This is a genomic window from Bacillus sp. MZGC1 (assembly GCF_002998605.1).
GTDB lineage: Bacteria > Bacillota > Bacilli > Bacillales > Bacillaceae > Bacillus.
On record NZ_PVRE01000007.1, the window covers coordinates 1 to 57,671 of the forward strand.

The following is a 57,671-nucleotide window of genomic DNA, read 5'->3' on the forward strand; positions in this document are numbered from 1 at the left end:
CGGCTGTTTCTCATCCAATTGAAACATCGAAAGCAATTGGAAAATCAATTTCAGACTCATTCCAAAAAGAAGTCATAGATGGTGATGCGTATTCTCGGTCACACTGGTTTGCCTATGCGACTGGTTCTTTAGCAGAAATCGTCTTTGGCTCTAAAGGGGCAGGAGCCATTACAAAAACAGGGACAACAGCGGCCAAAACTACGGTGAAGAAAGGGCTTGAACAAGGAGCAAAATCATTAGACAGAGTCTCTATTCCGAATCTATTGCCGTACTCACCAAAGTTTCAAATAGCTGGTGGAGGGAAACTACCGTATAACGTTTTTGACGGAGAGAATATCAAAAATAAACTTCTCTCTATGGCAAAACGTCTAGATAACAATTCAGGGTACGGAATCTCTCAGACAGGTAGACGCTTACCAGCACCAAAATCACCGCCAACCGTTGTAAGTTACGGAGATCACTATGCAAGGTGGAAACGCAAAAAAGTATTAAAACCAAATGTCGTTTATTCAACAAAGCAAGGGTACACCTACACAACCGACCACTACGGAAGGATTGTCAAAGTCGAAGCAAGTGATTTAAAATACGGAGAGATCAAAAGAAACCAATATGCCCAATCCAATTCAGGGAAGCCTGACAGATTACTAGATGATGATGGTGGGCATTTAATTGCGTCAATTTTTAAAGGTTCAGGTGATATTGATAACCTGCTTCCGATGAATTCACAAATTAATCGTAGTGGTGGGAAATGGTATCAGATGGAACAAGAGTGGTTAGCTGCATTGAAAGAAGTTCCTCCTGAGAAAGTATCTGTTTCAATAGAACCAGTTTATAAAAGTGATTCATTGAGACCAGAACGTTTTGTTGTTGAATTTAAAATAGGCAATGACGAATTACAAAGATCAATTATTAAAAACCAAAAAGGTGGATAAACAATGGAATTAGAGAAACTAGATTCTCTGTATGGTGAAATTGCACAAACTGTTAATGAGATGATACCAAAAGAGTGGGACGAAGTTTGTTTATATGCCGAAATATTAGACGACTCTGCAGAGATTAATTTTTATTATAGATTAAAGGGAGAAACGGCATTTCTTTACTCACATAATATACCTGAAGATCATCATGTAAGTAAGTCAATCTATAACGAGTTTTTAATAAAATTACATGATTTATTTGAAGAACTTCAACAAGCACATGAATTAATTAACCCGGAAAAATGGACAAATTTAACTTTGAAGTTAGATGCGAATGGAAAATTCTCTTTAGACTTAAATTATGAAGATGTATTGAATCAAGAAATTAACGGATCTCAAAGAAGAGCAATATGGGCATACGAAAATTTAGGGATACATCCAAAAAGAAAGTCAGTTAGAGAGTTTCTGGATCAGTATATTAAAAACAAGGATAAAAGTAACAACTAACTTACCGCCCTCCAATCAAGGAGGGTTTTTTATTAAAAAACACCCAAATAAGGGGTGTCTTAATTTGAATTAGCTATAGAACGTAAAGCATCATCATAGTCAGTTAGATCATAAAAAGGATTAGTTTTTAATTTTGTATACTTAACTGTTTTGTCAGGATTATTTAAAAAGTATTCAGCAAGTCTAATAAGCGCAGCACGGATTTCTTGGTCGTTGATATCATTAAAATCAAAGTATTCACATTCGCCGAATCTTGCTTTATAAAGACAAATTTTACTGAATTCAATGTCATCGAAAGGAAGGCTTTCTGATACGCTATAGTTGTGCTCTATTTCCTTTAAAAGTTGATTAAGAAGGAAGTATCCAGTTAGCTGAAGAACATCCGCAGACTTGTATCCCACATCTTTAACCACTTTGAAATCATATAGTACATCATCAACTAGAATATCTGCATCTGCCCCATCAACCAATAGGGAAGCAATGCCAAAGTGAGGATTGAAAACTACTTTGCTGTCTGTTTTAACAAATCCACTGCTAATGAATTTTTCTTCAAATGTCTCCATTAATCCAGTGAGTTCATTAGTTAACATGTCTATTCTTTGTATATCGAAAATATCAGCCTCAGTAACCCCTGGCACATTCGCTCTAGAATATCTCTCTAGATTCCCAAGTTTTAAGGCGATCACACAAACATCACTATTTAATGCTAAATTACCTTTGACATACATATCAATTCCTTTTTGAATAGGCGAATAATATTCATCTTCTAAGCCATTATTTCCAGTGTCTTTCTGCAATTTTTTTAGTCCTTTATAGGCAACAAGCTCTTCGAATCTCATTTCTTTATTTATTATTTGGACTATTCTAAACCTTGCCAAGTAATCAAAGGCAGTCCCTATCAAGCTTGCATCAGACGGTTTCTCCAATGTGTAAGGCACTAACGTTTCGTACTCTTTAGAAAAGGGATTTTTCCCACTCGTAGTCTTGAAATCTTTCTTTTTAGGCGCAATAGTAGCAACTATTTCTTTGAATTGTGGTACTTTGCTTAAGTTCGATGTAAGTGACATTGTTAACCTCCTAATTGTTATACATAAATTGTAACAGAAGGAGAGATTTTGTATACCAATATTTACATCGAACAAAAGTTCTCAAAACGCATTGATAAAGAACGTTTGTTCTGTTACTATTTAATCATTCAAAAAGGAGTGATTAAATGCTTAGAGACAGAGGTACGATTAAATGGACAGCTATGATGTTACCTGAGCATGTTGCACGACTTAAGCATGATTTAGCAGAAACGAAAAAAATAGATAAACCAATTATAGATGAACAACAAGCAGAAGAGTTTGAAGCAACAATTGCTTACGCAATGAGTGTTAACAAGCCGTTAATTTTTTCAATTTATGAGTCAGGAATTGTCAATCAACTTAAAGGTTTCACACAATACATCAATTACGAAAAGAAGATGCTACATATAAAGGATATGTCAGATGATATTCACTTTGTTTTGTTAGATGACATAGTGGGTGTTTCTTATGATTGATTACTCAAATTTCCCACGTCACAAGGTTCTGTGTGTAGACATGAAATCCTTCTACGCTTCCATTTCAGCAGTTATGATGGGTTTAGATCCACTAGAGTGTTATTTAGCTGTTGTAGGTAACACAGAGAGGCAGGGGAGTGTGGTGTTAGCTGCAAGTCCTAAACTCAAACAAGATTTTAAGATTAAAACAGGATCGAGGCTATTCGAGATTCCCAATGATCCAATAATCCATATAGTTAACCCTAAAATGGATACCTTTATAAACGTTTCAACGAAAATCACTCAATTGTTTTATCGTTACGTTCCAGAATGTGATGTTCACACTTATTCCATAGACGAATCCTTTTTAAAAGTTGACGGTGTTATGAGAATGTGGAACAGTGTTGAAGAGATTGCTGAACATATCCAAGATGCCATCATGCGGGAATTTGGCTTACCTTGTACAATTGGAATTGGTGATAATATGCTGATTAGCAAACTTGCTTTGGATTTAGAAAGTAAGAAAGCACCGAACGGCATTGTCAGATGGAGATATGAAGACATTCCGCACAAGTTATGGCCAGTTAAACCAATCTCTAAGATGTGGGGAATAGGTAGACGAATGGAACAAAACTTGAATCGAATGGGCATATTTACAGTCGGCGCACTAGCTAAATATCCATTAGAAACCTTAGAAAAGAAATTCGGAGTAATGGGAAATCAGATTTATCACCATGCTTGGGGTATAGACTTATCTGAGATAGGTGCCCCAGTGTTACAAGGTCAAGTTAGCTTCGGAAAAAGTCAGATACTACTCAGAGACTACACGACAAAAGAAGAGATCAAAGCGGTGATTCTCGAAATATGTGAAGAGGTTGCTAAAAGAACACGAGATCATAACAAAGTGGGGAGAACGATTAGCTTAGGTATCGGATATAGTAAAGAAGAATATGGTGGAGGGTTTTACAGAAGCAAGACAATCGAAAATCCAACCAATATCACTATGGACATCTATAACACGTGTATTGAATTGTTTAACACTTTTTATCAGTATAAGACAGTTAGGAGTATTTCAGTAACGTTGTGTAAGATTGAGCAAGATTCTAATCAGCAGTTAACTTTATTTGATGAAAAAGGGTTGGAGAAAAAAAGGCAGCTTGGTTATGTCATGGATGGAATCAGAAATAAATACGGATCGAAATCACTCCTGAGGGCAGTTTCATATACTAAAGGTGGAACTGCATTGCACAGGGCTGGTTTAACTGGTGGGCATAAAAGTTAATGTTGACCTTGACTCAAAATGATTGCTGTTGTAGTATAGACATTGTAAAGTAATAGTAATTCTTTCATGGGTTTTCTTCTTAATGAAGAAGGGCTCAAAGGTGTTCACGGATTATTCTGTGGGCACCTTATTCTTTTTACATATTAAAAATAAAATCTAGATTTGAAGTTGATGTGCATGCTAGTATTAGATTTAATTTAATTATCGTTGATATTTTCATCAAATTCTTCACCTCCCTTGGGAGCGGAGTTTAGGCTATTAGCGGTAGCCTAAACTAAACAGAAGATAGACATTCCAACTGTCCACGTTTAAGGAATGTCTTTTTTTGTTGCATAAAAACGAAAAAAATACCCCTACTCAAATGAGGAGGGACTTTGTTGATTATTGAATTCTAATTGCGATAAACTTTGAAACAAATGAAGAATAAACTGTTGATGTTCCAGGAGTTGTTTCAAAAACTTTAAACAATTTATCTCCCTCGCTAAATATATCACCATTAACAAGTCCATCTGTGGAACTGAACGAGAAAACTTCAGGTAGCGTACCCTTTAATCCTTCGCTTGCACTTCCATAAAAAACGTTGCTCATCAATATATGTTCACCAATTTTATTCTTGCTGCCTAGTCCTAAGTAGGTTAAGCAAGTAATTGGTGCAGTTACAGAATAATCATTTTTGATATCTGTTACATGTAGCCTTCTGCCACTTCCGATGCTACTTGATGCAAATACACAAGAGCTCCATTCATGCTCATCTGCAAATGTTAATGGAACACCTATGTAATTCAACGTAGCAGGCAAAGCAAGAGACAGGGAATAATCAGTCAAGAAGATAAGTCTGTCCTTATTACAGCTATAATAAAGCTCAATTGGCTGATTAGGAAGAATTTCTGATTGATAAGTTATCGCTACAGCTTTCCAGGTGTCGCTATTTTTTGAAAATGTTCCAGAAACACCAGAGGATCCAGGCAGATACTTTCCTGATAATCGCATTGAGAAAAATCGTGAGCTTGAATTTGAAAATATAGCGGATGAACCTGCAATTGTACTGGCAATATCCCTCATCTGAAAATAAATTTCCTTCTTTCCATCTTCACCATTTGAAAACATTACATCATAGTCCGTTGATGGACGACTAGAAATATTTTGCCATCCTGATTCGAGCATGATTTGCTTTAGCTTGCTATATAAATCTTTCTTTAAAACAGTTATTTTATTGAAAATTGTATCAGACATTAATTCTTCATCCCCTTAGTCCAACTATGCTCTAATGGTGTTTGTCTAGGGGCATTCATGGACGATCCACCTAAAACGAAACCTTTTCTAATATCAGTTTTCTTTTTATCTGATTTAATTGAAAAGGGATCCGAAACAATAATCTGTTTTTCGAAGTTCGAGTCCCTTAATCCTACAACAGGAGTAGGTGGAATAATTTTAACACTAGTGTACGACGGCTTCCTTTGACCATAAAGGTTTGAACTCATTACAAAACCTTTCAGCTTATCCATTATTCCACCTCAATTCCAATATAGTTTGATGGAAAAGAGGTTGTCCTATTAGTTGTGAAAAAAGTATAGAATACCTTATATTTTTTCTTGGTATTCAAATCAGTGTAAATATCTCCATCTAACAGGCCAATGTCTGTCTTTATAGCATACAGTCCATCTAAATAACCTCTTACACCTTCTAGGGTGTCACCAAAAGCAATTGGACTAATAAACATAGTGCCAAAAATGTTAGTTAGGTTATCACTCATGAAGGTACTTAATAAATAAGAAGCTGCCTGTGGAAATTCTGCTTGATCGTCTATTAATGCTTTTCCAGTAGACAACGAGTTTGCAGAAGTAGCATAAAGACAATTCACATTTTTAGCTGTTTTACCATATATAATCGGCTTGCCGAAATAACATACACTGGCATTAGACCTTAAGATAGTGGGAGGGACGACAGTGAAAACTATCCGATCTCTATTTACTGAATAATATAAAGTTAAATCAGTTTCTGGATTAAGCGTTGCAGCAGTTGTTATAAAAACAATGTTCCAAGCTTCATTTCTTTTGAAAGTTCCAGGATTCACTGGAGTAGAAGAGGGAGTGTACTCCTTGCATAGTCTGAAGGAAAAGTAAGCGTAGTCCGTTGATGAAAAATTTGTTGAAGCAGAAGGGGAAGTAACTGCGCTAGCAAAGGGACGAATATTAAAATAGATGCTTTCTTTACCAGTCTCCCCAGTGGAATACATAACATCAAAATCTGTGCTTGGATTCGATGTAACATTAGTCCATCCAGCATCAATTAACAAGGAAATAATTCGATTATAGAGATTCTTTTTCTTTATGTTTTCCTTCTTGAACACAACGCTCATGATTAATACCCTGTGACTTCAATTGCTATAGCTGCAGTGCCAAAAGAGTTACTAGAAAGAACCCCAGGCACAATTACAAAGTATTGTCTAGAACCGTCCTCTATAATACTTCCATGTAGCACATTATCATTCGGCAACCCATAAATTCCAGTGATTTTACCTCTAGTTCCTTCACTTGTATTCCCATAATAGAATTCAGAGAGCATGTATAGACCTTGAGTGTTTGGGTTCTTTGGCGATAAGTTTACTATAATCGGCCTTACTGAAGCACTGGTTGCAGGAGCAATATTCACTGGTGAATTTGAAATAATTACGTTGTTTACAGAATCTGCTCTTGTTGTTGTAGCATAAATTAAACCTCGGCTATCTGGTTCATCTGCATAGATTTCGTCAGGAATTCCAATGTAATTCAGAACACATCCTAGACCAGTTGCAGAGGGACTTTCAATGACGATAATCAATCTATTCTTGTTTACATTTAGGCGATACGTCATTACAGTATCTTTAGAGAGCAATCCAGTAGTGGGGGAAACCATAAAATACTTCCATGGCTCACTTGGTCTACCTACAGTTCCAGCAGCACCATTTGAACCAGGGGTATATGATTCAATTAATCTCAACGAAGCTGTACAATAATCAGTTGTAATAACTGAGTTTTTATCTGTTAAATCAGTAGCCCTCATCTGAAATACAAGTTTTTTATCTCCTGATTCTCCAGTAGAATAAAAGACATCATAACCAGAAGCTGCGTTAGAGGATTTGTTTTCCCATCCAGCATTAATTAAAGAATTTTTAATCACTGAGTACAGGTCGCTTTTAAGACAAGTCCCTGTTGTAAATATGTATCCCATAAATAGCCTCCTATAGTAAGTTTGTTGTTTTGATTTTTAATGTTACTTGAGCATTGTTCTGGCTATGATTGATCAATTGAACGTGTATTTTCTGTGTTCCATCTTTATCCTGGCAGGGGATATTCGCAATATCGTAGATTGAATCTGACTTCAAGCTCTGATAAACAATGTCTCCATTTGAAGATTTGTCAAAAACAGACACCGATATTAAGTTCTTGTTCTCATCTTTTGCGTATACCGTTCTTATGTCATACTTATCAAACCATGCATCTAATGAGAGTGTTTTTGTTTCACTTGGCATCAATGTAACAGTATCATTAATCTCGTTTAACGTAGGCACTCCACCTCGTCCTCCTGACATTGCAATAAAAACAATATGGTCTTCAACAGGGATTTCTTTAATAAATTCAATGGATTTGTTTGATTTTTCAATGTAATCCATCTGTTTTGATTGAAGCACTCCGTTTTTGTAAACCATCATTGTGTCATTGTTGTTTTCGTATTCTGGTACATTAAACAACTTAGTAGGGATAGATCGTTCATTAGGCAATGATTCATATCTGTACTTAATTCCACCACTATTAATTGAAGTGATTGTGATTTTCTTACCAGTTTCATCAACAGCTAGTTTTGTATATCCGCCAGCAATAAGCTCATAATTCCCTGTGATTTTCTTCATGCCCACAAACACTGAGCTGCTTTCAACAGGTACATAATTCAGTCTTTCAGTACCTTCGTTATATGCAAGAACTTTATTGTTTCCGATACTAGATTCATCAACTAAAACTGTGCCTACTTGAGCAGGATCGTGTAGGTTAGTATGAGTGTGATTAGTATTAGACTTGAAATTTAATGACTCATTAATTTTATCGCTTGACCATGTAGACACCTTATCAACGTTATTGTCATTAATAGCAGTTGATTGGCCATTGGCTACACTTGAAACTCTTCCCTTGTCATCGACAGTGACAGTGGGATTAACATACGTTCCTGCTTCAACACCGTTCTTAGCCAATTGAGGGAGGGAAGCTGTGCCCGTCAAATCGCCACTTAATGTAATTCCACCCTTAACTGTTGAGGTAGCATCATTTATGGAGGATGCTCCTCCTGCATATACCCAAATATCTCCGCTATAAATGTACTGCGTTTTACTCCCACTATGATTTGAATCACTTTTAATGAAAATCCAATATCCACGTTGAGGAGAAGGGAAAGCTTGCATAGCAGCTGAATATGTATCAAACTCACCTTTAAACTGTACACCTGTAGTGATTCCATTAATCTGATCCTGAATATTACCAGTAATGCCCAACAGGCTATTAATTTCATCGATTGATGCAACTTGGCCAGAAAGTGATTTTGCGAAGTCAACAATATCATCGCCATCGGCATCGTATATTGATTTTTGCATATCTCCTGAAGCCACTTTTGAGTTGCCATACATCAGGTTGCCGTTTTGCTCAGTAAATTTATCAATCACTTGCTTGTTGCTGTGTATATGACTTTTTATCTCTAGTTGATCAATAGAATCATTAACTGTTCTGATGTCTTCTGCTGTAGTTTTTAACCTGTTTTCGACATTACCTGTTAACCCTTGTAAGTAAACAATTTCTTTAGGTTTAACATTTCCAATGGAAGTTGTTTCAGGTAATTGGACTACGCCCTCAAATACAGGACTGTCAACAGGAGCTTTTTTGAAGTCCATTTCCTCAATAGCTGTTTGTACATTATCAGATTCGATTTGATCAGTAGGGGTGAACACGACAGAAGATGCATCGCCGACTGAACCACCACCTTGTGGAGCATCTGCAAATATAAGTCCAGTACCACTTGGGTTTATCTTGATCCACTTATTCGCAAAACCTTCGTATGAAGCAGGCGTATCAATTAGGTCAAGAAAACTTAGTTCTGCATCATCGGCAAGCGATCCACTAACAAGCTCAAATTGACCTTCTTTAAAAATATAAAGAGTTGGTTTATTTGATTGGGATTCATCGCTTAAAACAGCATAGATAGCTCCTTCTTGTCCATTTATAAGCTTTGCCTTACTTTCAACAACGAGGATTGCTTCTTTTCCAGCTATGTGTTGTATGGTCTGTAAGATTAAATTCAAATTATCACCTCATTTCTATCCAAAACATCTCACCATGATCTCGAACAAATTCGTATCAACTGGGTTATTGAAGGTTATTTTGTTTTTATCGGTTTTTACATAAGAGGAAGGGGAGCACTCAACTCCTCCAACAATAACTGAAAGTTGATCTTTAGTTGGGTCGTAATCTGGAACTTCAATAAACGAGATCATTCGCTCGTTCTCGTCAGGTGTATATTCAAAAGACCATTTCAGTGATATTCCATTGTTTAACCTGGGATTAAAAAAACTCATGTGTGAGCACCAGCAAAGTTATACTGAATTCCTTTTTCTTTGATTACAAAGCTAAAGATAGGAGTGTCTATATGATCCATTGAAAAGCCATCCCCAGACCTGATGAAAATCGGTTCTCCGTGATTTATAGAAACAGTGCAATCTTGGTCATTGCGAAATTGAAATTTATAAAACTGTGTCGGTCTATTCGAACCTTGTGATTCTGGAGGGACAATATCGAAGTTCTCAATGTTTGTTGACTCTAGTTTTAAAGAGCCTTTGTATCCAGATCCTAATCGCATAATTTAACCTCCATTAAAAATGAAAAAAAGAGAGGGATTACCCCTCTCACATTTGTTTAATCATATCTTTTAAAACTTGAAGAAATGCTTTAGCATCTTCTTTTTCCATCCTTAAAATGTCTTCGTTGCCCAAGCCTTCAGAGAGTGAAATCTTGAGAACGGGGAAGATGGCTGGTTCACTTTCTTCATCAGCTTGGGGAACTTCAACTTCGTCTAACAACAGAGTTAGAACTTTCTCTTCACCCTCAGCATTAATGTGGGCTTCACTGAATTTATTTGGGTATGGCGAATACTTAATGTTGACTGTATTCATTATTTTCTAGGCTCGTGATATTCTAAAGCTTGATCACTGTCAGATACACCTTTAGTAGTTGGGTCATCTACAATACCGACAATGGATAAGAATGTGAGAAGTGCATTAAATTTCACAGTTAGATCATCGCCAAATCCTGTTAAGTCATAACCGAATGCCTCAGCGATCATTTGAACGAATAAAAGGATGGCTGAGAGGATTGACACCCAAAATGTTTTCTTTTTTAAACGTACTTTCCAGTTAATTTTCATTACATCAAGCTCCTTATTTATTAATTCCGAAATGGTATAGCAAATATGCTCCGATTATCGTTGCAGCTACTGAGGGAAGAATCTTATAAAAAATATCTTTGGTAAACTGCGAGGGATCTATCTTTCTTGTTGAATCACTTCGTTCAAGAGTTTCAACCCGTGTATCTAATTTTTCATAAGATTTATTGAGGTTTTTTAAATTATTACTCATTTCAATGAGTGTTGAAGTTAACTCTTTCGATTGCTTTTGAGATTCTTTATTAAATTCAAGTTGTTGTTCGCATATCATTTCAATTCTGTTGAGTGTATTTGTTTTATCTTCTAGCTTAACAATTTGAATTGCTTGCTGATTTGATTTTTCTTCAAGCAAGCTTATACGAACATGAACGTCATTACTTTCCATTTGACACCAGCCTTAGAGAAGGAGGTGACTTTAGTTCACCTCCTTGAAGTTGATTTCCATAAATTTTCATGGATATCTGTAAATCCACAAAAATCTATATTAATTTAGTTATACTTTACTTCCATACTGACCAGAAATATAGGCGCGCTTTCCTTTGTAGATTACTTCCCAGTATCCTTTAGGATTGTTGCTACCCTTAACAGAACCAGAGATTTCAATTGTTTTACCCAATGCGATGGTGTCTAAATTCTTGGCTGAATTGCGGTCAGGCTTATCCATGATAATAGCTGCGTTTGACACTCCAATAATCTTGATCTTTCCAACAGATTTAATTGATGAACTCTTAGCTGCTTGTTTTGGTTTTGTGGCTTTCTTAGCAGGAGACGGCGATTTAACTGCGCCTGACAACTCTACATACTTATCAGAAGCAGTAATATAGAAAACGACTCCCTTAGAGTTTTTCACTTTATATTGATATGCTGTGCCAACTTTTACTTTTTCGACAACAGTAGGGAATCCAACGCCTTTATTCACAGTGCCGACAACATCTTTATCATCCCATGAAGCTTTAGCATAAAATCGAAGACCGTCTACTTTAGATTTTAGAGAGCCTCTTGCTTTAGAAGAGTTAGACTTGGAGGGAGTAGAGGAAGAAGGAGCTTTAGATTTAGTTAGCATTTCTTTAATTTTTGCAAGAGTTGCTTTACCAGCGATTCCGTCAACAGCAAGTTTGTTCGCTTTCTGGAATGCCTTCACAGCAGCGACAGTTTCATCTCCAAAGTGAGAGTCAGCACCATATTTCGGTAATTTATAACCGAGCTTAATTAGATTAGATTGAATTGCTTTTACTTTCGTACCTTTGTCTCCAAGACCATATGTTTCAACAAGTTCAAGATCATTCTTGTTAGTTGGCTTTGGAGTTGGAATAGTTACAGTTTTTCCTGTTAAAGCTTTATTAACATCGCTGACAAATTGAATCCATGCGCTAGGATTGTTAGTGTAATAACGATGGCAATCTTTCCAGCCGACCACTTGATTATGAGTCCATAGGTTTTCAGATTTAAGTCTATAAGTCTTGAGAAGAGAAGCTGCTAACTCTACAGTTGTTTTGTAAGTTGTAGCATCAGGCTTACCTGTCCAATCAGGGTGTGTCATTTCAATACCAATGGTGCAGTTGTTAGGATAAGAACTTAAATTTCTAAGTGCGCTTGCTGTATAAACATTCGACCCGACGTGATAGGCCAGCTCACTGTTCGGCAAGCACTGAATTACTTTAGTGCCTTCGACAATGTAATGAGCTGAACCGAATCCAGATGTACCGCTTTTACGATTGTTGAAGAAGTTGCGGTTTCCTTCTGCAGATGATCCTGGATTAGCAACCCAGTGAATTACAACAGCTTTCACACCTTTTAAAGCTGTTTGAGGTCTGGAGTATTTGTTGGGAGTCAACAAACTTTGAGTAATGTTCATTAAATAAATTCCTCCAATTAATTTTTTGAGCACAAAAAGAGAGCGGGGGATAGCCCAAGCTCTCTCGTTCTCACACATGCTCTGTCTTTCTCTGTTATGTATTGAAGATATTCCTATAAAATCATAGTTTTATTTAATATTGTGGTGTAATTAAACACACGGCTACACCAAAGCCACGTTCTTTACTAAACGGCGTTGTAACCTTCATCACATGGAATCCTTGATTCGAAGTAGATTTAGTACCTTTACCTGCTTTCGGTACAATTTTGTCTCCCGCCTGTACAGTTTCATCAATTCTTACATGAACCTGTCCGAACATGCCTACAACATTCCATTCAGGGCGTTCAGATCTAGCGACATATTCTTCTTCAGGGTTAAAATAAGGATTCTCTTTAGGAACTCTTCGTGTTTCAGTTACTTCAATACCTTCTTGATTAATAAATGTGACATCTACATCTTCATAAATCAATCCACCAAATTCATTTTTAACGTATCGACCTTGCCAGTTAAACGTTGATTCTCCTAAAACAATTCCTGCTGTTTCAGAGATAACACCTAATACTTGGTCTCCAAGATTTGCTTTTTTGATTTTTTCATTCTCTAGAGTTACAAAGTAACCAGAAGGGATTGATTTTCCATCAGCAGACTCAAAATACTCCGCATAGTCACTAAAAGTAGAACCACCTTTTACTTGACCAGCACTGGTAACATCGCCTGATTTAGAATGAATTTCTAGTTTAATATTGGATGAAAGAGGAGTTGTGCTTGTACCGTATCCCCATGTAGTTGTGTAGTCTTTTTTATTTGCAACTCCATTAGAACCGATTACAACCCTGGAAGAGCCAGCGCCTACAATTGAAGAATTGTTGGATGCTACAACTAAAGAGCGGCTTCCTTCAGCTGAAGTGTTGGAACCACCTGACGAAGCGATAACTGCATTACGCATGCCTCTAGCTTTTGCTCCACCTGTTGTAGCTATTACAGCAGCGGCTTCAGCGGTTACTTGCGCCCCGCCAGTTGATGCAGCAATGAAAGAAGTTTTTGTTTTAGCATACCCAGAAGTTGTAGCAATCCGTGTTCCATTTTTAAAGTTGTTAGGTATGAACGTGTACTTGTTTCCGGCCATTTCACTGGGAGTTGAATATTTCTCAACATTTACGGAGTTAATGTTAGCTTGGTTATTGTAACAATAGATTCCAATTGAACCAGCAGCATTCCTTCCGATCAAACTTCCATTACTAATATTAACGTTAGTTACGCCACTACCTACTTTAATTCCAATAGGTGCAGATTCAAAAATACTCACATTAGAAATATTAATGTAATCGGTTTTTTGAGCTCCACCATAAATGTAAATATCGGCATCTGATGTTCTAAAATCTTTTACAGTTATATTCGAAACGTTAATATTACGACTTTTGTATTGAAAAGCAATTGCAGGGGTTTTTTTATAATCATAAGAAGGATCGCCAATTGCGTGGAAATTAGATATATTTACGTTTACAAATGCAGAAACAACTAACGCTTTTGGAGAAAGCCCTTCATACATAGTGCTGTATATAGGTTTAATTGCAAAGCAGTTTACCACATTTATGTTTCTTGCTGTTGTGGAAAGAGGGTCTGTTGATAGATGATGTCCAATATGTCGAAAATCAAAACTTCTAATATCATTCAAAGAGGTACAGTCAGACAAGTTAACATTTTGAGCTGCAGGAGCAGAAGCATGAGCTTTTACTTCGAATCCTCTTGCATTCTTTCGACTATGACAGTTACCAATCCAAACGTTCTTAGATCCATCATCAACTTCGAATCCGTTAGTATTTGAAGCTTTGGAAGGGTGTGCTGAGCCATTTCCATCAAAAGAATAGCAGTTTGTAATAAAGATATACTCTGAGAAGTGCGTAGTGAAACCGTCATCGCCGAAATTTGACGCTACACAATTATCAATCCAAACGTAACTCGAACCACCAGTTTGATAAACTGTCTGATTGTCAGTGGATTTGTTATATGAAGGAGAGGTTACATCGAAACCATGAAGACCAGCATTCTCAGCATATACATTGCGAATCCATACAAATTTAGCATTTTTAATGCTAATACAAGTTGCGTTCGCACCTGAACCAATTGTATTGTTAGTCTTCGATCTATTCCAGTCTGCAGTTAAGTTTTCAATTTGAACGTATTCAGCCCCAGGCTTAGTAACAATAACATCCTTCTTTGGGTCAGCACTTTTATGAAGCTTAATGATAGAAGATTTTCCTACACCAATCAATCTTGTATAAGAAGGGATGGACAATCCCATTACTAAATAAGTACCTTCGGGAACGAAAATTTCAGAATAGCTTGAGGAAAGGGCTAATTCAAATGCTGCTTGATCATTTGTAACTCCATCACCTTTTGCGCCAAAATCCTTAACGTTAACTCTTCTTTCAATCAAAGAATTGATTACTTTTTCTACTAGGTTTGTACCAGTAGCGTGAAAGTCGTCTATATTGCCGATAGTATTCTTCATACCATTAATTTCATCTTTAGTCGATTTGTCAACAAGCATTATCTTTTCAGCTAAACTTTTATCAACTTTAAGTATTTCGTTGTATGTTTCAATAAACTTATCTTTGATCTCATCAATCGTCAGTCTATCTGTGTGCGATCTTAGCGCCACGGCATCTACTGGTATCCATTTACCAGTTTCCTCATCTTGAACACCTAATGTATTAACTGGAATTAATTCATTTTCAAATGCCATATTTTCCTCCTTTTATTCTTTTCTAAACCAAATAAGCCCACCTATAGGAGCATCGACAGAAGGCTTAATCCTTCTTTTTTTAGGCGGTGCATTTAAACGTAGCCATACTCTTTTGATGTTATGAGGTTCGTTATAACTTGTAATAACATCGTACCCATCGAACTCTTCCGAGATGCTGATATTTATCCAATCAAAACCGTCCCATCTGTACACAATCCCAGAGTCTCTAACTGTTACAGTCCATCCAACAAGAGGATTGGGATAGGTATCTAGTAGATCGGTATATGTATTAACAAGTGGCTTATATTCTTTTTTTGTGTTTTCCACTACGTATTCATAGTTAGAAGTAATTGCTCTGCACCATTCAGTTATTTCAATACATCGCTTAATTACTCGCTCACATTCTAAAATTCTTTCATTCATACGAATGATACAATCTTCCGCCTCGTCAATAAGCCCTTGTAAAGTTTGGACTACCGTATTCCCTGAACGCTTAATCCAAATACGTGCAGCTGGGAAGAAGTGAGCACCTTCACCTACATATTTAACTTGCAGTTCTTTGCCTTCATTAGAGGAATTAAAAAAGACAACCCCCATCATGTAATCAACACGATAACAGTCATCTTCTAATTCACCATCTTCAATTTCTTTCCACTCTTTGTTTCCGCCAGTGATAACAACTCTATTTTCACGATTAGGATTTTCAGTTAAAAATATCCGCCCATTTAAAATAGAGTGGGTTTCATCATAGCTCATATAAGGATCATCGTAAGTGCCTTTTCGTTTGTGGTATAAGATTGGATCGTTATAAAGTTTTGGGAAATCCATATAGAATCACTCCTTTCCTATAGATTTCTATATGCTTCGAAGAAGTATGTGACTCCTTGTTTGTTGCCTTTAAAAGTTGAATCAGAACCAGTAATAAACCCCATATTTGCAAGTCGTCCGTTTGTGTTATTGGGAAGGTTGTTTATTCCTTTAAAATAGATATTTGATTCGAATATTTCCTCCGCATAACCACCGCTTGTGCTTACAATGGCTAATGCAGGATCGCTTTGAACTGTTGATTTAACCTTAACTAGAGAGGGGGTGAAGGGGAGAGGGATTGCCCTGTTTTGAATCCCATTGCCAATGTATGTACCGACATAACTAATTTGCTGAAGATTGGTCGGCTTAATTTTTCCGTTAGCATCTAATGCCGCAACTCCATTTGGCGAATCTTTTGCTGTGTTTAGAATAAAGTCTTTGTCTGTATACTCACCTAATTTAGATGCACTTCCTGATATAGATGCTGAAATCACACCGTTGTCATCTCTAACAGGTATAGTGTTGGGTTCCTCATGCAATGCAGGAGCAATACCATTTAAGGAGTCTGCGTTACCTGCAGTTTGGACAATCCATTGTTCTCCATCATATAGTTCAGATTTATTGTTTGTTGGGTCAATCCAAAGTGTACCTGCATCTGGATTAGAGGGCTTTTCAGTCGTAGAAATCTGATATAATCCGTTTACTTTCCCTTTAACCTCAACAGTGCCAGAAGGTCTATACGGATTCTCAGTTGGCGTTTGCGGTTGAACTATATCAGATAACAAAACACCATTTGAACTAATTGAGGTTTCAACATTTCTGTATGACTGTACTCCAAAAGTGAAATATTTTGTTGGAACTTGTGAAGTAAAGGTAGCTATTCGCTTATCATATCTAACAGAAATTCGTTGCTCCTTAGCTAACGAAGCTCCGAACAAGTAGGTATCTGAAGATGTATCAGGATAACAATGTACAATGAAACCATCTATATTGTATTTATCCTCATCAGACGTTGGATAGTTCCACGATACCGAAATATCAACAGAACCATTCTCATTTACTTTGTGAGTTATAGATTTCAATCCAATGGTTGGAGGAGAGGGGGGGATTGGAATACGGTCATTACGTGCGTTGTAGTTAGTAGCAAGCGTATCATAATCGATTTTCCGAGTGTTGAATTCAGTAGATGCTTTATCAACTCTATAAAGCAATTGAACAAAGTCATCATCTTTCTTTGGTTTTTTCCCGTTTGAGACTGTTACAGATATAGAAGTATCATCAAAATTCAAACTTATACCTGTCAAAGTTGCTCTATATTCAGTTCCGAATTCTTTCTTTTGAATTCCTATGATATCTCCTAATGCGATCCTGTTCCAATATGCTTTTTCGCTTAGAGCGTTATAGAAATTGACTATGTTCGTTTTAACATCAATTGGAGGAGATTTTCGCTTATTTAATTCCTCATAGCTCTTTTCATATAACTCAGTTTCGTCAAAAATATTCTCATTAGTCCATTCATCTCCATGAATAAATTTAGACAGTTCTTGGGACAGTTTTTCACCTAAATAATTATCCATATCTAGTCGTTTTCTAAGTTGTTCAATCTGATCATTAATTGTAGAAAGTTTTGAATCACTTTGATCAATCTCAGCCTTTTTTGCGTCTACCTCTTTACTCTTGGCATCTCTTTGTTTGATTAAATCCTTAGTATCGCCATTAGTTTCTTTAACCACTTCGATTCGATCTAGGATTTGTTGTAATTCTAAACTTTTTAGGACGAATAGTTCATTTTCCTGAGTTGTCTTGTTGGCTTCAATCCGTTTTTTTTCATTCAACAGAGCTTTAAATGCTTCAGCTTCCTTGTTTACCATTTCGTTGTAGTCTAACAAGGCATGGCATAATTCGTTACTCATGTAGTCACTCTTTTTAATTACATTCCTGTTTTCATCACGTTGAAAGGGGCTTAAAAAGAAGCTGAAGTCATCCAAGTAGCCTTGACCTGTTGGATTAACTGAATTGATAACAATGCCGTCTTTTCCAGTTACATAAAGTCTAGTCACAACATCGTCCATACTTCTAGTATCCGTCATATCAATCATAAAGTTATGAGACGAAATCTTAACACCTTTATATTTAGAAATACTGTCCTTTTCGAAGAAGGATACTTTATCATTGATAGTGTCAAATACAGGCACAGCGTCAAATGTTTCACAAATATTCCTTAGAAAATCAAATCTTGATGTAATTGATCCGATAGAAAATGATCGTCTTTTTTCATTAAGCGTACTTTCAATTTCACCAATAGTCCAACCAGTTCCCTTAAGGCAAACTTCACCAATTTCTTGTAAATTTTTTGATATGCCTTCATATTGCCTGATTTTCGGTTTATTTAGCATATAAGGAGAGAGTTGACAACTTACCTGAATTTCTTCTTTTTCTATTGTGCTATTGTTGGTAATACTGTCAATCACATAATACTCAGTTCGGTTAAAAAAAGTAGCCTTAATCAAGTACCACTGTTTGATAAGTTGTGCAATGTGATTTGTCTTAATCTCATCACCATATCTAGCTTTAAGAGGTATGCTAAAACTCAAATCATTAATGGCTGCGTGATTTAGGTTGACCGAAGCGCTATTAAAATCAACAATATTTGCGATTTTCTTTTTGTTCGTCTTACATAGCTCTAATTTAAGCTTACCTGGCTTAAAAGTGAATTCTCCTAAATTCATAGCAACCTCCTTAATAATATTTGAATCGATAGCTAAATCTTATCAAGCATGACCCCTCAATTTTGATTCTGTTTTGACCTTCACCAAGAATCACATAGCTTTCGTTTGATTGTTCGTAACATTCGTAGCCAGTCACACTAGATTCCATTAACTCTTTTGCTGAGTCTATTTTTAGAACTTCTCTATCTTTTAAATTATCAACTGTGAAAGGAGTTCGATACACACTGAGATTCGTGATTTTTATATTTCCATCACCTATTTTTTGAATCTCCATTGAAAGAGGGACATCTAAGTCTCCCTTATTGTCAAAAGTGAGGATGCTGTCAATTTTATTTGAAGGATTTATCCACGGTGTTGAGATTTTCGTACTGTATTTAAAGGGGAGGACTTTCATAGTCAATCTTATATAACCGTCCTCAGAACAGTTATGCACTAAATCCATAGCGTTCAATGGAATTGCATAATAAACAATATCTAAATTTGAGCTAAAGGAGAGGGGGGAGTAGTCAGACACACTTAGCCATCTTGCAATTTCTCTTAGTTTCTTTTGCGTTAGATTTCTATTTTTATAAAATCCTTCACGGATGTTCTGGTCAACATAAAAGTTTAAAGCCATCTCAAAAGGTTCATAAACAATACTGTCAACGATAGGTTCAGGTCTATCTTTCAGAAACGTTTCATTTATTGTCTTTCCCGCTAAAAAGTTCTCTTCTTGTAGGCCTCCTTCGGTATTAACATTAACAACACCCATATCAATAGATCTTATATGATTAAATAAAAAATATTGGCTTTCTTTTATCATTTAAAATCTCCTTATTTAAAAGGAAAAGAGCCTGATTTCAGACTCTTATACCTTACCTTTCATTTGCTTTAATCCTCTTCTGATGTTTTCCATTGCACTGTTTGCGCCATTCTCATCACCAACCATTTTATCAATCTGCAAGGTTAGATTGTAAACATCGCCCTGATCATTCGACACAGAAGACATAACTGTAGACTGAGGAGCTTTTGTAAGTTTTGTTATCGCACTAGGAATAATGCTAATGGCTGATGCTGCGCTCTTAACAATATTCGCTTCAGCTAATTTAACTGCTTCAGTTGGAACGCTAGTTAAAGCCGAGCTCAACTTTTGTCCAGTTCCCCATTTCGGGGTAAATGGCACATCATTTTGACTGATGTCTCTAACGGTTTCGACAGCTTTAAGCATGTTAACTGAGTCTTGTTTATTGAGGACAATTTCTCCATCATCTACTACAGCTAAAGCTCCTTGGGCTGGTACTTTACCAACTGATCCACCAGTCTTAAAACGAGCGATCTTTTGTCCAGTTGTATTACCCTTAACGACAACACCGAGAGCATTTGAAGCCTCTTTAAGCTTATCAATCAAATTGTTAGAGATAGACTTACCAATTGACTCCATGTTTGAATTGATGAATTTAGTAAACTCAGAAAGTTGTTTATTGATATCACTAATCTTACCGTTCATCAATTTACCTTCTAAATCCTTAAATCCACGCTCATCAGCAACAAGATCATCATATTTTGTGTTGATTGATTTTTCGTCTTTTTCAAGTTGATCTTGTAGCGCTTCTTTACGCTTGGAGTTTTCCCTGTCCTTTAAGAATTGATCTAAATCAAGCTGATCTTTCTGCATCTGTTCAGTAAGTTCTTTTACCTTTGACTTACCAAACTCTGAGTCGTCTAACGCATATTGATTTATCTGATCTAAAAGCTTCTGGATGCTTTCCTGGCGATCTTTTAAATCCTTTTGGAACTTAGCTTCATCATCTTCTTTATCAATGCCATCAATGATGTCTTGAGTAGCTTTACGATGGGCTTCTAATTCAATATCACGCATCTTTTCGTACATCTCTTTATAAATGGAGACGACTTCATCAGCAAGCGATTTGTAAATATCTTTAATGCTTTTCTTGGTTTGGTATAGCTCTAAGTTGAAATCCTTTTGTTTGTCTTTCCAAGAAGAAATCTCATCCGATATTTGCTTTTGGATTTCAGGAAATCCTTTAGCTGCTTTCTTTTGTTTTTCAAGCTCTTTGATGTATTTAGCAGCTTCTTTTTGCTGTTGCTGAATCAGCTTGATTTGCTGACTATAGTATTTAACTTTATCCTTGTCTTCTTCAGTTGTTTGAATCTTAATATCAACATTTTTAAGCTTTGATTCAGTCTTTTTGACTGACTTATCGATGTTATTAAGAATTTGATCAGTTTTAGATTGGACAATAGTGGCCTGCAAATCATAAACCTGATCTTTGATGCTGATGAGGTCAAGCTTAGCTTGTTTTAATTCTTCACGTAATTGATCACGTTGAGCAGCGTTTAATTGCTTATTTTGCTTTAACTCTTTGTTAATCCAACTTACTTTTTGACTCTGAATCTTTTGTTGCGCTTCAACTGCTTTACGTTGCTCATTTGTATATTTTCTAAACTGTGCACTGTCGTTAAGATAACGACTTGCCTTAGATTGATTTTGAGCAACTTTCAACTCTAAATCAGACTTACGTTTTTCAAATTCATCAAGTTTTGACTGAACGATTTCATATTGTAGGTCTTGAATTTGGTCTTTGACAGAAGATAGGTCACCTTCAAGTCCCAATAAATCTGATTTAGCTTGTGAAATAGCTTGTTGACGTTCAGCTTCAGAGCTAGACAAATCTGAGCCGATTTGTTGCATATATGCTTCTGGATCAATCGCTTTACCGTTTTTCTCAATCTGCATATGAAGATGAGTACCAGTAGAACGACCAGTGCTTCCCATCTTGCCGAGAGTTTGACCAGCTTGAACCTTTTGGCCAGCCTTAACATTGAGACCTTTTTGCATATGCATATACTTCGCTACGGTGCCGTCATCTTGTTGAACAACTACCCAATAACCAGCAGATTTAGAGTATGCTGCAGTAAGGACTTTACCTGATTTTAGAGACTTGATAGGAGTACCAGATTTAGCAGCTAAATCTAAACCTTTATGAGGAGCAGAGCGTAAACCTTTTTCTTGCTGACCGAAATGAGATGTTCTCCTCATTGAGTCATAGTAACCAGCAGCCGATCCACCACCAGAGGATAGTGAGCCACCCATTTGCTTAAAGTAGTTGTTTACTTTCTTAACGTAATTTTGCGTTTCCTTAAATGGAGGAATGCCACCATACTTGGTTACATTACCAGGCCCCGCATTGTATGCAGCTAATGCTTTTTCAATCGATCCAAACTTATCAAGCATTTGCTTAAGATATTTGGTACCGCCCATTACGTTTTGATAAGGATCCCTAGAATTCTTAACTCCAAGACCTCTGGCCGTTGCAGGCATAAGTTGCATTAAACCAGTTGCTCCAACCGATGAACGAGCATTAGGGTTGAAGTTAGATTCTTGCTTAATAACCGCAGCAATTAACGCAGCTGGAACATTGTATTGTTTTGCAGCTTGATTAATAATGTTTGAATACTTACCTGAATAAGAACCGCCTGAAGCAGAATATGAAGAGCTAGAAGGGGAGTAGGATGAAGAAGAGTCAACAATTCCCGTTTGAGCAATGTATCCAGATTTAATTTGTTCTTTAAGAAGCTTAATCTGACTCTTAAGAAGTTTTTCTTTTCGTTCTAAAGCTTTGATTTCCTTCTTAATTGAATCACGATATTTCTGTGACCATTTAGGGTAGTCATTGGTTTTTCTGTTTTGTTCTTCAATCTGCTTATTGACTCGCTCTAATGCTTCTTTATATTTGTCTGCAACATAGATTGAATCTTTCGTTGATTTTGACGCCTTGTCAGCTGAATCCGACATTGTTTCAAAAGACGTTCCTGTTTCATTTAGAGATGCTTGAGTTAAATCTGACAGCTTATCTAATTCTTCTAGTTGATCAGTGATACCTGATAATTCACCAAGATCTCGTTGAGCTGCTTTAAATTGTTCGATAGCGAGTTGATCTTGCTTACCATTGGTCATTTTCAAAGAATCTTCTTTGAGTTTTTCTAACTCCGCTTTCTTTCTCAGAGCATCTTGAACAGTTTTAATGGCTGTAATTTCAGACTTGTAATATCCGATTTTTTTACTTAATGCATTAGCTTGATTCAATAGTTCTTGCTTTACGGAAGTTTGCATATCTGCATATGCTTTAACCTTTGCGTTTCGTAGCTTTATTACTGCATCACGATTTATTTTCACTATTCCGTTTTCTATTGAAATCGCACCAGCTAAATCTTTTTCCTTTTGAATAAGCTTCATTGCTTCTGATGCAGAAATAGACTTACCTTCGGCCATTTTTTCTAGTAATCCATTGAGAGGGGATACCTGATCAGCTAAATCATCGTATACATCACCTTGTAAAGCTTCCATTGCTGCTGTAGCTTGGCCAGATTGCAGTAATTGATCTAAAACATCTGTCGTAGCTTCAATATCACCTTTAACTTCTTTGAGCTTATCGGATAGATTTCCAACCGATTCACCTAACTCATCTACACCTTCACCATTTTCATTCCAGGTGACTTTCGCTGAATCGCCAGAATTTTTAGCCTGATCTAACGAATCCTTAAGAGTAGAGTAGGAGAGGTTCAAGTTATCGACTTTCACTTTCCCATCTGAAAACTCATTAATAAGAGATTTTAGTGAGTCTGTTTGTTTATCAAATTCCGAGCCGTTGCCATTGTTTAGTGATTTTTGGAGCGAGTCCATAATGACAGCTACTTGCTGCGAAAAGCTCTTAAGCTGTTCAGGACTCAATTTACTAAAGTCCATTGTGTTTAAAATATCGGTGATTGATTGCTTGATGTTTGGGTTAATATCAATGGAGTTAAATGCACTGATTACATCTAATACTGAAGCCTGAATTTCTGCATTTGCGCTTACTATTGATTGTTTCGCACGCAAGGCTTCACGTTCGTATTTGTATCCTTCTTTTACGTAATCATCATCACTAGCAAAGGGGTTTTCGAATATCCTTGTAATCCAACTTGAGCCTTCTTTGTAGTTATCAGCTAAAGTTTTATTAGCTTCCATTTCCTTGTTCAGTTCTTTTAACTTTTTAATTTGATCTTCAAAGTTGGAAGTTGCGTTATCTTTTAAATCACGTTTATTGAAGTTTGCCATCTCTTCGGTGTATTTAATTGCCTCTTTTAAGGCTTCGTTGTTCTTAATGATGGCATTACCTTGAGCGTCATACCCTTCAACAAGGTTAGGGAATGTTGCTGCCAACTGCTGAGAGACTGATAAGTATTCTTGTTCTTTTTCAGGCGTTAGTTGGTTCTCGTCTTTAGCTTTACGAAGTTCTTTGTACTTATCGATTAACCCTTGAGTAGCTTCTTTATTCGTAGTCCAAGCTTCGATAGAGGTGCTTTGTGCAGTCCCGAAATCCTCTTGAGCTTTTTTTGCATCAGAATAAGCGCTAACCAATTTCTCAACAACAAATCCCAATGCAGCAAATCCTGCAATAGGCAATGCGGCTCCAGCTAAAAACAATCCAGCAGATTTTGCTGCTTTTCCTAAAGTGGCAAAAGAAAGGGAAAGAACTCTGTTTGTCGTTGCTGCTATCCCTGCACCAGTAGAGTATGTTTGCAATGTAAGAGGGAGCGCTTTAAGTGTGTTAATGATTTGAGTGCCACTTTGCATAGCCGTTGTTCTTAAAGCATTAGAAAACAGTATAGTGGCCACTGTAGCTGTTGCGAAAGCAGGAGCAAGGAAGCCGATATTTTTAACTAAGCCAGTGGTCAATCCCATGAAATTTCCTAATGCTTCTGTAGAAGCGATAAGACCATCTGAAATGAAGGCATCACTGGCGGCAACAGCGAATTCAGTAACCGTATTTTGAAGGCGGTTTATCCGTGCCTGTAAGCTATCAGCATACTTTTCTTGTTCTTTCCATGCCGAACCCATTGAGTTTGCAGAAGTGTTAGCTGCGTCTTGATAGATTGAGTAGTTATTTAATAGGGCGTTAAATCTGGATAACTGATAAATACCCGCAACACCAATCGATGTGTTTTGCTTTTGGGCATCAGACAAGCTGTCCCATTTTTCTGCTACTTCGCCAATTAACTGACTTGAAGTTTTTGCTTCACCAGCTGCCGTTTGCACAGAGATGCCGATTTGATCTAAGGCTTTAATAGAGCTTCTATTATTACCAATTCTCGCAAAAATGGTCTTTAATGAGTTGCCGACTATATTTCCACTTTCACGTGTTGTGCTTCCAATGGCTGCTGTATAGCCGATTAAGTCATTCAATTCAACACCGAAGGTGGAAGCGGTACTTCCAGCTTTTCTTATCGAATTAGCCATGTCGAGCGTGGAAATCGCAAAATTGTTGTCAACTTCATTAAGTTTATCAGCGATAGAAATTGAATCTTTTGCTGATACGTTGAAATTGAGCATGGCTGCAGTAAGAGTGTTTACAGTATCTGATGCAGTTAGATCTGAAATATTCTGCAAAACTTGTGCTGTTTTGGTTAAATCGGAAAGCTCATCTGCCTGAAAACCCATTCGACCAAAACTTCCCGTAATTTCTAGAACATCTGATACTTTGTTTGATAATTCATTACTTAAATCTAATGAAGTTTGAAGGAGCTCATTGAATTTATAATCTGGCAAATCCATGACTCTTCGGATATTTGTCATTAGAGTGTCGATTTCAACAGCTTGCTGAGTTATATTTTTTAGAGCTGTAATAGCTCCATAAAATATAGAACCTGACAGCAAATATGCTGGAATACGACTAAAAGCATCACCCAATTGTTGTCCAAATGTTGTTGCTCTTTGAGTTGAGTTTTGAATAGAGGACGAAAGCTCTCTAAACTGCATATTGAGGTCTTTTATCTTTGAGGATAATGCAGGGGTTTTAGAGGTAAGTTGAGTCACGGAAAGAAGGTATTCTTGAATTTGCGCCTTGCTTTGATTACTCAAGTTATTGCCATATTTGCTAGTTAAATTATTCGCATTAAGTTGAGCTTGGCGTTGATATAGTGCAATGGTTTGTTTTAACTCATTGTTTTTTGCTACAGCAGACGACTTGTCATCCAATGTGCGAATTTTTTGTTTGAGAGAGTCAATTTGAGCTGAAGATTGAGCAAGGTTGATTTTACGGCCGAGAGAGGAGAGGGTAGTATCAGATAGAATGCCTTGCTCACGAAGTCTCTGAAGAGAGGCGTTCAACGCATCAATATCTTTTCTTTTTTTATCGAAGTTAGTGGAAACAGTAGAGTTTTTCACGTTTCCTTTTTCATCAAGATTATATGTATAATCTTTGTAACCATCACGATTTTTCTGAGTAGAGCCTGTAACTTTACCTTGAGCATTCATTCTCTCAGTACTTTTAACAACTTGACCGAGTTTTTGTTGAGCACTTGCTAATTTATTAGTTTCGGTTGTTTGCTCTTTAATTTTCTCAGTTGTTCGCTGGATAATTTCTCCACTGCGTTTATGTTCCTGAGTTACCTTTGTAACATTGCCATTAAGATGTTGGGTGATTCTTGTGGTTTCTTTAACAGTGTCGTTGTAATTTTTTAAATTGGACTGATATTTGTCAAATGCAGAAGTGAACTCTTTTAGAGTCTTTAGGGTGTTGGTGTCAATGTTTGTTTTTAATTCGAGGGCATTTAGCTTAGATTGAATTTGTTTTATTTGCTTGTTTAGATCATCAGTGGTCTTTGGAGAGGTATCTGCTACTGGAGTAACAAATATTTTCAGTTGTTCGCTCAATTAATTGCTCACATCCTTTCAATACAGCACGGAAATTTGTGTTTGATTAAGCAGTTTATTACAGCTATACTTTTAACATAAGGTAAATGGGGGAACGTCATGAATAAATCCATATTATTTATATTGGGAGCTATTTTTATCTTGTCCGGTTGTGGACAAAACAAGGTATCAGAAGAATCTGCTAGTTCTAAAAATGTAACCTCTGAAGAAAAAGTAAGCTCTGCTAATGATAGCCACAATTTAACTGAAGAAGATAGAAAGCTTATAACGCTTATAAAAGAAGAAAAATTTGATGAGGTTATTAGCAAAACTGCTGAATTGAAGGAAGTTTTTCAAAAAGATTATTATTTTATAGCTTCTGCTTTCAAAAAAAATAAAGAGTTAAATGAAAAGAAAACAAATGTTGAAAACTACGATTCATATGCATACATTGAAGCCATGTTAGATAAAGTTAAATATTCAAATGCTCATACTGATTTAAAATACAAGCAAATCAAGAAAGATAATTTGGATAGAGTTAAATCTTTAGAGAATCTTAAAAACCAAAACACAGCAAGAGATAAGAATGAGATCGAAGGATACGAAAGGAAGAAACAAATAGAGGATAGGACGATAGATCCGCAGAGCGTTTCCATTGGAATGACAGAAGACGATGTGCTTTTAAATGGTTGGGGGAGACCTGTAAAAGTAAACACAAATATCACTAAAAATCGTACCTTAAAACAATGGGTTTATAAAGGAAACAAATACTTATACTTTGAAGACGGAATACTAACATCAATTTCTAAGTGAAGCCATATAAAAATAGCTGTGCCGTTTGTAGGGAAGATACACATTCAGCAGAGCTATTTTTATATTCTTTATTCTTCTTCTGATTATCCCAATAAGGTGACTCAATTGCCTTTAAGTTTGATGAATTCCCAAAAGTGAATTAGATGATTTAGTTTATCAACAGGTGCATCCAAAAGCTCGTTGCAAAGCATTTCTAGCTTAGGATTAACCCTACGAGATAATAAGTTGATACACTTTACGTTTCTTTTTCCTGTTATCAAATACTCAATGCTTACGTTGTGAAATTTAGCTAAACTTATCAGAGTTTCAATGTCTGGCTCGCTATCGCCAGTTTCGTATCTAGCGTATGCTGCTCTAGTAATATTCAATTCCTCTGAAAGAGTTTGCTGAGTCAATTTAGGTCGGTAAACATTTCGCAGTTGTTTCAGTCGTTCACATAGACTAGGCATATGTATTACTCCTAACACTTTCAGATATACACAATTGCTATTCTGATCTTATCACCAAGAACCAAATGATTAAAGGTGTTTGTGTTTTAATGATAATCAAAATCCCTCAGTTAATATGAGGAGTGACCGCCATAGTGTTCCTATCAAAGTAGACAGGAAGTCGGTTCAATCCAAATTTAATTCGTTAGATATACACATTTAAAGGCCTACAATTGTTTTAACACTTCATTAAAACGTTCAACATACTCTTTTTTCTGTTTTTCTATGGTGTCTTCATCTTGATATGCTGAAAATCCTTCTAATGTGCTTTCTGCACTATACCAGTCCTCCAAAAGTTCATGAAATATTTCCATTAATTTCTCTTTTTTCATATTTATCACTCCGTAATTTTGATATATTAAAAACATACTTAAATTTAGGGGGAAGATCATTGTCAATTAAAGAAGCATTATTTTTAACTGAAGAAGCAGAAAAAACTCTTAAAGAAATCGAAGAAATGCAAGAGAGATCAATGTCAGAGAATCTCGAGAGGCCTTTAGCTTTTAAAATTAAATACTTTTTAGATTCTCTGAATTCCGCGTTGGATTACGCAGCATATTATACTTTCGAAAAATACTGCCTAGAATTAGCAACGTACAAATTAAATGAAACGCAGCTAAGTAAAGTAAAAAGAAAAATATATTTTCCTTCATATAAAAAAGAAGATGTTTTTATTAAACAAGTGGATCAAAGTTTTATTGGTTTGAAAGAAAATCATCAAGAAATATACGACATATTTAAAAGTTCTCAAGTGTTCTCATCTGAATCAACATGGTTATCGGATTTTAAATTGCTTACCAATCAAAATAAACACATAAAACTAACAAGCAGTAGAAAAATGTTCGATGGGGTAATTAATAGAGCAGACATAGGTAATGGTGTAATCCTTGAAAATAATGTATTTATTAATTCAGGACAACCAGTATCAGTAAATGGAGAGCCACTTGATGTCTTTAATCCTCAATCCAACAGTTTTGTTCGTGATTTTGATGGAGAGTTCACTTCATACTATTGCCTCGAAGGCAGTCATGTTCCTGTAGTCACAGTTTTAAATGAATACTTAATCAATATAAAGAATATTGTCATTGAAATAGACAATTATCAATAAGACATAGATCAGATAAACCCTTTACTTTTTAAATAAATGAAAAAGGGTTTATCGGTTTAAAATCAACCTTAGAATTAATAAATCCTTATGTCAATGAATTCTTAGGGCGCTAGTTATCTATGATATTTTTTGTTTTAACCATAAGCAAAACCCCTCAAAAGAAGGATCTTGATTCTGAATAAAAGAGGGATTTCATGCGAAGATTTGATTCTTTTCTTCTTCAAAGTTTCTCAAGTCGTAGTGCTTGATTGTAGTTGATACATCTTCATGATGAGCAATGTATTTACTAACCAATTCCAGTTTGATTTTTTTAACTTCAAGAAGATAGGTGATACAAGAGGCTTTGAATAGGTGGGGGTTGATACGTCGGCCAAGAATATCTGACAGAACATCAGAACAAAAATAATCTGCCCAGGACTCTGAAATCTGCTTAGGTTCACCGCCGTATTGAGTTGTGAAAATATACTCATGGTCATAGCCACGCTTCTCATGCCATAATCTCATATATTTTATAGCCTCTAAATTCACCATGTATTCCAGTACCTTTCCTTCGCCTTTGCCTTTACCGAAGACTTTATGGCTCATAACGTACGATTGATCTTCATTAATAGGATAATCCAATAGTTCTGTTTTAAATTGAACCAACTCAGCTCTACGACCGCCTACATTAAATGCTGTGGCCAGCCATGCCATCCCAAGATAATTTTCGTCTTCTTCTAGTGTGTCCATCATTAATTTGTAATCATCATATGTCACTTTAACTTTTTCATAAGTCACCGTTTTAGGTATAGCAGGGAGACCACGAGTAAAGTTTCGAAATGTTTTGTAGTTTGGATCATCTTCCGCAACTACATTTTCAAGATAATTGTTGAGGGAAGATACTGAAGCTTTTTTTAGAGCAATGCCACTTGAAGACATTCCACGATTTTTCAAGAAGCTCTGATATCGTATAAAATCTCTTTTAGTGATCTTGTATAGTTTCTTGCCGTTTAATGATGTGTGCACCCACCAGAAAAATTGACGAAGTGTAGAATGGTACTGTTTTTTAGTTTTGTCTCTGAACGAGTTAGCATCCAGGAATTCTGAAACCAGGTCTTGATGTTCTTGATCAACCTGTGACCACATATCATCAGTGACTTCAGGTAGCTTTTGCGCTCTTTTACGTAGCATGTTTTGTTCGATTTCTTTGCTCATTATTAAATTCACCGCCAGGCTATTTGATTGTCTTATAACCAGCCTTGCGAACATCTTTCATAGCAGCTTCCACTAATTCACCACTGTATTTGAGCTTTTCAGCAGTGTTGCCCATAAAAGGACGAGGCTCACCATAGCCATAACCATATTCGTCAGGGAATTGGTATCCTTCACCAGTCTCAACAACTGTTGCAACATCTTGTCCATCGTCTGCTCTTACGTTGTCTAGTGAGATTCCATTTGATTCATTCGCTACAACAAAAGAAGCCTTTAACTCACCAGTTCGGTTATATTCCACTGGACTATATGAATCATATACAACTGTTTGGACTTGCTCTTGACCTGTTTTGACTAAGAGCTCTTTTGTATGACTGCCAGTCTGCAAGGCTTTTAAAGCTGCTTTTTCAAGCATAACGGCTAATTCTTTATGATTCTTGGCCATTATGCTTCAGCAGTTAGTTTTTCAACTTTTTTCAAGATTTCTTCGTTCGCTTTATCAGTAAGTGCCTCTTGAGTTTTGATCATACCTTCTGTCATTGAACGCAATTTCTCATCAATGCTTTCGAAACTCTCTTTAGGAAAAGAATCGTTGATTATTTGATAGTATGGGGACTTAACCAATTCACTCATTAAGTTAACTTTCGATGTGATTCCTTGTGGGATATTAGCGATATCACTAAAGGTGAGGATTGTATAAATGTTTAAAAGATCAACGAAATTAAGTTTGTGTTTAATCTTTTTATTCGACTCAATTTCAGCTACATCTTCTAGAGCCATTTTAATCATTTGTGTAATCTTTACTGGATCAAAGTTGGGGTAGATGTGAACATGGAACTTATCATCTAACTGAACTTTAACTTTCTCATCGTACTTTTTATTTCCCTCTTTAATGTGATCTAGCGTTAATTTTTGTGTTGTCATCATATCTCTCCTTATGATTAAAATAAAAACACCTCAAACAGGGGAGAGGTGTCTAGATAAAATTCTTATTTTACTGGTATTCCAATCCTGTTATATCAAAGAACTGTTCGGGCGTAACATATTCTGCTACGACTCCTTCTTCTAACTCATCAACAGTACAGTCATTAAAGGTCATAGCTTGTTTTACCATAGAAGTTGTTGCCCATTTATAAAACAGTGCCATCACCCAAAAATTAAGCTTCAATCGGGTTCGCTCCTTTTAGTTTAAGAATCTCAATTTTCATTTCTGCAATCTGCTGCCCTAGCATAGAATTCATCCTGTCAGACTGTTGTCGAGCGATTTTTTCTTGTGCTAATTGTTCTCCTATAATATGCAATTGCTTTTCAACCTGGGACATAGGCCTTTCGCTGTCTAGCTTTAGGTACTCTTGCCAAGCAGCAACGAACTCTTCATCAGAGGGGATAGGCTCTTCTAACGTCCATGTGTCTATGAATTGGCCTTCACCGTCATCTCTAACAGAGAAATCCTTACCCAGGATTGCATTAGGAAATAAGTACATTATAGCTAAAGCCTTATTCAACAATTTACCCCCTTATCGTATTTGAGACATAGTGACATAGCAAGTAGCAACAGCTATAGTTTTCCCTGTATTTTTAGGAGTAATATAAAACGTCACCTTATCACCTGCTTTAAATTTCTGCTGAAGAAATAGAACACAAGTACTTGATGGATTATTAGGACTCCAGTTTCCTAGCCGTTGGTATTCTGCACCATTAACATAGCAAGATAACACATTATCAGATCCTACTGTTATATTATCGCTAGTGATATAAAGTCTAATTAGATACAGTCCATTATTTTTCAAAGTAATCTCAGAACGTGTGCGATTGTACTCGGATAGGTCGTCTGCTCTCGTGGCACCGAAATTTAGTTTGGTAGCTACATTCTCAGCAGCTGAAACAGAAGAGTTATCTTGATCATAAGTATCAACATATGTACTGTTTTCAAAATCCTCTACAGTCATCATTCTTTTCCAGCCTTTAAAGCTACCATCTGTATGAACCGTTCCCCACCAATGAAGGTTATCTCCACTCCTGATGATATGGAATGTTTTACGATTGTTGCTATTATCAACAACATAAATATTAAACCATGATGAATCGGTTTTACTCGGCATGTTGACCACATTTGTGCCTACAGCATAGTAATATCCAGAAGGTAATGTTAAAATGTCTGTGCCGTTAGGAAGCAACTGACTTTGACCATTCTCGGATAATAAGTTATGGTTTGAAAGCCTTGACCATCCACTCCACACGTTGTTGTTTAAATAGTTGGTGTAGATGTTATTTATGTAGTCGGTTGCGTATACCCAACCGAATGTACCTTTTCCGTTGGTCGCATCGGTAATATGATAGAAGCCTCTAAATGAACGATGATTCGGCAAGTCTTTTGATCCTGCAATTGCATAGAACGTTCCTTGACCTAATCCATTATTGATAACAGAATCTAAGATGCTTATGGATGTGTCTTTAAGAGAGAGCAATGGCATTCCAGTGTCAGTTGTAATTTTCATTTTCTGAAACCCTGACACAAAGTCCTTTGACTTTTGCAAAGCTGCATCTGCTTTCTTCTGAGCTCCATCAGGCGTTTCTGCCGTGTCATCTGTATATTTTTTAGCTGCTACAAGTGCTGCGTCTGCTTTAGACTGCGATCCAGATGTAGTTTCTTTTGCATCCCAAGTTTTTTGTTTGTCTTCTGTCACATGTAGTTTAGTATCATTCTCGTGTGTAAGTAACTCATCTTTAGAAGCTTGCTTCACATTATCTACTTTATCTAATCCAATCTGATTTTTCGTTACATTATGGGGGTTGTTTTGATCATCGATATGTACAGTAAGAACATATTTTTGACTATCTTTGAATTCTTCATTGTCTTTTTTAAACTCATTGATATTATCTAGCATTTGTTTCTCGTTTTTAAAAAACAAACCCTTTAAATTTGCGATTTGGTATTCAATTCTCTTGAAGAGACCCCTAATATTTGAGTCAAGCATTAAGTTGAGACCTCCCCATAAACAGAGACATCTCCACCAGTCACTTCATCCAACCTAATTAACACTTTTTTAAAAGGAAAGATTGTAATTTCCCAAACCTCATTAGTTCCTTCAGTTCCTGTTGCAATTCGGTAATCGCTTAACTGAGTACCGCCTAATTCAATTTCCTGATCATCATTCGTTAAACCCATAAACGAAATTTTCCTTGAAGTAGATGTCCCAGTTATGCTAAAAGCTAACTTTTGGTAGTGTTTAACTTCAAATATTTCACCGTCGGATGGGGAGGATGACTTATCATGAAATGTAAACGATGTTCGATCAGGAATAACTACAATAGGAGCTGTTTTTTCTGTCGCCATGTTAATCACTCCTTAATAAAAAAGAGAGGAGGGGAGACCTCCTCAGTTAATCAAAAGTCTATTTATTCTCCGTCAACTGGAGGAGCTGTTTGATCGTCCTTCACGATGCCTTTAGATCCGTCAGCATTTCTTTTCACACGTGAGAACTTACCAATTTTCCCATTTTCGTCAGCTAAAGCTCTGTATCCAATTTCAGGAGTGTAAGCTTGACCTGCTTCAAGTGAAATATCAGCTTCGCCAGAAAAGTTGACTTTAGGTAATTGAATGTATAGATCACTATAAACTTTAGATGTCTTAGGATCATACTCAATTGTATGAATTTCAAACTCATAGTTCTCAGAGAATTTTTCACCACTGATTTCAACAGTTTCAGCATCTACTTCAATTTGATAAAACACTGTGATTACAGCTTCTTTTTTAGCAAATTGCTCAGGGACTGCAACTTCTGTAGAAGTTGTTGAGACCTTTAGATGTTCGCCATCTTCATTCGTAAGAGTGACTTCTGAAATAGGAATATAGCTTAACTTAACAGTGTTAGTTTCAGAGACAGTTAAATTCTCATCCTCCCATACAGAAATGGCTTCATTTTCGATTTTAACGCCTTGTTGCATTGCCATGAAGTCAAGATCAAAGAATGCGTTTCTGACGTTACCTGAAACCTCTTTACTTGAGTTAATTACGTATAAGTCTCTATTGCCCCAGCCACCCTTTAAAAAGTCCTGTTGAACTTGCTGAGTGAACTGAGTCATTTGTGTAACAGAACTACCGATTACTTTCTTATCGCTAATTCTGCGAGCAGTGATTTTTCCAACTTCATGGATTACTGTTTGCTTGCTCAATAGATTTCCTCCTAATAAAAAAGAGACTTTATCAGTCTCCGAATAGTTTTTCTAAATTTTTTGCTTCTTTTGCATTGAGGTGGAATGAGTCTTCTTTATAAAGATCAATGGATTTACTCCAGTCGTTAATCTTAGCTTCAGAAGAAACTGTTGCGAATAACGTTGTAGTATTGTAATTCATAATCTCCGCCATTCTGTAGAAGCTTAATTGGAGCTGATAAACGGTCATGTCAGCTATTTCGTTGTATGTGTATCCATTAAAGGCAGCCACGCAACTAACAATATCTTTAAGGTCATTGTGGCTATCTTGCCGTTTTAACATTTTGGCCAAATCATCAAATTCTTGTATTTCTTCATTTGTCGATATCTTTTCTTCGGATAGACAATGCATATCAAGCACCAGTTTTCGTAAACTGTTGAAATTGTTTGGATTGATTTCAGACAGTCTTTCTTTATCAACAAATATTTTCTCGAAAACTTTATTGTAGGCCTCACTAAAATCAGGAAGAATGTGATTTACAATATTAAACAAGCTATTTCGCTTAAGCTCTATAATTAACTCATTTAAGTTCTCAGCTTCGTTTAATTTCTCATACTCTCTAATGATCTCTTTTTTCGACATCTTAATAGCATTTAAATAATGAACGTAATTCGGATAATCTCTCAGCTTGATAAATGATATTTCACCAATCTCAGTCATCACTGAGTCACCTAGAAAGAAAAAATCCTTGCTACTAATCATTTAGAAGCTCCGAACGTGAAAATCAACTTGTAACCAAGATGACCATCAGGTGGATTTGGAATAAGCAATCTCTTGTATGTAATCATTGAACCGAAGCCAGTGATGTTCCTATCGAATAAAAGATTACATATCCTATCAGATATCTTTGTGTTCCTGAATTCAGTTTCCTCAAATGTATCTATATGTGTGTAAACATCGATCATAATGTCTTGATTTAGGAGTTTATAGCTTTCATTTGGACTTTTAGGCGTACCAGATCCTAAGTATATGCACACTCTGCAAATGGGCTTAGAGTCGAGATCATCGGTTTTGGGCGCACGCTTAAACAGATTTGAATAGATAGGAGGGAGGGTGAGACCGCTATCTTCATCGACAGTAGGTTCATAATAGTTATCCAAAGTTTGGACATCTGGAAGATCAGATGAAAGGGGATCATCTTTATAATAGAGGAGGCGATTAACTTCTATATCATTCAGTATTTCTCTAAAAATATCCGTTATATGTTGAACCATCATACTCATTTGTTATCACTGACTTTCTTTTTTGCGATGAGTTTAATGGTGCCCACACCATCAATTACTTTTGAATAATCAATATCGTGGACAATATAATCTTCTGAATAAAATTGCGTTTTTAACCCAATTTTCAATTGAGGATTAGTAGAGTAGGGGAGAGTGATGTGCGCTTGGCCATCGGGAAGATTGATCGGTTGATCAGAGCCGTTAACTGATACAGTTCTCTCAAAAACACAAGGAATTTCAATCATTTCACCAGGTACAAGTTTTTTAATAGGTTTTCCAGTGATTTCATTGATCTTGCCAGTATCAATATTTATGTCTCCTGATGACAGCTTAATTGAGCTGTTACATTGTTTCATAGTTGCACTATCATTCATTTTATTATCATTCGGTCGAGAATTAACCAACCAATAAGAGCTGTCATACAAGATCAGGTCGCCCCGGTTCAATAATCCCAAAACTGTTATAATTTTTTTAACTTCACTATCTTGAGTTGTTTGGATAATAACATCAACAGGCTCATCATTTAATAAAACACTATAAGTTTCAGGAGAGTTCGCTAGTATCTCTTTGAAAATCTCATATTTATTTGCAGAAAACTCTTCGTTCTCCCATCCACTTAAATAGTTTGAAGAAGAACTCAAATACCAATCTTTAGACATTTAAGCACCTCATTCAAAGTTATTTGTTTTAAGTTTGTGCAATAAAGCATCTATTTCATCAGACAAATCTTCGTAGGCTCTATTTACTTGAGCTTTAGTATTCGCCAAGCCAGTTAATTGAATGTCTCTGCCGATTACATTGTTCAACTTTAAAGCTCGATCTCTATATCGACCTAAATGTTGTTTATACATAAGAAGCCCAAGCAGTTTAATTTTCGGTCTAGACATTTCTTCATTGAATTCCTCAGTAGAATCATCGTATTTGAGCGGTTCAAGATCAAGCTCATACGAAGCTAACGCCTCAATGAAAAACTGTTTCTCTAGACCTTCTGGAACTACTTCATTTGATTGAAATTTTGAATGAAATGAATTTAATACATCTTCATATCCAGCCATTATAATCTATCCCTTATGCGTCAAACTTAAAGCCAGTATATTCTTCGATGAACTTAATTTTGCTGTGATCATTGATTTTAGAATCCTTTGCAACTTCAAACAGTTGAGCTTTCTCAGAATCAAGTTTAATTGATTTTTTAACATTATCCTCAAATGATTTTTGAGTTTTAAGAGTTAAAATCTTTTTAATCGCTTCTTGATCAACAACATTTTGAGTAGAATCGTCACTTTCAAATCCTAAATGAACTCTCGTTTCTTTATCGTCAATATAAATCTTAGCGTGAGATCCAACCCCATCAGTTCCAGCAAACATTTTCACATTGTCATAAACTTGGGACTGAACTTCAGCTACAGTAATTTGTCTTACTCCGTTAGCAGGAAGTTTGAAATCTCCAGGAGACTCGAACTTTTTGAAGTACAAATCCCAAGAACATAAGTTTTTAATTTTAATTTTTTTATCTAAATCGATTGACATTATATCCCTCCGTGTTTATGGAGGGACTACGCCCTCCATTAAATATTATTCTGGTGTGATTTCGAAATTTTCATCTCGGATTAAGCCGATTTGATGTTCCATACCTTCAGCAACTCCAGCACCTAATTCCAAATCAAAGCGAGTAATTTCTGTGCCAGTGACCACATCATTACCTGTCATAGTTGAAATTCCACCTTTTTGGAATACTTGCAGTGGTGATTTAGCACCTTGAGGAATGAAGAACAGGAGGCCTTCTGGAAGGTAGGTTTTGAAGTTGTCCTTAGCTTTATTAAGCTCTGTCAAATTGTAGCTGTTTGGAAGCTCGACAATAGAAGATCCTTTGTATGTTTTCAATAAACCAGTTTTTCTGATCTCATCCATAACTGACTCGGGCAATTTTGCACTTGAAGCCTCTCCAGCTACAGCTTGGAATCCAGCAAAATCATTTAGCTGTGAAACGACAGAATAGTCTCCCACAATTGAAGGCTGACCAAATCTACGAATCTTCGTAATCGTGTCATCCACAGCGCTCTTAGCGATACCAGGGCTTTCTGAGAAATATTTTACGCCTTTAGCCTTTTTGATAGCATTAAACATTTCATTTACAACGTAGTACATCGCCTTATTCATCATGTCGATTTGAACCTGATCCATGCCTTCAGCGACCTTGTCGAGATTCCCACTCATAATTTCACGGTAATTTACTGCGTAACCAGATGAAATGGTTTGAGTAGCAATCGGGTATTCTCTCCAAGTTGTAGTTGCGAATGGAACATCACCACGAGCAGCTTGAAAACCGCTTCTAATCGATTCGTGTGCGTATGTGGTCATCATAGGCTGTTCATCATAGCCGATTGGTTTAAAATTACCCATGAAATCGAACAGTTTTAAAGCTGAAATTAGCTTAGGCTCAATTGCAAATCTTACAATTTGGTTGATTTCTGCCTTAGCAACTGGATTACCAGCTAGAGCTTGATCACCTAAATTTTTAACGTGCTTCATAGCAGCGTCCACTTTAGCTCCATTAAATTTAGATAAATCTTTACCAGTTGCAACCGCAGAAAAGATTTCTACAATTGGAGACTTAGTATTTAATTTAGAATGTGCAAAAACTTCAGAATCACGTCTTGCATTGTTTAATTCAATTTTCATCATTTAATTCCTCCAGCGATAGGATTAGCCCTGAACCGTAAGATAAAGTCCATTGCCACCGAATGTTGTATTTTCAAGCACTTTAAGTTTTACTTTATATTGATCATCTGTACCGTCAGATTTAACCCATTTTCCTGAGCCGTCAGCAGCAGAGACTAAAACATCGTTTTTAACAATGTTTTCGAAGTCAACCACAGTATCCTGACTAAGTTCGATTGGTAAACCAACGCAATCTGCTAATCGAAAAGCTCTTACAAACTCATCTTTCAAAACCTTGAAATCAGCTTTGCTTCTAATTTCAGGTTTGTCGATGATATTACCTACAACATAAATATCTCCTTTAGCAGCAGTAGCTGATGCAGGGGTAGGAGCTCTTCCTGTAGAATCGTCTGGCACAACTACATAACCAGGAACCAAATCTTTTGTAGCTTTACATCTTGGATTATTTCGCACTTGCTTAAAAGCGCCAATAGTTCCGAATTTAAACATTCAATTTCCTCTTTTCTATAAAAGTCTTATTTTATTAATAAAGTTCCTCAATAGTTACAGAAGCTTCATTACCAGTTTCGTTAATTTCTGAGTAAATGTCGTTCACGCTATTAATCTCATTTGATGTTTGTTTCATTCTTTGACTAATGTAAGATTGTGCAATAGCAGAGTTGATTTCTGAAACGATTTGGGTTTTTAACTCCTCAGTAGGGGAGGTTGAGAAGAGCTCAATTTTCTCTTTGGCAACAGATTTTTCTTCTTCTGTATACCGAGAAAGATGCTGGTTCAACTCTGTTTTCAGAGTTTCCTCTGTAACTGATTTTTTAAATTCTTTCAAAGAGTTAATTTCTGCATCAGCCTTTTCTTTGTCCTCTTTAGCTTTTTTAACTTCTTCATCTTTAGCCTCAGCTTTAGCTTTTTCATCTTTAACTGCTTGCACTGCTGCATTAAGTTCATTTGTTTTTTTAGTCAGTAATTCATTTAATTCAGCAACCTTAGCTTCTAGGGATTCAACATCCACTTTAAGTTTCTCGTTAAGTTCCACAAGGGCTTCTTTTTCTTTAGACAAGATTTTATCCTCCTTATTTTTACTGTTTAGCTCTAACAACACTGCTGTGTCATCTGCTGGATCAATGCCTAATATCGCATCTCCAGTAAAATCAAAGGTCATAGGGACACGACCTTCTTCTTTATAGCCACCTTCATATTCAATATTCGTTTTTCCTTCGACAGCAGATATTTCTACAGATGTCTCAGGAAAATCACCATCAAACATTTTCGACTTCAACCATTGGACAAATTTAGGGTATCTCTGGTTGTAAATGTAGCCTTCGCCAATGAGTACACGTTTTTGTTTCCCATTTACTTCAATAGAATCAATGTAGCCATTAGTTGTAACACCTACAACCGCACTATTCTCAAATAATGGTGTACCATCTTTGATTTCAGTTAGCCCATGTCCAAACGGCTCACTATTCTCATAATCAATAAACTCAACACATAGGGGCATCCCTTGAATAGAATCTAAGTTAGCTTTAATGTATTTTTCCAGCCAGGTGATACCGTTTTTATTGAATAGAGAGTTGTTCTCGTGTATTTCTAGGACTACCCATTTCAAATAAGTCCTACCATTAACTTTCTTGTTATTGTTAATTTCTAAAATTGCACTTCTCAAGTAAATTTACACCTCCTTTCAAGATCCCGAAGGTGTCCCGTTACTGTTATTAGTTTTAGATTTAATGGTATTCTCGTTCTGCGAGTCTATTTCTGGAGCGCCAGCTTTTTTATCTTTGCTTAGCGTGAATGATGTTTCATGGACAGGGTATTTCTCATCGAATTTTTCTTGTTTTTCGTATTCCATTAAAGATATATAAGCATCAGGATTCCAACCAGTTGCTGCAATCCATGCAGTCAAACTTCCACGACCACTGGTGTACAAATCTTTCATGTTTTGAACTTTTTCTTTTCTGTTAACGTGCGTGAGAGGGAGATAATAAACTTCAATAAATGATTTTGGATTCTTGATAATATTTGCGTTTATTACCTTATTGAATTCATTGGAGATTTGTTCTAACCAGGAGAATATTTGAGAGGAGACCATTTCGATATTCGTTGATTGAGAGGAGTAGTTTCCATCTTGACCATTCAATGCGGAACCTGCAAAGCCCAGGTTAGTTGATATCCTTTTAATTAATTCGTCTTCACCTTTAACTTTCAGAAAATCAACGTTGGTTTCAAGCTTATTTAGCTTAGTTCCTGATGCCAATGAGAAAAACTTATATCCAGTTAACCCATTTCTAGAGCTAAGAGCATTTTTGATGCTTATATGCTGTTGTTCTTGCTGTGTTTGAGAGAGGGAAGAAATACCTTTTTTTTCACCCTCAGGCAACGTTTGATAAATGAGGGTACTGTTTAGTTCATCTAAGATATTACGTTTCGTATCAACAAAATAATCATCATAAACCATATCAACAAATGCAGCTAACCCTATAGGTCGACCCCATTGATCTTCTATTCCTGCACTAGCTTTGTTCGCTATAGTTCTATTGTTGTCTAACACAATCCATCGTTTATTCAAATCCTTTTTATACTCGACATAACCTTGTCTAAACTCCTTCGGCCACCTTTTAAGTTTCAAGGATCTGCCGTTACCTGTGAATTTATCAAAGTAAGATACATTAAACGCAACCAAATAAGAAGAGTTCTTCCGACCAACAATTTTACAATAGTCAATAGGGAGCGTTAACACAGAACAATTAAAATCGTCTCTGTTATTGATTTCAGTCATCCCTTCAATTTCAAGATCACTAAGGGTAGAAGGGAAGGAATCGTCTCTGAAAGATTCAAAATAATGAAAAGAGGTTCCATAAGTACTCAGCTTTCTAATAATATCTCTTGCAATTTCTTTATCGTTTATCTTAGAAAGAGCTTTTGTATAGTCAGCTTTATCTGAAACGAAACTGTCATGAGAACTTGAATTTCCATAGACAACTCTATCCAAAGTTACGAGTGAAACCATATAATCAATCACATTTCGATAAATTCCGTTTAAATTGTAGAGATATTCTGAGGTTTCTCTGATTTGTTTATTGTGTCTATTGTGGTCTTTTAGCCATGATTTAACATTTTCGTAATTGAAGGAGCTAACAGAAGAAGAGTAGTAAAGAGAAAGGGGGATAGGGGATGATAAATCTGTGTTAAATTCAAACGACTCGCTTTTTTCCTTTTGCAATATTCCACCTCCAATCGTTTAATTGAAAAAGAAACCGAACGAATATTCATCGTTCGATTCCTCTTTTTCTAAAAATAAAGCAATATAATATAATGCATAAGCTATAGCACTGTATCTGTCTTTATCTATTCGTTTAACCACTTGCTCTACACTAAAGGAATTTTGATTTTTTTTAATTCTTAAGTTGGCAACCTCATCGATGAATAACTGTGTTTGAATACACGCAGCTTCTATCATCACATCATCTAAAATTCCTTTTTGGTTTTTAATATCATCATAAGCCTTTAACAGCTTCAACTTACCAGATTCTACATAGTCTAAAAATTGAGTGATGATGTCCTGGTTAATACCTTGTGATTTCAAATTGTAAACAATTTCAGGAGAGTTAGGAACATCAGGTTTTTGGTCAGTATTTATCGTAGCCCAACAACCTAATTCTTCGTTAGTTTCTGGATCAGTGACGTCTTCCAAAAGACGATCTATCAAGCCACTTCCCACGCCGTTACCATCCACAATAACTGCTTTAACTCTTGAAAGAGAAGTATCCTGATTACCTCCATAGTTTTTAAAAATCCGTTTAACAACTATAGACTGCTCTTTGAAACTAAGCCCATTGGGAGGTTCAATTATATTTACAACTTGAACTTGTCTAATCAGATTGTTGCTATTCCTAATGATCTTCAGGACAACAATTGCTGTTTTATTGTTGGATTCAGCCGCAGACCTTGCGACATCGACACCTATCACATATTCATTCAATAAGAAATTTTTGTTCTTATCTTTAGGGCACGAAAGTTCTGGCTGAGCTATTGTTCTAGCTTTAATGAGTTTACTGATATTGATGAGGGCTCCATCACTCGCACCTATCCAATCGCATAAGTAGTTTTGCCTGAAGCGAGTGACGTTTCCTTGTCTGGCTTTATTAATAGTTGACATTTTCTGTCTACCAAAATGAATCGGTATTCTCCAATCAGAACCAAACACAAACGAACCTTTAAGGTCGCCAGTTTCTTTAACCATGGTTAATATTTTTTCATACTCATCGGAGTTTTTGTAACCAGAAGTAGAAAAGCGGTTTATTTGACCGTTTAGCTCAGTTGGATCAATTTCACCAGTCATTGTAGTTCGAGGGATATTAAAAATAGGTTCAATGGCATCATCGTACAAATCTTTATCAATCAGTGCAGATTCTTCTAAAGAACCTCTTCTTCTACGAAGTCCTTTCGAGGACTGGGCGTTTGCGAGGTTGTCAATGATAGCGCCATTTTGAAATTCTACTCTACCCGAGTCTTTGGAAAAGTTCTCACTTTTAATCTCGTCCGACATAGCGGGGTAGAACCTTAAAATCTCATCGTGTTTTTCCTTCCAAATCTTAACCGCAGATTCTTTAGTGGAAGCTGTAATAGCCAATGTTATATTAGGAAAGCAAATAGCAGTATGATAAGCAACCATTATTTGAGTGAGAGTCTTAGAACCGCCACGAGGAATACAAAAATAATTTTGAGGGAAACGACTAAGTGTCCTCATCATTATTCTTTGATATAAATCGAGTTCGATGCCGCCGACATCGGGTTTGAGCATATCATAAAATATATCTGGATAAAACCGTATAAACGAGGTGAATTCAGCCCATTTGGAAATGTTCTTTTTGATGATGTTTTTCTCATCATCACGATCTAAGGGGGTTTCGAAAGAGGATTCGTATATATCGTTTCTATCGTTACTGTTCTTCTTATTTTTAGAAGTAAAGTTTTTATAGCTAGCCATTACTCATCTTCACCATTTTCATACAGTGGTTCGGTATAGACTTTCCCTAAATCCCTGAACACATTATTTCTTTCTTCTTTCGATTTTTTGATTTGATCATCAGTCAGACCCTTAGATTTGAAATGTTCTTCCAGCATTTCATCATAAAAACGATATACATCTTCATAATTGACAGGCTCTTTATCTTCCAATCTTCTGTAATAATTAATGATCGCCCAAATAATCAAATCAGCATCGTCATAGGGTTGGGCGGTCAACCGAGGAAGAAGGGGTATAATACCTAATTCTGTTTCCACAGCTTCAAAGAGTTGTGTGATAACATCAACACCGCCACTAATATCACTTTTACTAAGTTGTGAAACGTTGATCTTAGCGTCAGTAGCGGCTTTAGAAGCGAGTGATCCCCATTCTTTCGCTTCTTTAACATCGCCTCTTGCAGTGGCCATCTCTTCTTTGACACGAAATCTTATAAACGATAGCAAACCTTCAGTATGCAGTGCTGTTTTCTCGCCGTAGCTTCTTATCAATTTGACATATTTACGTTCAAATTGTTTGTACTCATCAAGAGTGTAACCGAATCCCCATTTATCAACCATATCATCTGTAATTTCTGTAGAGTAATCAGTTGATGAGGGGGAGGGAGGGGTGGTATCCGAATTTATGTTGTTCGCTTCAGTTTCTAAAAAACTATCTTTCCAACATGTTCCGTTGAATTGCTTTAACGAGTTGGCCATTGTGATGTAAGCACTGAACGTGTCTGTTTTTCTCTGGATGGCTTGCTCCCAGTACAACGGATCAAACTTTACATCCATTTGCTGAAGAGTGTTATATACTGTTTCCATGTCATCATAATTTATTGTTTTCTTTAAGCACGTTTTGCAAATTGGGAATTTCCCAACCTTTTCATATAATTTGTTTTTAGTGTTATAAAAACCGTTCATCTTGTCCTTTTCTTTTAGGCAATCTAAACATTTCAAACACTCTTTTCCTTTTTTTACTGGCACATATGACACCTCCAATTAAAAATAAAAACACACTTTACGAAACGCCCAGATTAACTAGACGTTTTAAAAATGCGCTTATGTAGAAGTAAAGAATCCACCTAAGATTTCAACATTTTTATTTTCTTTAATAATATTCAATTGTTTTTCACTGACAGATTCATCAATAAAAACCTTACCTCTTCTACCATTAAGCTGCTCAACTGTTAAAATGTATTCCGCCGCACCCAGAAATAGCGGATAGCCATTTTTCTCAAGGATTCTTTGGTATATTTCACGATATAGTTTAGCGATATGTGAAGTGCCCACAACAATCAATGCTCCTTCATCATAGCAGTAACTGAAGAGGATAGTGGTTTTTCCTTTGCCTCTATCGATTTTAGAATCAACTGATGTCAATTTCGGATGCGCTTCCCTGAATCTTTTATACAGGTCGGAGTCCACTAAACCAAATCGGAGATTTGTCTGATTTCCTCCATTGGAGACAAAGCTATTCCCACCAAAGGTGAGGGTGAGGGAAGGATCTTGTTTAAAAACAATTCCATGTAATTTTGATAGGGCATCATTAATCTCACGATCACATTTGTAACCAGTTTCCTTTAGCCTTGTTAGAAGTTTTAAGTGTTCACGCAAGAATTCAATATGTTCTTTGTTTTGGTTCTCAATCAACATTCATCATCCTCTTCATCATCATTAAATTAAATTAAAATTAAAGTTTTATTTAGTAATGTATTTTAAAGAATTCATCGTTAATTGGATTAACTTTAAATATTAAATCCATGCCAGAAATTTCTGCGACTCGACCTTTTAATTCAGCTCTTGAGATGATTTCTGCTTCATTGAATTCAAAAGAAATCTTTTGACCTAAGTTGTTTTTTGGAATGTAGCCCTCAGTTTCAGCAATTATTTTAAATTTATGTCCTGAGTTATTCTTTCCGATAGAAATACTTTCACGTTTTCCAAGCTTCGTCTCTAAAGAAGTGGGGGAATTGTGATCACCTAGAAATTTTAGAACCTCAAAATTCAAAAATGCATTTCTAACAAATATCAGGTATGTATCATGTTCATCGGAAAAGTAAATTTCTGTATCTTGAATTGCATTTAATTCGATTAGGGATTCTTCGGTATTCAAATCAAATAAATGCAAACTATAGCCTTCGTGCATGGCTAATTCCATATGTTTGCTCACTCCTTTTAAAATAATAGTTTATTTTCCGTCCTTGAAACGAATTATGTATGTAGCTTCAATTCCTTCATCATCAAATACCATGAACTTCTGTGAAGGCTTAGTTCCAAACCGCCCTTGCATAGCGTAGTCGTCAGCACCTACTAAAGCTCCATTAACAACTACAGTCGTGCTGCCGTATTCTTTTTCGTAATTGTGGTGAACGTGTCCACCGAATATGTAAGAAGGGATATAACCAAGTAATTGAGGTAAGCGTGTCACACATTGATCAACACGATCATAGTGACCATGCACAAACACTACTTCTTGATTTTTAATTTTTGTAGGGATGAAGCCGTCTTGTTCTTGCTCAATAGTGATATTCGGAATGTTTTTGAGGCGGGCTTCTAAGTACCAATTGATAAAGTACTCAAAGTTCTCTTTGATTCCAACATCATTTTTAGAAGGGGAGAGGCGACCGTGGTTTCCAGCGACGCTATAGAATTTAACCTGCTCAAACTCACTAGCGAATGCTGCCAAAATTTCAGCTAATGTTTCAGTAACATACTGAGTTTGCTCAACAGAGTCAGTGTTAGCTTGAACTCTTGTTGAAACATGAATCAATCCGCCGATTAAATCACCAAGATTGGCAACATGCAGAGTTGAAATTCCGTTTGTTTTTCCATGTTTAATAACGTCCTGTGCTAATTTTTGAACTCTTTCATTGAAAACTTGTTCGTTGAAGGTGTTAATACGATTATCGATATCCATTCCAAAATGCCAGTCACTGAATAATGCTAGACCGTGCTTATCAGAAGTTGAAGGGGGAGGTGGAGAGAATGTAAGAGGGCGCTTTTTCTCTAATTCCAAAATTGCTTCAGTCATATCATCACGGATACGATCGAAGCGAGCAGAGTTTCTAATCTTCTTTGTGAACTCTCTATTCTGATCACGTCTACGGACTTCCGCTTTAGCAGCTTCAATTTTAATCTCATCATATTTGTCAACAATTTCTTGATCAAGATTCTTGTTTACATGGTAATCAGCCCATCTGCGGTATTGAGCAAAGTCTTTACGCCATTTACTTTCTCCATAGTTCTCACCAGATTCTTCATTTAGCAAATCTCTAATAACAAACTTGTCGATTTTATAATCGTGTTTATTTGTATGTAATCTAATAAAATAGTCGTCAAAGCTTTCGTCTTTTCCACGTTGTAATTCTGGATTTGTAATTACGCTCATTAACTCACCAACCTCTACTCTTTGTCTTTAACAGGCAAATCATTTTCTTCCTTAATTGTAATGCTGATCTGTTTTCCATTAAATTCAGATAAAATTTCTTTAAAGTCGTATGGAAGTTCCTCGTTACTTTTAACTTCGATCACTTCCATAACATCCATATCGAAAAATCCTTTTAAATTAACTTGATTAGTTTTTTTACTCGCCATTATATAACCTCCAAATAGTATGTAATTTTTATTTTAAACCGAATAAATTCCTTCGGATGTCCATTGCCGACACATTGGAACACCCGAAAAAGGAGAGAAGAAAGGGGAATAAAAAGAAATGTCGGAAGGGTGCTGGGGAAACACCCGAAGGAATTTACTAACTAAAATAACCTCTTTACACAGGAAAGAGGTGGGGATAAAACTGATTTAATTAACAACAAGGGGATGCGGACGAGGATTTGCACCTCGCATGTCAGCCGAGCTTTCTGACTCACGAGTTTTTTAGCGGGTTCACTCCCGATTCTCCTATGCTTTCGCACATGATAAGCGTCTACCTATTCCGCCACCGCATTGCCAATTCGAAACTCCTCATGGACAGGAATACACACAGTACTCTTACTAAATTTTAGCTAACCCACAAGTCAGACAGTCGCAATTTCTTGCGCTGTAGAATTACCAAGTGTAAGTTATACAAGTAGCTACTCTGTCATAAGACATGGCATCTTAGATACCGAGTTGTGTACTATAGAAATCAATGATATTAAGTAGAAGAAAGGTAAGACCCTCGATAAACCTTTCCTGAGACAAATCCTGTCTTACTTGTCAGGTCACACACCTTATCTACATATATTGCGTGTAGATCGCCAATCTCTTATTCTGCATGCTTTTTTCTATACCTCGTGTGAGAAGGTACATGCTTGGGAAAATGTAGTTTAAAAGAAGCTCGGACGCATCCAATCACCTTAAGTGAAGGCCGAAGCTCAACACCGCAATTAGTTTTAATTATCGAGCAAATACCTCCTAAAATAAGTCTCTGCTAGGATACAGTCGCATTTGAGCGTGAAGACTTATTGGCATTTGTAGCCCGATAATATTCATTTGGTATAAGTTGAAGAGGGGGAGTCCAAACCTATATAAATGAATATTATCCGACTCAGGAGTAGCCATCTCCTTAAATGTGAGTCAGAACTATCTTATGAAAGGGAGTGAGACAGTTTGGAGAATAAAGTTGCACAGGGTAGTCAACCCACTAATGACTATTATTCTATTAATAATCATTAGTCAGCCACGAATACCCACATATTCGTGAAAGACCTTTAATATTGCAGAAGCATGTTATTTATTGATTTGAATAAAATTAACCTTTTACAGCATCTTTGAGTGCTTTAGCAGCTTTAAATTTTGGCGCTTTTGTTTCAGGAATATCAATTTCTTCACCTGTTTGAGGGTTGCGACCCTTGCGTGCAGCACGAGTGGTCACTTCGAATGTGCCAAACCCAGCGATCTGAACTTTACCTTCTTCTTTAAGAGTAGATTCAATTGCATCAAATGTTGTTTCAACAACTTTTGCAACTTCCTTCTTTGCTAATCCTGTCTTTTCAACCACTACTGATACTAATTCTGTTTTATTCATTAATATTCCTCCTGATTATATATGTAATTTGTATTTTAAAAATGGGGAGGGGAGATATACTAACCTTTTTAATTTGGATATTTGCTTTTTACCTCCCTTAAGACGATTATCTCCAAAAGTGGTCTAAACCCTTGCGGCTGTAAGGTTGAAGCCACTTTTCACTAGGTTTATTTTTGCACAAAAACGCTGTATCCCTTGTGGCTCTAAGGCTCAAGGCACTTCCTAAACCGTCATTCTTGTCCTAGACGCATATGATTTCTGTCTTTTTCTATGTTTTTCTTTTTCAATTATGACTGAGCACTTTGAACAAAAACTAGAGTTGTTCGAGGTGGGCTTGTACATTTGTCCGCACTTTACACAACCTTTGAAAGTTTTTAAATTCCTTTTCAAATTATTGAGTATGGTTTCCCCAAAACATTCCCACAGCGTTGCTTTATATCTACTTTTCTTTTTGTATAGATGTTTTACAAGAACATCTACCACATACTGTTCATCACTATTTATTTCAAGTAGCTTATCTCTAATGAGTTTGTAAACGTACAATTTCTGATTTGGCTTAGTTTCTTCATTATTAGCAAGCCATTTTTTATTGCGATCGAGCTTTATGTATTCATTAACCAATTCTTCGTCTTCTTTGATACGTTTATTTCTTAATAAGAAGTTGTAGTCGAAATTTCCTGCTACAGCTTTGAAGTTAATCCTATCAGTTGGAATGATATCATCTAGTTTATTTACTGTGCTCTCATTTATAGGCTGCACAGATGAGATATCTTTATCTTTAGCATGAACAAAGAAGAAAGGTACTTTATCTTTTATGTAATTTTTAATTTGTTTATCAACATTGTCTGGTCTTGTAGGCATAAACAATGTTTTTGCATAGTCAATAGCGAAGTTATTTTCAGCGCATAGCCATTTGATAACATCAATATTAACTGAAGAACTGTTCCAGATCTTCGTTATATTGTTACTATACTCGCCAATATTAACTGCATAGGCATTTGTTAGAGATTCATAGAGATTTTCACTATTAATCATCTGTTTGTTTGCAACACCCATTTCATAATAAAGGGGGACGATGTCAGCAACATGCTTCTTTGCAATATTAACAAAGAATGTATCTGATATGATCAGCGCTTTATCTCCGTCATTGTCAAACTGGAGTAATTTTGAGATCGGATCATGAACACTTGTATAAACTCCTTTAGTGATAAACCAGTCATCTAAAAGCTCATTTCTAACATTCTTTCTAATACCATGCTCACGATAAAGATGAGGGGAGCGAAGTACATCAATTTCTCCTTCATCATAAATCGCACAGTAAACGTTGTTACCGTCCAACAAACCATTTGGATGTTCAATTCCTAGAAAAAGTTTTTCACAAAAAGCGTATAAATCAGGGCAGAGATACGTATATTTGGAGTTTTCAATCTGCAACTTGCCTGATTTTGCGTCTTTTACAAGACTCTTTTTCTTATTCTTAATGGTTTCTTTGACATGATCATCATTCAATAGTTGAGGATAGAGAAGTAATGCGTTTTGCAAAGGCGATTTGAATTTTCGATTCTCAGCAGCCCCCATAATTTTTAACATAATATCTCTATCATTACCGATAGCTTTTATTTCCTCAACAGTTTTGTTACTAATAGACTTGAGCTCATCATGAGTAATATCAGTAAGGGTTTGAAGCATTTGATATGTAAGTTTTCCCTCAACTGAAGGATCTTCTTCATTTAATTTTGCACCTAGGCAACCGTACAGAACAAACTTTTCTTGATATTCGCTCCAAGACCTATAATATTTCCACATCTTAAATTGTGATTTAGTGAAAATAATCTGGATATCATCTTTCTTAATATCCCATACCTTACCGTATATGTCTGTAATTTGTGTTTTGTTATGTGTTTCTGCAAAACGATGAAAGTCGAAGGGCACTAACAGTCCTTTAACCCACGGCAGTCTGACCATAAAGCTTTTACTACTGAGCTTAGGTGATATAATTCCACAACCATCCGTATGTTCAATAGGAATGTTCATTGTCTTTCTAGTAATCTCATATGTGTTTCTATCAATGTAATCAACTTCACTCATTACATTAGTCTCTAAGTCATCAACAACAACAGTTTTACTAATATCAATATCCCAATGGCTGCTGGCACTATTCGATAAAGCAAGGTAAGCATTCCATTTATTGATGTTCATCCCACCATTAGAATTGATATCTTCAAGACTAAGGCCACATGTTAAAGCATTTTCAAATTTATCGTATGTAGATTTCTTAATAAAACAAGCTTTTTTCGTTCGTATTTGCCCAGCTGAACTTGTAAAGTAAACATAAAGTTCATTGTTATGTACAAAACCTTTATCAAGAATACTCTTGAAAACCTGAAAGTGGTAAACCTGAACCACAATTACATCATCAGAAAAATTGTTTTCTTTTATACCTAGCGTGCGAGTCATAACTGAATCAAACATAGCGATCTTTTTATTGTCAGTTAATGTGTCGGCTCTAAGCATTCGTACACTTTCATGTTCACTGAAGGCTTGGTTTAACTCCTGTTTTAATTTAGCGATTCTGTTTTTTATGTATTTCTTATTTTTTTTGGTGTCCCCATTATGTGTTTTAAGCAAATCTCTATATCTATAAGACTTTAAAATCTTTCTATGTAATAAATTTTCACGATCATTATAAAAACTCGAAGTATCGAGACTATAAATAAATACTTGTTTGCTTAAATCATTTGTTTTTCTCCCCAAAAGCGCTCTCCTCTATTTGTTATTTTGTCTTTGAATATGTAATGCCAATCTTTTAAATAGTGTAGAAGACTCGTCCATTTTGCCAAACCATTTTAAGTCTTCGTAAAATGTGTTCTCTTCTTGAGAAGCAATACCATTAACAATCCGATACTCAAGAAGTTCAATAATGTCCTGCTTGTTACATGATCCCAATAAATCACCTCATTTCAATTTGCTATAAGGTGATTGTATATGTAATTTGTATTTTAGTCAATATAAAATAAATGTAATTTGTATTTTATTAAGAGAGACTGATTACTCAGTCTTCAATAATTGAGAAGAGATCGTGTATTTCGCATTCCAACGTTTTACATAATGCTAAAGCGTAAGGAAGTGATGGGGGATTAGAACAGAAACCTTCATCGTTATTATTACACCAAATAGAAATTCTACTGGAGTTAGTGCCTATTTGGTCAGCCAGCCACTTCTGTTTAATGCCTTTAGAGTTTAGGTAGTCCTTTAATTTGCTTCTAACCTTATATTTCATAATATCACCCAATGAGAATTTTATATTATGTGTTGTCTTTATTCAAATGTTCAATTAAATTCACTTAAATAGATAAAAAAAGTTGTCTATATAGATAAATTTTGTTACTCTATCAGTGGAGGTGCAGTATGACATGACATATTTTGATGAAGTCGTTGCCAGATTAAATATTGATGATGTATCACTGTTAACATTGCTGCAAGAATGCGGAGCGAACAGGCTAATAAAAGGAATGACAAAAGAAGACTTCAAGATCGAATCAGTTAAACTAGATACTCAATTTTCAGAAGCGACTATAAGATCATCATTAAGTAAACTTGAGGCATTGTTGCTTATTGAAAGAGATTCATCAAGTAAGCACCATAAATTTATAATTACTTCATATGGAATTATGGCCTTAGAATATCATTTGGAAGGGGAAATGGTTTAATGTACGGATTTGTTGGAATTGGTCAATGTGGTGGGAGTATTGCAGATGAAGCAATGAAAAGAGGATATTTCAGTATTGCTGTCAATTACTCTAGCTCAGATTTAAATAGTTTAGAAGTTGTTGAAGACAAACTAAAGCTAGTTGGATCCGAAGGTGTAGGCAAGGATAGGGAAGCAGCTATAAATTACTTTAAAAATAACTGGGAATCATCTGTTGAATTTATTAAAGAAGCAATGGAAAAGCCATCGATTCAAGTAGTGTTCGTAGTCTTTTCAACAGCTGGAGGTACAGGATCAGGAATTGCACCAACATTAATAGAATTATTAGATGAATATTTGGATAACAAAACCGTAGTTGCTGTACCAGTCATACCAGATCAAGGTGAAGTAATATTGAATCAATTAAACACCGTTGAATGCCTTCAGGCACTGTCAGAAAAACAATTGAATGTAATTCCCCTAGACAATTTTAAAGTGTCTCAAAAAGGCATTAAATCGTTCTCAGAGCCTATCCTATATCAAAAGGTAAATAAACAATTTATTGATATGCTTGAAGAGGTTGAAGGGTATACAAACCTTCCGTCTAGCTACAGTACATTAGACATGAAGGACTTAAACCAAATTTTCAATACTCCAGGTGTGACAGTGATTTCGAAAATGGATTTATCTGATTATAACAAAGGAAAATTCGCAAACACTCTACATGACGATATTAAACAGTCATGGCAGCAATCCATTTTTAGCGCAGACACTTTTGATTCATTAGTTAAAGCTGGTGTTATTATAGACGGTAATGCAGATTTAACTGATCAGATTAGCTTTAAGAGACTTTTCAGTGAGGGTGAACCATTAGATTTATTTAAAGGATATTATGATACTGGTAAGAATCAAGTGATTTCAATTTTAAGTGGACTAGGATGGATTAACGACAGAATGAAGCAATTAGATGACCTGATTGAATCAAGAAAAGTTGAACCGGTAAAAGAAGAGGTATATGTTCCAAAATTTAATTCAAAGTCAGCATTTTTAAAGCAGCAGACTAACACTAACAAGGGTGAGAAACAAGTGAACAAAGGAAGTTACTTAGATAGACTTAAATCATTAAAGAAATAAAATGAGTGAGATGGTCAATTGACTGTCTCATTTTTTGTTATCGTAAATTTTTTAGGCCGATATCGTAAAATTGATCAAAAGGAGAAAAAACACAGTGATAGCAATAGGTTTGACGATTATATGATGACTATGAATGGTGAGTGATCGTAAAGTTGTTGTGGGAGTAAGGAAAAGTGGACAAATTTAGAGGAAATCGTGAAAAATGAGTGAGTAGAGGAAGGGGGAAACGTTGATATATAAGGCGTTTACGATAGCAAGTACGATAGAAAATAGGCTAAAATCGATAAAATATATAGGGTGTGGAAATGGAAGTGCTATGGGCACATTTGTTCTTTGTTTTAGCGTTTTGGATGTTAATATACCCCCTCCATATGGTAATAGATGGTTATGAATACGTCTTATAATTATAGTTATAATGCAGATTCCTTTGTGAGTCTGCTTTTTTATTTGAGGCAAACTGAATGCACAATTAAATAGAAAAATCAATACTTTATTCAATTAAATTTAAAATTTTTTAAAAAATGATGTGATTTTAAAGTTTTGTTCCATTATGCGGAACTCTTCGTATGAATAACGTGGGTCAGGAAATCGAAGTGTTATTTTTATGAATAATATTGCGTCCACTATATCACGTTTAGCAATTCACAGAAAGTAAAAGTTACATTATAAAAATACAAATTACATACATAATAACTTGACAAAAGTACAAATAACATATATAATATAAATATAGGAAGTGGACGAGTACGTATTAAAGGGAGGAATAAAAATGAAAAAGAAAATTCATTACTTCAATACATATTGTGTAGATAATTTAACTGATAAACAATGGAACGAAGATATCTCTAAGCATTTATTGAAATACAAGGAAATAGAATGCTACTCAGATGAAAGGCTACCTATTAATGAATTTGAGGCTTTAATTGCTCATGGATATAACTTTTGGGTAAAGCAGATAAACGATGCTCCTTATTACTATAGTGATTGCATACTAGTTGATATAACATTGATGTATACTAATAAAGCTATGTCATTTTACATTGATAAAGAATATTTAACAAATAAGATATATACGAAAGTAGCAGTGTAATACCTTTACCAAATCAATTCTAAGCACACTCACAGCCTCATACAAAGGTTTAAATTAATCACACAACTAATTAATCTAATCACTTATATAACAACGTACAAACAAATTTAAAGATGAGATAAAAATCATCAAATTAAAATACAAATTACATATATGTTATTGTTTAATATCTGAAGTCATGCTATAATATAAACATAAGATAAAAGAAATAAATAAAGTACATAAAAGGGGATAACCATAATGACAATTAAAGTAACTGAAGATCAAATTTATGAAGTTGAAAATCAGAAAGTGTTTGGTGAATATCTTGTTAGAAGAATTAATATGAGTGAGCTTGAGGTTATAAAGAATGGAACTATAGTTTTCAAAGGTGAAGATTTTGAAGTGGCAGAGTATTTCAGTTTCCAAAATGAAGTCTAATAATGTTATTAAAACACTTTTAAGTCCAAACTTGAGAGTGTTTTTTATTTGATTATTAAAGTGCAAATTACATACATTTTCAAGAATATATGTTATAATATAAGTATGGAAAGGAGGTGCAAAAGTGCTTGAAAAGGTGACTATAATAATGGCTTTACTAATCAGTCTTACTACAGTCTTAATCAATATGCTTGTGATTATTGAGAAGGTTGTCAGTATCACTAAAAGTATAAGCCAAAAGAAAAAGCGTACACGTAAGCGACCTAGGTCAAGGACACGCAAACGAATACGCCATTAAACATCATTAGACATTGGGAGATAATTCTCCCTTTGTCATCTATATTATAGCACCTTGCAGCACTTTGTAAACATATATGAAGCATAAACAAGTATTGTATTCACTTACAACATTTGGTATCACATTCATTGTATTCTGGCTTATAAAAGGGTTATTCAGCAGCAGCACACAATCCATTATTACTTGGACATATGCTATTGCTACATTGATTCTTATAATCACTTGGTTGTCTTACTTTGTATTTAAAGGTTTTAAACGGTGAGCGGTAGCTCAGCTCGCCATACATAAAATTTTGAATAGGGGAGAATGAATGTCAAAAGTAAAAATTATTGATTCGATTATGGGAAGTGGTAAAACAAGTCTAATGATTGATCACATGAATGAATCACCTTTAGATAAGCATTTTATTTTCATCACTCCATACCTGGATGAAGTATCAAGAATTAAGAAGTCATGTAGCAACAGAAAATTTCATGAACCAAAAGTTCACTCAGAAAAGGGAGAAGTATTATATAAGATTGATTCCTTTCATAAGCTGCTTTCAGAAAACAAGGATATAGTTGCAACTCATGCATTATTTAGTATGTCTGATCAAACAACTAAAGAACTGATATACTCAGGCAATTATACTTTAGTGCTGGACGAATCAATGGAAGTGATTAAAAAATTCAATATTTCTAAAGATGATTTAGATATGTTGTTTAAAAACAACTGGATCATTAACAACAACGGAAAGATATTGTGGAACTCTGAGAATGAGGAAAAATTGAATAGGGAATACAAAGGGGAGTTTCAGACATTAAAGAAGCTGGCCAAAAGTGATAATTTAATCTATCACAATGAGTCTGTTTTGTTCTGGGAATTCCCTAGTGATATCTTTGAGAAGTTTAACGAAGTGTACGTTTTAACATATTTGTTTAGTGCTCAGATTCAGAAATATTACTTTGACTTACACAATATCAAATATGAATTATTGTCGGTTATTAAAGAAAATAAAAATTACAAATTAATTGAGCATAACGAGAGCCTAGATCAAAAGATTAAAGCTGCTTTGAAGAGTAAGATAAACATCTATGAAGGGGATCTGAACAAGGTAGGTGACGACTATTATGCATTGTCTAAGAATTGGTTTGAAAGTAGAACAGTGTTACATAAGCGGTTAAAAAACAACATCTTAAACTATTACCAAAATATCATTAAGTCTAAATCAAACGAGAATCTATGGACAACCTTTAAATCACATAAAGGAAAGTTGAGTGGCAAAGGATATACTAAGGGATTCTTAGCGTGTAATGTTAAGGCTACAAACGAATACAGTCACAAAAAGTCATTAGTTTATTCAATAAATAGATTTGTTAATCCAGCAATTAAGGATTTTTTTAAGCAGAATAACATAGCGATAGATCACGATATTTACGCATTATCAGAGATGATTCAATGGATATGGAGATCAGCAATAAGAAATAATAAATCAATCAACATTTACATCCCATCATCTAGAATGAGACACCTCTTAGTTAAGTGGTTAGAAAATGACCTATGAAAAAAAAAGCAATAAACCATTTTGAAAACTCAACAGACACAAGGGCTTTTACCGATCTCCTGTAAAAGAAAAGAAGTTAAAATTATATATAATATATAGACTAAAAATAAGACCTTGGGGTGCTGACTTTGGTCACTTCAACAAGTTGAATTGCCCTTTCGTCCTACACCACCCCAAACCCCTCATAGGACGTAATAAAATACTTAATAAAATTAAAAATAACATACAAAAAGTATTGATTAAAATACAAATTACATATATAATAAAGACATAGAGAAGAACGGAATCTAATCAAACAACAGAAAAAGAATGGAGAGAATTATAATGGCGATAAATGTAACAATTCATACCTCAGTTTTGAATCATAGTGGAGTTTGCGAAGGATATAAATACAATAAGCTTAAATTAAAAGAAACTGGAGGGAGACGTTTATATTTCGCTGCTATTAATAACGGTATTAGAATGACTACACTTCGTAAATTAATGAAATTAGAAAATGGACAAGTTTTTGTGAGTTTTGGAAACAAAAAATATGAAATAGGATCATATGAGGAGGTAAAGAACTAATGAAATATTTTGCTAATTTCAACTTTGTGAGAATCGGTGAATTTTCAACACTAAAAGAAGCACAACAAGAAATAGGGAAACATCAAGAATTTTTCAAATCAAAATATACAAAAAAAGGCACTCCAAAAAGTAGTTATTCTCAATTGAAACGATTCGCAATTAGTGACAACAATGGTGATTTATATTACATCTATTAAGCAGTAAGCGAATTCAATAAAATGAATATTTTAATCGAAATGGAGAAGGTAAAGATGATGTTAATTAAACAAAAAGGCAACAGATACTACAGATACAGCTGGGCTCAAATGAGAAGTTTTCCAATTAAAAAATCAGAAGCATTGGAACTAATCAAAAATGGTGAAGCTGAAATAGTCGAAGCCTTTATTACTGATCCTACACCCCAACCAATCGAAGCAGATGAAACGAAACAAGCAATTCAAGAGGTTCAAGAAGAAGTGGAAACAACAAATGTTGTAAGTCTAAATTCAATTAGAGAAGCGAAAAATGAAATAGAAAGCATCACAAAAGCAAAAGAACATTTCACAAAAAATATATTGCCTAATCTTAATTCGAATGAAATGAAAAATCTTATAAACCTTTCATCTAAAAAAGATATTGAAGGCTTTCAAGAAGAGATGATGAGGATTGTGTTGAGGATGAGTCTTGAAGAATCGACCAAAAAACTTATGATATAAA

General features: G+C 35.5%; 60 protein-coding genes. 15 read left to right on the plus strand and 45 right to left on the minus strand.

What is annotated here, in order from left to right; translation table 11 throughout:
* Together C6Y06_RS18035 and C6Y06_RS18040 are read left to right on the plus strand one after the other, a co-directional pair.
* Positions 1-932: DNA/RNA non-specific endonuclease (locus tag C6Y06_RS18035; protein WP_223251481.1), on the plus strand; the 932-nt coding region annotated here is incomplete at its 5' end.
* Between the two features lie 3 nt (positions 933-935).
* Complete coding sequence (locus tag C6Y06_RS18040; protein ID WP_106037358.1) at positions 936-1,424, plus strand: immunity protein YezG family protein; 489 nt, start codon at positions 936-938, stop codon at positions 1,422-1,424.
* 59 nt (positions 1,425-1,483) lie between these two features.
* Here C6Y06_RS18040 and C6Y06_RS18045 read toward each other — a convergent pair whose 3' ends face one another.
* On the minus strand, positions 1,484-2,491 hold the full coding sequence (locus C6Y06_RS18045; protein WP_106037359.1) for a hypothetical protein: 1,008 nt from the start codon (positions 2,489-2,491) through the stop codon (positions 1,484-1,486).
* A gap of 146 nt (positions 2,492-2,637) precedes the next feature.
* Here C6Y06_RS18045 and C6Y06_RS18050 point away from each other — a divergent pair, with 146 nt between their 5' ends.
* Together C6Y06_RS18050 and C6Y06_RS18055 are read left to right on the plus strand one after the other, a co-directional pair.
* Positions 2,638-2,967, plus strand: a complete 330-nt coding sequence (locus C6Y06_RS18050; protein ID WP_106037360.1) for a YolD-like family protein — start codon at positions 2,638-2,640, stop codon at positions 2,965-2,967.
* Positions 2,960-4,228: a Y-family DNA polymerase gene (locus C6Y06_RS18055; RefSeq protein WP_106037361.1), complete on the plus strand. Its 1,269-nt coding sequence runs from the start codon at positions 2,960-2,962 to the stop codon at positions 4,226-4,228. The genes C6Y06_RS18050 and C6Y06_RS18055 overlap by 8 nt, the downstream gene beginning before the upstream one ends.
* 381 nt (positions 4,229-4,609) lie before the next feature.
* Here the strand turns inward: C6Y06_RS18055 and C6Y06_RS18060 are convergent, their stop codons facing one another.
* The 15 genes from C6Y06_RS18060 to C6Y06_RS18135 form a co-directional block, all read right to left on the minus strand.
* Positions 4,610-5,461, minus strand: a complete 852-nt coding sequence (locus C6Y06_RS18060; protein WP_106037362.1) for a hypothetical protein — start codon at positions 5,459-5,461, stop codon at positions 4,610-4,612.
* Positions 5,461-5,733 (minus strand): hypothetical protein, encoded by a 273-nt coding sequence (locus C6Y06_RS18065; RefSeq protein ID WP_106037363.1) that lies wholly within the window; start codon positions 5,731-5,733, stop codon positions 5,461-5,463. The genes C6Y06_RS18060 and C6Y06_RS18065 overlap by 1 nt, the downstream gene beginning before the upstream one ends.
* On the minus strand, positions 5,733-6,587 hold the full coding sequence (locus tag C6Y06_RS18070) for a hypothetical protein (protein ID WP_106037364.1): 855 nt from the start codon (positions 6,585-6,587) through the stop codon (positions 5,733-5,735). The genes C6Y06_RS18065 and C6Y06_RS18070 overlap by 1 nt, the downstream gene beginning before the upstream one ends.
* Before the next feature lie 2 nt (positions 6,588-6,589).
* Positions 6,590-7,438, minus strand: a complete 849-nt coding sequence (locus tag C6Y06_RS18075; RefSeq protein WP_106037365.1) for a hypothetical protein — start codon at positions 7,436-7,438, stop codon at positions 6,590-6,592.
* Between the two features lie 10 nt (positions 7,439-7,448).
* On the minus strand, positions 7,449-9,551 hold the full coding sequence (locus tag C6Y06_RS18080) for a hypothetical protein (protein WP_106037366.1): 2,103 nt from the start codon (positions 9,549-9,551) through the stop codon (positions 7,449-7,451).
* Between the two features lie 269 nt (positions 9,552-9,820).
* Positions 9,821-10,105, minus strand: a complete 285-nt coding sequence (locus C6Y06_RS18090; protein ID WP_044141823.1) for a hypothetical protein — start codon at positions 10,103-10,105, stop codon at positions 9,821-9,823.
* Between the two features lie 46 nt (positions 10,106-10,151).
* Positions 10,152-10,418, minus strand: a complete 267-nt coding sequence (locus C6Y06_RS18095) for a hypothetical protein (RefSeq protein ID WP_044141822.1) — start codon at positions 10,416-10,418, stop codon at positions 10,152-10,154.
* A complete protein-coding gene (locus C6Y06_RS18100; RefSeq protein WP_106037368.1) occupies positions 10,418-10,669 on the minus strand; it encodes a phage holin in 252 nt (83 codons plus the stop codon). Before C6Y06_RS18100 ends, C6Y06_RS18095 begins: the two co-directional genes overlap by 1 nt.
* A 13-nt stretch (positions 10,670-10,682) precedes the next feature.
* Positions 10,683-11,072 (minus strand): hypothetical protein, encoded by a 390-nt coding sequence (locus C6Y06_RS18105; RefSeq protein ID WP_106037369.1) that lies wholly within the window; start codon positions 11,070-11,072, stop codon positions 10,683-10,685.
* A 108-nt stretch (positions 11,073-11,180) separates the two neighbouring features.
* A complete protein-coding gene (locus tag C6Y06_RS20525; protein ID WP_189288396.1) occupies positions 11,181-12,542 on the minus strand; it encodes a peptidoglycan recognition protein family protein in 1,362 nt (453 codons plus the stop codon).
* 133 nt (positions 12,543-12,675) lie between these two features.
* Positions 12,676-15,288: a peptidase G2 autoproteolytic cleavage domain-containing protein gene (locus tag C6Y06_RS18115; RefSeq protein ID WP_106037370.1), complete on the minus strand. Its 2,613-nt coding sequence runs from the start codon at positions 15,286-15,288 to the stop codon at positions 12,676-12,678.
* 12 nt (positions 15,289-15,300) lie between these two features.
* On the minus strand, positions 15,301-16,116 hold the full coding sequence (locus C6Y06_RS18120; protein WP_106037371.1) for a hypothetical protein: 816 nt from the start codon (positions 16,114-16,116) through the stop codon (positions 15,301-15,303).
* 17 nt (positions 16,117-16,133) lie between these two features.
* Positions 16,134-18,824, minus strand: a complete 2,691-nt coding sequence (locus tag C6Y06_RS18125) for a DUF7359 domain-containing protein (RefSeq protein ID WP_106037372.1) — start codon at positions 18,822-18,824, stop codon at positions 16,134-16,136.
* 10 nt (positions 18,825-18,834) lie between these two features.
* The gene (locus tag C6Y06_RS18130) at positions 18,835-19,626 is read right to left on the minus strand and encodes a phage tail domain-containing protein (protein ID WP_106037373.1); all 792 of its coding nucleotides are present in this window, start codon (positions 19,624-19,626) and stop codon (positions 18,835-18,837) included.
* A gap of 45 nt (positions 19,627-19,671) precedes the next feature.
* Entirely contained in the window at positions 19,672-26,520 is a 6,849-nt protein-coding gene (locus C6Y06_RS18135; protein WP_106037374.1) for a phage tail tape measure protein, read from the minus strand.
* Positions 26,521-26,619: 99 nt separating this feature from the next.
* On the opposite strand from C6Y06_RS18135, the gene C6Y06_RS18140 reads away from it, so the two are divergent.
* Positions 26,620-27,312 carry a hypothetical protein gene (locus tag C6Y06_RS18140; RefSeq protein ID WP_106037375.1) on the plus strand — a complete coding sequence of 231 codons (693 nt, stop codon included), beginning with the start codon at positions 26,620-26,622 and terminating at the stop codon, positions 27,310-27,312.
* Between the two features lie 101 nt (positions 27,313-27,413).
* Here the strand turns inward: C6Y06_RS18140 and C6Y06_RS18145 are convergent, their stop codons facing one another.
* Both C6Y06_RS18145 and C6Y06_RS20135 read right to left on the minus strand, forming a co-directional pair.
* Positions 27,414-27,761: a helix-turn-helix domain-containing protein gene (locus C6Y06_RS18145; RefSeq protein WP_106037376.1), complete on the minus strand. Its 348-nt coding sequence runs from the start codon at positions 27,759-27,761 to the stop codon at positions 27,414-27,416.
* Between the two features lie 206 nt (positions 27,762-27,967).
* A complete protein-coding gene (locus C6Y06_RS20135; RefSeq protein ID WP_189288398.1) occupies positions 27,968-28,132 on the minus strand; it encodes a hypothetical protein in 165 nt (54 codons plus the stop codon).
* Positions 28,133-28,191: 59 nt separating this feature from the next.
* On the opposite strand from C6Y06_RS20135, the gene C6Y06_RS18150 reads away from it, so the two are divergent.
* Positions 28,192-28,908, plus strand: a complete 717-nt coding sequence (locus tag C6Y06_RS18150) for a hypothetical protein (RefSeq protein ID WP_106037377.1) — start codon at positions 28,192-28,194, stop codon at positions 28,906-28,908.
* Between the two features lie 192 nt (positions 28,909-29,100).
* Here C6Y06_RS18150 and C6Y06_RS18155 read toward each other — a convergent pair whose 3' ends face one another.
* The 27 genes from C6Y06_RS18155 to C6Y06_RS20655 form a co-directional block, all read right to left on the minus strand.
* Positions 29,101-30,102: a tyrosine-type recombinase/integrase gene (locus C6Y06_RS18155; protein WP_106037486.1), complete on the minus strand. Its 1,002-nt coding sequence runs from the start codon at positions 30,100-30,102 to the stop codon at positions 29,101-29,103.
* Between the two features lie 19 nt (positions 30,103-30,121).
* Positions 30,122-30,544 carry a hypothetical protein gene (locus C6Y06_RS18160; protein ID WP_106037378.1) on the minus strand — a complete coding sequence of 141 codons (423 nt, stop codon included), beginning with the start codon at positions 30,542-30,544 and terminating at the stop codon, positions 30,122-30,124.
* Positions 30,544-31,023, minus strand: a complete 480-nt coding sequence (locus C6Y06_RS18165; RefSeq protein WP_106037379.1) for a hypothetical protein — start codon at positions 31,021-31,023, stop codon at positions 30,544-30,546. Before C6Y06_RS18165 ends, C6Y06_RS18160 begins: the two co-directional genes overlap by 1 nt.
* 70 nt (positions 31,024-31,093) lie before the next feature.
* Positions 31,094-31,246: an XkdX family protein gene (locus C6Y06_RS18170; protein ID WP_106037487.1), complete on the minus strand. Its 153-nt coding sequence runs from the start codon at positions 31,244-31,246 to the stop codon at positions 31,094-31,096.
* Between the two features lie 10 nt (positions 31,247-31,256).
* Positions 31,257-31,604 (minus strand): XkdW family protein, encoded by a 348-nt coding sequence (locus C6Y06_RS18175; protein ID WP_106037380.1) that lies wholly within the window; start codon positions 31,602-31,604, stop codon positions 31,257-31,259.
* Between the two features lie 12 nt (positions 31,605-31,616).
* Positions 31,617-33,077, minus strand: a complete 1,461-nt coding sequence (locus C6Y06_RS20395) for a hypothetical protein (protein WP_223251482.1) — start codon at positions 33,075-33,077, stop codon at positions 31,617-31,619.
* Positions 33,077-33,436, minus strand: coding sequence for a hypothetical protein (locus C6Y06_RS18185; protein WP_106037381.1), 360 nt, complete (start codon positions 33,434-33,436; stop codon positions 33,077-33,079). The genes C6Y06_RS20395 and C6Y06_RS18185 overlap by 1 nt, the downstream gene beginning before the upstream one ends.
* A gap of 62 nt (positions 33,437-33,498) precedes the next feature.
* Positions 33,499-34,275 carry a hypothetical protein gene (locus C6Y06_RS18190; RefSeq protein ID WP_106037382.1) on the minus strand — a complete coding sequence of 259 codons (777 nt, stop codon included), beginning with the start codon at positions 34,273-34,275 and terminating at the stop codon, positions 33,499-33,501.
* Between the two features lie 31 nt (positions 34,276-34,306).
* A complete protein-coding gene (locus C6Y06_RS18195) occupies positions 34,307-34,975 on the minus strand; it encodes a hypothetical protein (RefSeq protein ID WP_223251483.1) in 669 nt (222 codons plus the stop codon).
* 38 nt (positions 34,976-35,013) lie between these two features.
* Positions 35,014-35,538: a hypothetical protein gene (locus C6Y06_RS20400; protein WP_106037384.1), complete on the minus strand. Its 525-nt coding sequence runs from the start codon at positions 35,536-35,538 to the stop codon at positions 35,014-35,016.
* The gene (locus C6Y06_RS18205) at positions 35,535-36,197 is read right to left on the minus strand and encodes a hypothetical protein (protein WP_106037385.1); all 663 of its coding nucleotides are present in this window, start codon (positions 36,195-36,197) and stop codon (positions 35,535-35,537) included. The genes C6Y06_RS20400 and C6Y06_RS18205 overlap by 4 nt, the downstream gene beginning before the upstream one ends.
* A gap of 9 nt (positions 36,198-36,206) precedes the next feature.
* Positions 36,207-36,593: a hypothetical protein gene (locus C6Y06_RS18210; RefSeq protein WP_106037386.1), complete on the minus strand. Its 387-nt coding sequence runs from the start codon at positions 36,591-36,593 to the stop codon at positions 36,207-36,209.
* A 13-nt stretch (positions 36,594-36,606) separates the two neighbouring features.
* On the minus strand, positions 36,607-37,068 hold the full coding sequence (locus C6Y06_RS18215) for a hypothetical protein (RefSeq protein ID WP_106037387.1): 462 nt from the start codon (positions 37,066-37,068) through the stop codon (positions 36,607-36,609).
* Positions 37,069-37,113: 45 nt separating this feature from the next.
* Positions 37,114-38,220, minus strand: coding sequence for a hypothetical protein (locus C6Y06_RS18220; protein ID WP_223251484.1), 1,107 nt, complete (start codon positions 38,218-38,220; stop codon positions 37,114-37,116).
* Between the two features lie 24 nt (positions 38,221-38,244).
* Positions 38,245-38,709, minus strand: coding sequence for a hypothetical protein (locus C6Y06_RS18225; RefSeq protein WP_106037389.1), 465 nt, complete (start codon positions 38,707-38,709; stop codon positions 38,245-38,247).
* A gap of 34 nt (positions 38,710-38,743) precedes the next feature.
* Positions 38,744-39,883, minus strand: coding sequence for a hypothetical protein (locus C6Y06_RS18230; RefSeq protein WP_106037390.1), 1,140 nt, complete (start codon positions 39,881-39,883; stop codon positions 38,744-38,746).
* An 18-nt stretch (positions 39,884-39,901) separates the two neighbouring features.
* Positions 39,902-41,440 carry a hypothetical protein gene (locus tag C6Y06_RS18235; RefSeq protein ID WP_106037391.1) on the minus strand — a complete coding sequence of 513 codons (1,539 nt, stop codon included), beginning with the start codon at positions 41,438-41,440 and terminating at the stop codon, positions 39,902-39,904.
* 18 nt (positions 41,441-41,458) lie between these two features.
* Positions 41,459-43,207, minus strand: coding sequence for a hypothetical protein (locus tag C6Y06_RS18240; RefSeq protein WP_106037392.1), 1,749 nt, complete (start codon positions 43,205-43,207; stop codon positions 41,459-41,461).
* Positions 43,207-44,211 carry a hypothetical protein gene (locus C6Y06_RS18245; protein ID WP_106037393.1) on the minus strand — a complete coding sequence of 335 codons (1,005 nt, stop codon included), beginning with the start codon at positions 44,209-44,211 and terminating at the stop codon, positions 43,207-43,209. Before C6Y06_RS18245 ends, C6Y06_RS18240 begins: the two co-directional genes overlap by 1 nt.
* Before the next feature lie 75 nt (positions 44,212-44,286).
* Complete coding sequence (locus C6Y06_RS18250) at positions 44,287-44,880, minus strand: hypothetical protein (RefSeq protein WP_106037394.1); 594 nt, start codon at positions 44,878-44,880, stop codon at positions 44,287-44,289.
* Positions 44,881-44,929: 49 nt separating this feature from the next.
* Entirely contained in the window at positions 44,930-45,385 is a 456-nt protein-coding gene (locus C6Y06_RS18255) for a hypothetical protein (RefSeq protein ID WP_106037395.1), read from the minus strand.
* Positions 45,386-45,415: 30 nt separating this feature from the next.
* Positions 45,416-46,615: a hypothetical protein gene (locus tag C6Y06_RS18260; protein WP_106037396.1), complete on the minus strand. Its 1,200-nt coding sequence runs from the start codon at positions 46,613-46,615 to the stop codon at positions 45,416-45,418.
* A 14-nt stretch (positions 46,616-46,629) separates the two neighbouring features.
* Complete coding sequence (locus C6Y06_RS18265) at positions 46,630-46,821, minus strand: YonK family protein (RefSeq protein WP_106037397.1); 192 nt, start codon at positions 46,819-46,821, stop codon at positions 46,630-46,632.
* Positions 46,822-47,959: 1,138 nt separating this feature from the next.
* A complete protein-coding gene (locus C6Y06_RS18270) occupies positions 47,960-48,235 on the minus strand; it encodes an HU family DNA-binding protein (RefSeq protein ID WP_106037398.1) in 276 nt (91 codons plus the stop codon).
* A 222-nt stretch (positions 48,236-48,457) separates the two neighbouring features.
* A complete protein-coding gene (locus C6Y06_RS18275) occupies positions 48,458-50,989 on the minus strand; it encodes an RNA dependent RNA polymerase (protein WP_106037399.1) in 2,532 nt (843 codons plus the stop codon).
* A 12-nt stretch (positions 50,990-51,001) separates the two neighbouring features.
* Entirely contained in the window at positions 51,002-51,181 is a 180-nt protein-coding gene (locus C6Y06_RS18280; RefSeq protein WP_106037400.1) for a hypothetical protein, read from the minus strand.
* 106 nt (positions 51,182-51,287) lie between these two features.
* A complete protein-coding gene (locus tag C6Y06_RS20655; RefSeq protein ID WP_106037401.1) occupies positions 51,288-51,515 on the minus strand; it encodes a helix-turn-helix transcriptional regulator in 228 nt (75 codons plus the stop codon).
* A 133-nt stretch (positions 51,516-51,648) separates the two neighbouring features.
* Between C6Y06_RS20655 and C6Y06_RS18290 the strand changes: the two genes are divergently transcribed.
* The 9 genes from C6Y06_RS18290 to C6Y06_RS18325 all read left to right on the plus strand — a co-directional run bounded on the left by C6Y06_RS18290 (position 51,649) and on the right by C6Y06_RS18325 (position 57,670).
* Complete coding sequence (locus tag C6Y06_RS18290) at positions 51,649-51,945, plus strand: hypothetical protein (RefSeq protein ID WP_106037402.1); 297 nt, start codon at positions 51,649-51,651, stop codon at positions 51,943-51,945.
* On the plus strand, positions 51,945-53,057 hold the full coding sequence (locus C6Y06_RS18295; RefSeq protein ID WP_106037403.1) for an FtsZ/tubulin family protein: 1,113 nt from the start codon (positions 51,945-51,947) through the stop codon (positions 53,055-53,057). Before C6Y06_RS18290 ends, C6Y06_RS18295 begins: the two co-directional genes overlap by 1 nt.
* 769 nt (positions 53,058-53,826) lie before the next feature.
* Positions 53,827-54,147 (plus strand): hypothetical protein, encoded by a 321-nt coding sequence (locus tag C6Y06_RS18300; RefSeq protein ID WP_106037404.1) that lies wholly within the window; start codon positions 53,827-53,829, stop codon positions 54,145-54,147.
* A gap of 240 nt (positions 54,148-54,387) precedes the next feature.
* The gene (locus C6Y06_RS18305; protein ID WP_106037405.1) at positions 54,388-54,567 is read left to right on the plus strand and encodes a hypothetical protein; all 180 of its coding nucleotides are present in this window, start codon (positions 54,388-54,390) and stop codon (positions 54,565-54,567) included.
* Positions 54,568-54,703: 136 nt separating this feature from the next.
* Complete coding sequence (yonT, locus tag C6Y06_RS20660; RefSeq protein ID WP_411265990.1) at positions 54,704-54,865, plus strand: type I TA system toxin YonT; 162 nt, start codon at positions 54,704-54,706, stop codon at positions 54,863-54,865.
* A gap of 310 nt (positions 54,866-55,175) precedes the next feature.
* Positions 55,176-56,408, plus strand: a complete 1,233-nt coding sequence (locus C6Y06_RS18310) for a hypothetical protein (protein WP_106037406.1) — start codon at positions 55,176-55,178, stop codon at positions 56,406-56,408.
* A 324-nt stretch (positions 56,409-56,732) separates the two neighbouring features.
* Entirely contained in the window at positions 56,733-56,975 is a 243-nt protein-coding gene (locus C6Y06_RS18315) for a hypothetical protein (protein WP_106037407.1), read from the plus strand.
* Complete coding sequence (locus tag C6Y06_RS18320) at positions 56,975-57,172, plus strand: hypothetical protein (RefSeq protein WP_106037408.1); 198 nt, start codon at positions 56,975-56,977, stop codon at positions 57,170-57,172. Before C6Y06_RS18315 ends, C6Y06_RS18320 begins: the two co-directional genes overlap by 1 nt.
* 57 nt (positions 57,173-57,229) lie before the next feature.
* Positions 57,230-57,670 carry a hypothetical protein gene (locus C6Y06_RS18325; RefSeq protein ID WP_106037409.1) on the plus strand — a complete coding sequence of 147 codons (441 nt, stop codon included), beginning with the start codon at positions 57,230-57,232 and terminating at the stop codon, positions 57,668-57,670.
* The last annotated feature ends 1 nt before the right edge of the window (position 57,671 follow it).

Excerpts from the sequence above, each read along its gene's own strand:
- C6Y06_RS18040 (WP_106037358.1), top strand. The coding sequence starts at position 936 with ATGGAATTAGAGAAACTAGATTCTCTGTATGGTGAAATTGCACAAACT.
- C6Y06_RS18045 (WP_106037359.1), bottom strand. The coding sequence starts at position 2,491 with ATGTCACTTACATCGAACTTAAGCAAAGTACCACAATTCAAAGAAATA.
- C6Y06_RS18050 (WP_106037360.1), top strand. The coding sequence starts at position 2,638 with ATGCTTAGAGACAGAGGTACGATTAAATGGACAGCTATGATGTTACCT.
- C6Y06_RS18055 (WP_106037361.1), top strand. The coding sequence starts at position 2,960 with ATGATTGATTACTCAAATTTCCCACGTCACAAGGTTCTGTGTGTAGAC.
- C6Y06_RS18060 (WP_106037362.1), bottom strand. The coding sequence starts at position 5,461 with ATGTCTGATACAATTTTCAATAAAATAACTGTTTTAAAGAAAGATTTA.
- C6Y06_RS18065 (WP_106037363.1), bottom strand. The coding sequence starts at position 5,733 with ATGGATAAGCTGAAAGGTTTTGTAATGAGTTCAAACCTTTATGGTCAA.
- C6Y06_RS18070 (WP_106037364.1), bottom strand. The coding sequence starts at position 6,587 with ATGAGCGTTGTGTTCAAGAAGGAAAACATAAAGAAAAAGAATCTCTAT.
- C6Y06_RS18075 (WP_106037365.1), bottom strand. The coding sequence starts at position 7,438 with ATGGGATACATATTTACAACAGGGACTTGTCTTAAAAGCGACCTGTAC.
- C6Y06_RS18090 (WP_044141823.1), bottom strand. The coding sequence starts at position 10,105 with ATGCGATTAGGATCTGGATACAAAGGCTCTTTAAAACTAGAGTCAACA.
- C6Y06_RS18095 (WP_044141822.1), bottom strand. The coding sequence starts at position 10,418 with ATGAATACAGTCAACATTAAGTATTCGCCATACCCAAATAAATTCAGT.
- C6Y06_RS18100 (WP_106037368.1), bottom strand. The coding sequence starts at position 10,669 with ATGAAAATTAACTGGAAAGTACGTTTAAAAAAGAAAACATTTTGGGTG.
- C6Y06_RS18105 (WP_106037369.1), bottom strand. The coding sequence starts at position 11,072 with ATGGAAAGTAATGACGTTCATGTTCGTATAAGCTTGCTTGAAGAAAAA.
- C6Y06_RS20525 (WP_189288396.1), bottom strand. The coding sequence starts at position 12,542 with ATGAACATTACTCAAAGTTTGTTGACTCCCAACAAATACTCCAGACCT.
- C6Y06_RS18115 (WP_106037370.1), bottom strand. The coding sequence starts at position 15,288 with ATGGCATTTGAAAATGAATTAATTCCAGTTAATACATTAGGTGTTCAA.
- C6Y06_RS18120 (WP_106037371.1), bottom strand. The coding sequence starts at position 16,116 with ATGGATTTCCCAAAACTTTATAACGATCCAATCTTATACCACAAACGA.
- C6Y06_RS18125 (WP_106037372.1), bottom strand. The coding sequence starts at position 18,824 with ATGAATTTAGGAGAATTCACTTTTAAGCCAGGTAAGCTTAAATTAGAG.
- C6Y06_RS18130 (WP_106037373.1), bottom strand. The coding sequence starts at position 19,626 with ATGATAAAAGAAAGCCAATATTTTTTATTTAATCATATAAGATCTATT.
- C6Y06_RS18140 (WP_106037375.1), top strand. The coding sequence starts at position 26,620 with ATGAATAAATCCATATTATTTATATTGGGAGCTATTTTTATCTTGTCC.
- C6Y06_RS18145 (WP_106037376.1), bottom strand. The coding sequence starts at position 27,761 with ATGCCTAGTCTATGTGAACGACTGAAACAACTGCGAAATGTTTACCGA.
- C6Y06_RS20135 (WP_189288398.1), bottom strand. The coding sequence starts at position 28,132 with ATGAAAAAAGAGAAATTAATGGAAATATTTCATGAACTTTTGGAGGAC.
- C6Y06_RS18155 (WP_106037486.1), bottom strand. The coding sequence starts at position 30,102 with ATGAGCAAAGAAATCGAACAAAACATGCTACGTAAAAGAGCGCAAAAG.
- C6Y06_RS18160 (WP_106037378.1), bottom strand. The coding sequence starts at position 30,544 with ATGGCCAAGAATCATAAAGAATTAGCCGTTATGCTTGAAAAAGCAGCT.
- C6Y06_RS18165 (WP_106037379.1), bottom strand. The coding sequence starts at position 31,023 with ATGACAACACAAAAATTAACGCTAGATCACATTAAAGAGGGAAATAAA.
- C6Y06_RS18170 (WP_106037487.1), bottom strand. The coding sequence starts at position 31,246 with ATGGCACTGTTTTATAAATGGGCAACAACTTCTATGGTAAAACAAGCT.
- C6Y06_RS20395 (WP_223251482.1), bottom strand. The coding sequence starts at position 33,077 with ATGCTTGACTCAAATATTAGGGGTCTCTTCAAGAGAATTGAATACCAA.
- C6Y06_RS18185 (WP_106037381.1), bottom strand. The coding sequence starts at position 33,436 with ATGGCGACAGAAAAAACAGCTCCTATTGTAGTTATTCCTGATCGAACA.
- C6Y06_RS18195 (WP_223251483.1), bottom strand. The coding sequence starts at position 34,975 with ATGACTGAGATTGGTGAAATATCATTTATCAAGCTGAGAGATTATCCG.
- C6Y06_RS20400 (WP_106037384.1), bottom strand. The coding sequence starts at position 35,538 with ATGAGTATGATGGTTCAACATATAACGGATATTTTTAGAGAAATACTG.
- C6Y06_RS18205 (WP_106037385.1), bottom strand. The coding sequence starts at position 36,197 with ATGTCTAAAGATTGGTATTTGAGTTCTTCTTCAAACTATTTAAGTGGA.
- C6Y06_RS18210 (WP_106037386.1), bottom strand. The coding sequence starts at position 36,593 with ATGGCTGGATATGAAGATGTATTAAATTCATTTCATTCAAAATTTCAA.
- C6Y06_RS18215 (WP_106037387.1), bottom strand. The coding sequence starts at position 37,068 with ATGTCAATCGATTTAGATAAAAAAATTAAAATTAAAAACTTATGTTCT.
- C6Y06_RS18220 (WP_223251484.1), bottom strand. The coding sequence starts at position 38,220 with ATGAAAATTGAATTAAACAATGCAAGACGTGATTCTGAAGTTTTTGCA.
- C6Y06_RS18225 (WP_106037389.1), bottom strand. The coding sequence starts at position 38,709 with ATGTTTAAATTCGGAACTATTGGCGCTTTTAAGCAAGTGCGAAATAAT.
- C6Y06_RS18240 (WP_106037392.1), bottom strand. The coding sequence starts at position 43,207 with ATGGCTAGCTATAAAAACTTTACTTCTAAAAATAAGAAGAACAGTAAC.
- C6Y06_RS18250 (WP_106037394.1), bottom strand. The coding sequence starts at position 44,880 with ATGTTGATTGAGAACCAAAACAAAGAACATATTGAATTCTTGCGTGAA.
- C6Y06_RS18255 (WP_106037395.1), bottom strand. The coding sequence starts at position 45,385 with ATGGAATTAGCCATGCACGAAGGCTATAGTTTGCATTTATTTGATTTG.
- C6Y06_RS18260 (WP_106037396.1), bottom strand. The coding sequence starts at position 46,615 with ATGAGCGTAATTACAAATCCAGAATTACAACGTGGAAAAGACGAAAGC.
- C6Y06_RS18265 (WP_106037397.1), bottom strand. The coding sequence starts at position 46,821 with ATGGCGAGTAAAAAAACTAATCAAGTTAATTTAAAAGGATTTTTCGAT.
- C6Y06_RS18270 (WP_106037398.1), bottom strand. The coding sequence starts at position 48,235 with ATGAATAAAACAGAATTAGTATCAGTAGTGGTTGAAAAGACAGGATTA.
- C6Y06_RS20655 (WP_106037401.1), bottom strand. The coding sequence starts at position 51,515 with ATGAAATATAAGGTTAGAAGCAAATTAAAGGACTACCTAAACTCTAAA.
- C6Y06_RS18290 (WP_106037402.1), top strand. The coding sequence starts at position 51,649 with ATGACATATTTTGATGAAGTCGTTGCCAGATTAAATATTGATGATGTA.
- C6Y06_RS18295 (WP_106037403.1), top strand. The coding sequence starts at position 51,945 with ATGTACGGATTTGTTGGAATTGGTCAATGTGGTGGGAGTATTGCAGAT.
- C6Y06_RS18300 (WP_106037404.1), top strand. The coding sequence starts at position 53,827 with ATGAAAAAGAAAATTCATTACTTCAATACATATTGTGTAGATAATTTA.
- C6Y06_RS18305 (WP_106037405.1), top strand. The coding sequence starts at position 54,388 with ATGACAATTAAAGTAACTGAAGATCAAATTTATGAAGTTGAAAATCAG.
- C6Y06_RS18310 (WP_106037406.1), top strand. The coding sequence starts at position 55,176 with ATGTCAAAAGTAAAAATTATTGATTCGATTATGGGAAGTGGTAAAACA.
- C6Y06_RS18315 (WP_106037407.1), top strand. The coding sequence starts at position 56,733 with ATGGCGATAAATGTAACAATTCATACCTCAGTTTTGAATCATAGTGGA.
- C6Y06_RS18320 (WP_106037408.1), top strand. The coding sequence starts at position 56,975 with ATGAAATATTTTGCTAATTTCAACTTTGTGAGAATCGGTGAATTTTCA.
- C6Y06_RS18325 (WP_106037409.1), top strand. The coding sequence starts at position 57,230 with ATGTTAATTAAACAAAAAGGCAACAGATACTACAGATACAGCTGGGCT.